The sequence below is a fragment of the Nocardia sp. NPDC050408 genome, assembly GCF_044458905.1.
Classification (GTDB): domain Bacteria; phylum Actinomycetota; class Actinomycetes; order Mycobacteriales; family Mycobacteriaceae; genus Nocardia.
Map to the genome: position 1 here is coordinate 355,047 of NZ_JBITIL010000002.1, position 57,671 is coordinate 412,717.

The 57,671-nt window shown below is 65.8% G+C and carries 55 protein-coding genes (2 of these 55 cut by a window edge); 12 read left to right on the forward strand and 43 right to left on the reverse strand.

The features are described 5' to 3' along the window. From ACIBJI_RS06415 to ACIBJI_RS06425, 3 genes are all read left to right on the forward strand, one after another. On the forward strand, positions 1-853 hold the 3' portion of the coding sequence (locus ACIBJI_RS06415) for an Rv2578c family radical SAM protein (RefSeq protein WP_364340129.1). 164 nt of this gene lie to the left of the window's left edge; only the last 853 of its 1,017 coding nucleotides appear in the window; the start codon falls outside the window, past its left edge; it ends in the stop codon at positions 851-853. 83 nt (positions 854-936) lie between these two features. Then, entirely contained in the window at positions 937-2,862 is a 1,926-nt protein-coding gene (locus ACIBJI_RS06420) for a 2-oxoacid:acceptor oxidoreductase subunit alpha (RefSeq protein WP_364340126.1), read from the forward strand. Then, entirely contained in the window at positions 2,862-3,941 is a 1,080-nt protein-coding gene (locus ACIBJI_RS06425) for a 2-oxoacid:ferredoxin oxidoreductase subunit beta (RefSeq protein ID WP_364340124.1), read from the forward strand. The genes ACIBJI_RS06420 and ACIBJI_RS06425 overlap by 1 nt, the downstream gene beginning before the upstream one ends. Here the strand turns inward: ACIBJI_RS06425 and ACIBJI_RS06430 are convergent. Next, a complete protein-coding gene (locus ACIBJI_RS06430; RefSeq protein WP_396955042.1) occupies positions 3,934-4,380 on the reverse strand; it encodes a MarR family winged helix-turn-helix transcriptional regulator in 447 nt (148 codons plus the stop codon). The two genes, ACIBJI_RS06425 and ACIBJI_RS06430, sit on opposite strands and share 8 nt — an antisense overlap. 58 nt (positions 4,381-4,438) lie before the next feature. Between ACIBJI_RS06430 and ACIBJI_RS06435 the strand changes: the two genes are divergently transcribed. Further along, complete coding sequence (locus ACIBJI_RS06435; protein ID WP_397083269.1) at positions 4,439-4,834, forward strand: hypothetical protein; 396 nt, start codon at positions 4,439-4,441, stop codon at positions 4,832-4,834. A gap of 20 nt (positions 4,835-4,854) precedes the next feature. Here ACIBJI_RS06435 and ACIBJI_RS06440 read toward each other — a convergent pair whose 3' ends face one another. The 3 genes from ACIBJI_RS06440 to hisS all read right to left on the reverse strand — a co-directional run bounded on the left by ACIBJI_RS06440 (position 4,855) and on the right by hisS (position 8,188). Beyond that, a complete protein-coding gene (locus ACIBJI_RS06440) occupies positions 4,855-5,862 on the reverse strand; it encodes a malate dehydrogenase (RefSeq protein ID WP_364340118.1) in 1,008 nt (335 codons plus the stop codon). 349 nt (positions 5,863-6,211) lie between these two features. Beyond that, entirely contained in the window at positions 6,212-6,781 is a 570-nt protein-coding gene (locus tag ACIBJI_RS06445; RefSeq protein ID WP_396955253.1) for a hypothetical protein, read from the reverse strand. 129 nt (positions 6,782-6,910) lie between these two features. Next, on the reverse strand, positions 6,911-8,188 hold the full coding sequence (hisS, locus tag ACIBJI_RS06450) for a histidine--tRNA ligase (RefSeq protein WP_364340114.1): 1,278 nt from the start codon (positions 8,186-8,188) through the stop codon (positions 6,911-6,913). A gap of 195 nt (positions 8,189-8,383) precedes the next feature. Between hisS and ACIBJI_RS06455 the strand changes: the two genes are divergently transcribed. Together ACIBJI_RS06455 and ACIBJI_RS06460 are read left to right on the forward strand one after the other, a co-directional pair. After that, positions 8,384-9,199 carry a peptidylprolyl isomerase gene (locus ACIBJI_RS06455; RefSeq protein ID WP_396955038.1) on the forward strand — a complete coding sequence of 272 codons (816 nt, stop codon included), beginning with the start codon at positions 8,384-8,386 and terminating at the stop codon, positions 9,197-9,199. A 415-nt stretch (positions 9,200-9,614) separates the two neighbouring features. Continuing rightward, positions 9,615-10,169 carry a hypothetical protein gene (locus ACIBJI_RS06460; RefSeq protein ID WP_364340110.1) on the forward strand — a complete coding sequence of 185 codons (555 nt, stop codon included), beginning with the start codon at positions 9,615-9,617 and terminating at the stop codon, positions 10,167-10,169. 63 nt (positions 10,170-10,232) lie between these two features. Here the strand turns inward: ACIBJI_RS06460 and ACIBJI_RS06465 are convergent, their stop codons facing one another. The 19 genes from ACIBJI_RS06465 to ACIBJI_RS06555 form a co-directional block, all read right to left on the reverse strand. Further along, entirely contained in the window at positions 10,233-10,619 is a 387-nt protein-coding gene (locus tag ACIBJI_RS06465; protein WP_364340108.1) for a DUF4913 domain-containing protein, read from the reverse strand. A 73-nt stretch (positions 10,620-10,692) separates the two neighbouring features. Then, positions 10,693-12,516, reverse strand: coding sequence for a type IV secretory system conjugative DNA transfer family protein (locus ACIBJI_RS06470; RefSeq protein WP_396955037.1), 1,824 nt, complete (start codon positions 12,514-12,516; stop codon positions 10,693-10,695). A gap of 48 nt (positions 12,517-12,564) precedes the next feature. Continuing rightward, positions 12,565-13,287, reverse strand: coding sequence for a hypothetical protein (locus ACIBJI_RS06475; protein ID WP_397083272.1), 723 nt, complete (start codon positions 13,285-13,287; stop codon positions 12,565-12,567). Then, positions 13,284-14,915, reverse strand: coding sequence for a peptidoglycan DD-metalloendopeptidase family protein (locus ACIBJI_RS06480; RefSeq protein ID WP_396955252.1), 1,632 nt, complete (start codon positions 14,913-14,915; stop codon positions 13,284-13,286). The genes ACIBJI_RS06475 and ACIBJI_RS06480 overlap by 4 nt, the downstream gene beginning before the upstream one ends. 97 nt (positions 14,916-15,012) lie before the next feature. Beyond that, entirely contained in the window at positions 15,013-15,321 is a 309-nt protein-coding gene (locus ACIBJI_RS06485) for a transposase (protein WP_364340100.1), read from the reverse strand. Positions 15,322-15,517: 196 nt separating this feature from the next. Next, complete coding sequence (locus tag ACIBJI_RS06490) at positions 15,518-17,824, reverse strand: hypothetical protein (protein WP_364340098.1); 2,307 nt, start codon at positions 17,822-17,824, stop codon at positions 15,518-15,520. 7 nt (positions 17,825-17,831) lie between these two features. Next, positions 17,832-19,322, reverse strand: coding sequence for an SCO6880 family protein (locus ACIBJI_RS06495; RefSeq protein WP_396955251.1), 1,491 nt, complete (start codon positions 19,320-19,322; stop codon positions 17,832-17,834). Positions 19,323-19,324: 2 nt separating this feature from the next. Further along, on the reverse strand, positions 19,325-20,806 hold the full coding sequence (locus ACIBJI_RS06500) for a hypothetical protein (RefSeq protein WP_396955036.1): 1,482 nt from the start codon (positions 20,804-20,806) through the stop codon (positions 19,325-19,327). Then, positions 20,800-21,657, reverse strand: coding sequence for a hypothetical protein (locus tag ACIBJI_RS06505; RefSeq protein ID WP_397083274.1), 858 nt, complete (start codon positions 21,655-21,657; stop codon positions 20,800-20,802). The genes ACIBJI_RS06500 and ACIBJI_RS06505 overlap by 7 nt, the downstream gene beginning before the upstream one ends. After that, entirely contained in the window at positions 21,651-22,466 is an 816-nt protein-coding gene (locus tag ACIBJI_RS06510; protein ID WP_364340090.1) for a hypothetical protein, read from the reverse strand. Before ACIBJI_RS06510 ends, ACIBJI_RS06505 begins: the two co-directional genes overlap by 7 nt. A gap of 73 nt (positions 22,467-22,539) precedes the next feature. Further along, positions 22,540-23,193 carry a hypothetical protein gene (locus ACIBJI_RS06515; RefSeq protein WP_397083276.1) on the reverse strand — a complete coding sequence of 218 codons (654 nt, stop codon included), beginning with the start codon at positions 23,191-23,193 and terminating at the stop codon, positions 22,540-22,542. A gap of 23 nt (positions 23,194-23,216) precedes the next feature. Beyond that, the gene (locus ACIBJI_RS06520; RefSeq protein ID WP_040692344.1) at positions 23,217-23,477 is read right to left on the reverse strand and encodes a hypothetical protein; all 261 of its coding nucleotides are present in this window, start codon (positions 23,475-23,477) and stop codon (positions 23,217-23,219) included. A 23-nt stretch (positions 23,478-23,500) separates the two neighbouring features. Then, a complete protein-coding gene (locus tag ACIBJI_RS06525; RefSeq protein ID WP_040692318.1) occupies positions 23,501-23,797 on the reverse strand; it encodes a hypothetical protein in 297 nt (98 codons plus the stop codon). A gap of 25 nt (positions 23,798-23,822) precedes the next feature. Further along, on the reverse strand, positions 23,823-24,464 hold the full coding sequence (locus tag ACIBJI_RS06530) for a DUF6668 family protein (protein ID WP_364340085.1): 642 nt from the start codon (positions 24,462-24,464) through the stop codon (positions 23,823-23,825). Beyond that, a complete protein-coding gene (locus tag ACIBJI_RS06535) occupies positions 24,461-25,336 on the reverse strand; it encodes a hypothetical protein (protein WP_364340083.1) in 876 nt (291 codons plus the stop codon). The genes ACIBJI_RS06530 and ACIBJI_RS06535 overlap by 4 nt, the downstream gene beginning before the upstream one ends. A gap of 19 nt (positions 25,337-25,355) precedes the next feature. Further along, a complete protein-coding gene (locus ACIBJI_RS06540) occupies positions 25,356-26,294 on the reverse strand; it encodes a hypothetical protein (protein WP_364340082.1) in 939 nt (312 codons plus the stop codon). A gap of 50 nt (positions 26,295-26,344) precedes the next feature. Further along, positions 26,345-27,970 carry a cutinase family protein gene (locus tag ACIBJI_RS06545; protein WP_397083278.1) on the reverse strand — a complete coding sequence of 542 codons (1,626 nt, stop codon included), beginning with the start codon at positions 27,968-27,970 and terminating at the stop codon, positions 26,345-26,347. Between the two features lie 331 nt (positions 27,971-28,301). Then, positions 28,302-30,707, reverse strand: coding sequence for a RelA/SpoT family protein (locus ACIBJI_RS06550; protein ID WP_364340078.1), 2,406 nt, complete (start codon positions 30,705-30,707; stop codon positions 28,302-28,304). Between the two features lie 194 nt (positions 30,708-30,901). After that, positions 30,902-31,873: an alkaline phosphatase family protein gene (locus tag ACIBJI_RS06555; protein ID WP_364340076.1), complete on the reverse strand. Its 972-nt coding sequence runs from the start codon at positions 31,871-31,873 to the stop codon at positions 30,902-30,904. Positions 31,874-32,093: 220 nt separating this feature from the next. Here ACIBJI_RS06555 and ACIBJI_RS06560 point away from each other — a divergent pair, with 220 nt between their 5' ends. Beyond that, the gene (locus tag ACIBJI_RS06560) at positions 32,094-32,426 is read left to right on the forward strand and encodes a YnfA family protein (protein WP_364340074.1); all 333 of its coding nucleotides are present in this window, start codon (positions 32,094-32,096) and stop codon (positions 32,424-32,426) included. 33 nt (positions 32,427-32,459) lie between these two features. Here the strand turns inward: ACIBJI_RS06560 and ACIBJI_RS06565 are convergent, their stop codons facing one another. From ACIBJI_RS06565 to ACIBJI_RS06585, 5 genes are all read right to left on the reverse strand, one after another. Continuing rightward, positions 32,460-33,086, reverse strand: coding sequence for an NUDIX hydrolase (locus ACIBJI_RS06565; protein WP_364340072.1), 627 nt, complete (start codon positions 33,084-33,086; stop codon positions 32,460-32,462). A 229-nt stretch (positions 33,087-33,315) separates the two neighbouring features. Then, on the reverse strand, positions 33,316-34,569 hold the full coding sequence (locus ACIBJI_RS06570; RefSeq protein ID WP_396955032.1) for an adenylosuccinate synthetase: 1,254 nt from the start codon (positions 34,567-34,569) through the stop codon (positions 33,316-33,318). A gap of 213 nt (positions 34,570-34,782) precedes the next feature. Next, complete coding sequence (locus ACIBJI_RS06575; RefSeq protein WP_397083280.1) at positions 34,783-35,733, reverse strand: hypothetical protein; 951 nt, start codon at positions 35,731-35,733, stop codon at positions 34,783-34,785. 102 nt (positions 35,734-35,835) lie between these two features. Next, positions 35,836-36,795 (reverse strand): acyl-ACP desaturase, encoded by a 960-nt coding sequence (locus ACIBJI_RS06580; protein WP_364340066.1) that lies wholly within the window; start codon positions 36,793-36,795, stop codon positions 35,836-35,838. A 181-nt stretch (positions 36,796-36,976) separates the two neighbouring features. Next, positions 36,977-38,227 carry an alpha/beta fold hydrolase gene (locus ACIBJI_RS06585; protein WP_397083282.1) on the reverse strand — a complete coding sequence of 417 codons (1,251 nt, stop codon included), beginning with the start codon at positions 38,225-38,227 and terminating at the stop codon, positions 36,977-36,979. 81 nt (positions 38,228-38,308) lie between these two features. Between ACIBJI_RS06585 and ACIBJI_RS06590 the strand changes: the two genes are divergently transcribed. Continuing rightward, entirely contained in the window at positions 38,309-38,848 is a 540-nt protein-coding gene (locus tag ACIBJI_RS06590; protein ID WP_364340062.1) for a helix-turn-helix domain-containing protein, read from the forward strand. Between the two features lie 34 nt (positions 38,849-38,882). Here ACIBJI_RS06590 and ACIBJI_RS06595 read toward each other — a convergent pair whose 3' ends face one another. The 4 genes from ACIBJI_RS06595 to ACIBJI_RS06610 all read right to left on the reverse strand — a co-directional run bounded on the left by ACIBJI_RS06595 (position 38,883) and on the right by ACIBJI_RS06610 (position 42,506). Next, positions 38,883-39,281 carry a DUF4345 domain-containing protein gene (locus ACIBJI_RS06595; RefSeq protein ID WP_396955029.1) on the reverse strand — a complete coding sequence of 133 codons (399 nt, stop codon included), beginning with the start codon at positions 39,279-39,281 and terminating at the stop codon, positions 38,883-38,885. Positions 39,282-39,320: 39 nt separating this feature from the next. Next, complete coding sequence (locus ACIBJI_RS06600) at positions 39,321-40,592, reverse strand: hypothetical protein (RefSeq protein ID WP_397083284.1); 1,272 nt, start codon at positions 40,590-40,592, stop codon at positions 39,321-39,323. 79 nt (positions 40,593-40,671) lie between these two features. Next, complete coding sequence (locus tag ACIBJI_RS06605; protein ID WP_364340058.1) at positions 40,672-41,970, reverse strand: hypothetical protein; 1,299 nt, start codon at positions 41,968-41,970, stop codon at positions 40,672-40,674. A 35-nt stretch (positions 41,971-42,005) separates the two neighbouring features. Continuing rightward, positions 42,006-42,506, reverse strand: coding sequence for a helix-turn-helix domain-containing protein (locus tag ACIBJI_RS06610; RefSeq protein ID WP_364340056.1), 501 nt, complete (start codon positions 42,504-42,506; stop codon positions 42,006-42,008). A gap of 80 nt (positions 42,507-42,586) precedes the next feature. Here ACIBJI_RS06610 and ACIBJI_RS06615 point away from each other — a divergent pair, with 80 nt between their 5' ends. Then, positions 42,587-43,018 carry a nuclear transport factor 2 family protein gene (locus ACIBJI_RS06615; RefSeq protein WP_364340054.1) on the forward strand — a complete coding sequence of 144 codons (432 nt, stop codon included), beginning with the start codon at positions 42,587-42,589 and terminating at the stop codon, positions 43,016-43,018. On the opposite strand, the gene ACIBJI_RS06620 is transcribed toward ACIBJI_RS06615, so the two are convergent. The 7 genes from ACIBJI_RS06620 to ACIBJI_RS06650 form a co-directional block, all read right to left on the reverse strand. Continuing rightward, positions 42,989-44,569, reverse strand: coding sequence for an ABC-F family ATP-binding cassette domain-containing protein (locus tag ACIBJI_RS06620; RefSeq protein WP_397083287.1), 1,581 nt, complete (start codon positions 44,567-44,569; stop codon positions 42,989-42,991). The two genes, ACIBJI_RS06615 and ACIBJI_RS06620, sit on opposite strands and share 30 nt — an antisense overlap. 227 nt (positions 44,570-44,796) lie before the next feature. After that, a complete protein-coding gene (locus ACIBJI_RS06625; RefSeq protein WP_364340050.1) occupies positions 44,797-45,369 on the reverse strand; it encodes an adenine phosphoribosyltransferase in 573 nt (190 codons plus the stop codon). A gap of 37 nt (positions 45,370-45,406) precedes the next feature. Continuing rightward, entirely contained in the window at positions 45,407-47,110 is a 1,704-nt protein-coding gene (locus tag ACIBJI_RS06630; RefSeq protein ID WP_397083289.1) for an ABC transporter substrate-binding protein, read from the reverse strand. Positions 47,111-47,134: 24 nt separating this feature from the next. Beyond that, positions 47,135-48,385: a protein translocase subunit SecF gene (gene secF, locus ACIBJI_RS06635; RefSeq protein ID WP_397083291.1), complete on the reverse strand. Its 1,251-nt coding sequence runs from the start codon at positions 48,383-48,385 to the stop codon at positions 47,135-47,137. Next, on the reverse strand, positions 48,382-50,115 hold the full coding sequence (gene secD, locus ACIBJI_RS06640) for a protein translocase subunit SecD (RefSeq protein WP_364340044.1): 1,734 nt from the start codon (positions 50,113-50,115) through the stop codon (positions 48,382-48,384). The genes secF and secD overlap by 4 nt, the downstream gene beginning before the upstream one ends. A gap of 151 nt (positions 50,116-50,266) precedes the next feature. Further along, positions 50,267-50,614: a preprotein translocase subunit YajC gene (yajC, locus tag ACIBJI_RS06645; protein ID WP_364340042.1), complete on the reverse strand. Its 348-nt coding sequence runs from the start codon at positions 50,612-50,614 to the stop codon at positions 50,267-50,269. Positions 50,615-50,794: 180 nt separating this feature from the next. Beyond that, positions 50,795-52,285 (reverse strand): NAD(P)/FAD-dependent oxidoreductase, encoded by a 1,491-nt coding sequence (locus ACIBJI_RS06650; protein WP_364340040.1) that lies wholly within the window; start codon positions 52,283-52,285, stop codon positions 50,795-50,797. Positions 52,286-52,382: 97 nt separating this feature from the next. On the opposite strand from ACIBJI_RS06650, the gene ACIBJI_RS06655 reads away from it, so the two are divergent. Beyond that, positions 52,383-53,033: a TetR/AcrR family transcriptional regulator gene (locus tag ACIBJI_RS06655; RefSeq protein WP_364340038.1), complete on the forward strand. Its 651-nt coding sequence runs from the start codon at positions 52,383-52,385 to the stop codon at positions 53,031-53,033. A gap of 150 nt (positions 53,034-53,183) precedes the next feature. Next, positions 53,184-53,756, forward strand: coding sequence for a DivIVA domain-containing protein (locus ACIBJI_RS06660; protein WP_364340035.1), 573 nt, complete (start codon positions 53,184-53,186; stop codon positions 53,754-53,756). Between the two features lie 113 nt (positions 53,757-53,869). On the opposite strand, the gene ruvB is transcribed toward ACIBJI_RS06660, so the two are convergent. From ruvB to ACIBJI_RS06680, 4 genes are all read right to left on the reverse strand, one after another. Then, positions 53,870-54,955 (reverse strand): Holliday junction branch migration DNA helicase RuvB, encoded by a 1,086-nt coding sequence (ruvB, locus tag ACIBJI_RS06665; protein WP_364340032.1) that lies wholly within the window; start codon positions 54,953-54,955, stop codon positions 53,870-53,872. Positions 54,956-54,961: 6 nt separating this feature from the next. Next, complete coding sequence (ruvA, locus tag ACIBJI_RS06670) at positions 54,962-55,567, reverse strand: Holliday junction branch migration protein RuvA (protein ID WP_040692392.1); 606 nt, start codon at positions 55,565-55,567, stop codon at positions 54,962-54,964. Next, entirely contained in the window at positions 55,564-56,133 is a 570-nt protein-coding gene (ruvC, locus tag ACIBJI_RS06675) for a crossover junction endodeoxyribonuclease RuvC (RefSeq protein WP_364340027.1), read from the reverse strand. The genes ruvA and ruvC overlap by 4 nt, the downstream gene beginning before the upstream one ends. Before the next feature lie 94 nt (positions 56,134-56,227). Next, positions 56,228-56,713 (reverse strand): MmpS family transport accessory protein, encoded by a 486-nt coding sequence (locus tag ACIBJI_RS06680; protein ID WP_364340025.1) that lies wholly within the window; start codon positions 56,711-56,713, stop codon positions 56,228-56,230. Positions 56,714-56,890: 177 nt separating this feature from the next. Between ACIBJI_RS06680 and ACIBJI_RS06685 the strand changes: the two genes are divergently transcribed. Then, positions 56,891-57,671, forward strand: the 5' portion of a protein-coding gene (locus ACIBJI_RS06685) for an alpha/beta hydrolase (RefSeq protein WP_397083294.1). It continues 689 nt past the right edge of the window; 781 of the gene's 1,470 nt are visible here — the first part of the coding sequence; the start codon lies at positions 56,891-56,893; its stop codon lies beyond the right edge, outside the window.

A 57,671-nucleotide genomic window follows, 5' to 3' on the forward strand; every position in this document is an offset into this window, starting at 1 on the left:
ACCGTTCCATTGGACGATCAATCCGATGCGCGGCTGTTCACACGCCTGCCGCTACTGTTTCGCGCGACCCACCCATGAGTATCTGGATCTGGACGCAGGGCGGGATTTCGATTCCCAGATCGTGGTGAAGACCAATATCGCCGCGGTGCTACGCAAGGAACTCGGCCGCCGGTCCTGGCATCACGAACCAGTCGCGCTGGGCACCAATACCGATCCGTATCAACGTGCCGAGGGCCGATATCGATTGATGCCCGGCATCATTCGCGCGCTGACCGATTCCGGCACATCGTTCTCCATTCTCACCAAGGGCACGCTGCTGCGCCGGGATCTGCCGCTGCTCACCGCGGCGGCGCGCCAGGTCCGGGTGGGCATCGCCGTCTCCATCGCCATCCTGGACATGGATCTACACCGCAGCCTGGAATCCGGTACGCCATCGCCCAAGGCGCGGCTGGAGATGGTGCGGGCGCTGGCCGATGCCGGGTTCGAGGTGAATGTGATGGTCGCGCCGGTGATTCCATATCTCACCGACAGCCGCGCCCACCTGGACGCGCTGTTCGGTGCGATCGCCGAGGCCGGGGCGGTATCGGTGGTCGCATTCCCGATGCATCTGCGCGGGGCCACCCGTGGCTGGTTCCTGAGCTGGCTGGCCGAGGCGCATCCCGCTCTGGTGCGGCGCTATCGCCAGCTCTATGGCCGCGGCGCCTATGTGACGCCGGAATATGCGTCCTGGCTACGCGAGCGGGTGCAGCCACTGCTCCAGCGACACGGCCTCATCCGCGAGCACACCCCGGAGCCGCAGACACAACTGTCGACGCCGCTGCCCAACGACACGCAGCTGGCGCTCTTCGCGTAAAGCATTTCACAAACAATTCCCGCACACGGCGGAGTAGGTTGGCCAATGGCACCTCCCATCGGACGAGGAAGTGAAGCAGGCATATGGTTTCCGACCAAAGTGATGTCGGCACAGCGAAATTGGAAAAGGTCGTAATTCGGTTCGCCGGGGACTCCGGTGACGGAATGCAGCTCACCGGTGATCGCTTCACGCATGAGGCGGCCGCATTCGGCAACGACCTCGCCACCCAGCCCAACTTCCCGGCCGAAATCCGGGCGCCACAGGGCACGCTGCCCGGCGTCTCGTCCTTCCAGATCCAGATCGCCGACTATGACATCTTGACCGCGGGCGACCAGCCCGACGTACTGGTCGCGATGAATCCGGCCGCGCTGAAGTCCAATCTGGAGGATCTGCCGCGCGGCGCCACGGTGATCGTGAACACCGACGAGTTCACCAAACGCAATCTCGGCAAGGTCGGCTACACGACCGATCCGCTCGACGACGACACGCTGAGCGATTTCGTGGTCCACCGCGTGCCGATGACCTCGATCACCCTGGGCGCGACCGAGCCGACCGGTGTCGGCAAAAAGGACGGTCAGCGCGCGAAGAATATGTTCGCACTCGGCCTGCTGTCCTGGATGTACGGTCGGCCGATCGGCGGCACCGAACGCTTCCTGCGCGAGAAGTTCGCCGCGAAGCCCGATATCGCCGAGGCGAATCTGCTCGCCTTCCGCGCTGGCTGGAACTATGGCGAGACCACCGAAAGCTTCGCAACCACCTTCGAGGTGGCCCCGGCCAAACTGCCGCCCGGCACCTACCGCCAGATAACCGGCAATACCGCGCTCGCCTACGGCCTCGTCGCCGCGGGACAATTGTCCGGGTTGCCGGTGTTTCTCGGCACCTATCCGATCACGCCCGCCTCCGACATCCTGCACGAACTCAGTAAGCACAAGAACTTCGGCGTCACCACCTTCCAGGCCGAGGACGAGATCGCGGGCATCGGCGCGGCCCTCGGCGCTTCGCTCGGCGGCGCGCTCGGCGTCACGAGTACCTCTGGCCCCGGGCTGGCGCTCAAGAGCGAAACCATCGGGCTCGCGGTGATGACGGAACTGCCGTTAGTGATCGTCGACGTACAGCGCGGCGGCCCCTCCACCGGACTACCGACCAAGACCGAACAGGCCGATCTGCTGCAGGCGCTCTACGGCCGCAACGGGGAATCACCGGTCGCCGTACTCGCGCCGCGCTCGCCCGCCGACTGCTTCGCCACCGCGGTGGAGGCGGCGCGCATCGCCCTCACCTATCGCACACCGGTGCTGTTGCTCTCCGACGGCTCGATCGCCAATGGTTCTGAGCCATGGTCGATTCCGCGGGTGGCCGAACTGGAGCCGATCGATCCGCGCTTCGAACCCGAGGCCGAAGAGGGCACACCGTTCCAGCCCTACTCCCGTGACCCCGACACTCTCGCCAGGCCGCTCGCCGTGCCAGGCACCGCCGGTCGCGCGCATCGGATCGGCGGACTGGAGAAAGCCGACGGCAGCGGCAATATCTCCTATGAGCCGGGCAATCACGAATTGATGGTTCGCCTGCGGCAGGCCAAGATCGACGGCATCACCGTCCCCGATCTCGAGGTCGACGATCCGGACGGGCGGGCCGACTTGCTGCTGATCGGCTGGGGCAGTTCCTTCGGCCCGATCGGCGAGGCGTGTCGGCGCGCCCGCCGGCGCGGTGTCCCGGTCGCGCAGGCGCATCTGCGATATCTGAATCCATTGCCCGCCAATCTCGGTGCCGTACTGCGCAGCTACCCGACGGTGATCGCGCCGGAAATGAACGGCGGCCAGCTCGCCATGCTGCTGCGGGCGAAGTATCTGGTGGATGTGCAACCGTGGACGAAGATCGCGGGCACGGCATTCTCCGCGCAGGAACTCGTCGGGGTCATCGATGCGGCACTGGACGGGTCGATCGGGGATATGGAACACGATAAGGCCTTCGCGGCACGGGCGCGGGCCACGTACTCGACTGGGGGTAACTGATGACCATCGTCGAAACCTCGCTCGTCGGAACCGATCTGGGTCTCACCGGACTCTCCGGGGTGCCGTCCGCGGACGGGCCGCAGAAGGTCAAGGACTTCACCTCCGACCAGGAGGTGCGCTGGTGCCCCGGCTGCGGTGACTACGTGATCCTGGCGACCGTGCGCGGCTTCCTCGCCGAACTCGGGTTGCGCAGGGAAAACCTGATGTTCGTCTCCGGGATCGGCTGCTCGAGCCGGTTCCCGTACTACCTCGAGGCCTACGGCATCCACTCCATCCACGGCCGTGCGCCCGCCATCGCGACCGGACTCGCGGTGACCCGGCCGGATCTGTCGGTGTGGGTGGTGACCGGTGACGGTGACGCGCTGTCGATCGGCGGCAACCACCTGATCCATGCCCTGCGCCGCAATGTGAATATGACGATCCTGCTGTTCAACAATCGGATCTACGGACTCACCAAGGGCCAGTACTCCCCCACTTCGGAAGAGGGCAAGATCACCAAGTCGACACCGATGGGCTCGGTCGACCATCCGTTCAACACGCTCTCGGTCGCGCTCGGCGCGGAAGCCAGCTTCGCAGCGCGCGCACTGGATTCCGATCGCGCGGGTCTCACCGAGGTGCTACGCGCCGCGGCCGAACATCGCGGGACCTCGTTCGTGGAGATTCTGCAGGACTGCCCGATCTTCAACGACGGTTCCTTCGATGTGCTGCGCAAGGGTGATGCCGAATCCCGCCTCATCCCGCTGCACCAGGGTGAGCCGATCCGTTTCGGCGCTGATGGCGAATTCGCCGTGGTGCGTGCCGGTTTCGGGCTCGAGGTGGTGCGCACCGACGAGGTCGACGAGTCCGAGATCATCGTGCACGACGCCTACACCGACAATCCCGAGTACGCCTACGCGCTCTCGCGCCTGTCCGACCAGGACCTCGGGCACGTGGTCACCGGCATCTTCCGTAATGTCACCCGTCCCACCTATGACGATGCCGTCCGCACCCAAACCGCGATGGCGCGGGAACGCAAACCGGTACAAGCGGATTCGCTGCAATCCCTTCTCAACGGTTCGGAAACCTGGACCATCAGCTAGGCAAACCCAGCCGATCGGCGAGCGTGCCGAGGACACGATGTAGGTCGGCACGCTCGGCCGCGGTGAGGTCCGCGGTGGTCTCGGCGTCGATCGCCTGCGCGACGTCGAGGCATTTGCGTAGTAGTGCGCGGCCGTGGGAGGTCATGCTCAGGTTCTGACGGCGGCGATCCTCCGGGTCCCGTAACCGTTCGATAGCTCCGAGGGACTCGAGGTGGTCGGCCAGCGCGACGACCAGACTCGGCGCGACGCGCAGTATCCGTGCCATTTCCATCTGCGATGTCGGTCCGTTGGCCGCCAACACATTCAGCATCCCGGCATGCTTCGGCTTCAGCCCGAGACTCGACACATCGGCGCTGAAGCGATCGGTCAGGAACGCACCCAGCAGGCCGAGCCGGAAGGTGATGGTCTCCGGCAGCTTTTCCGCCTTGACGTTCTTCATAGCCAGCATAATACTGTTCCTGAACCATTCAGAGTGTGAATGATTTAGGGAGTGAAAGATGCAGTACCAGAATCTCAGCAGATCCGCGATCATTGTCAATGCGATCGGCGCGGGCGCCGCCGTGGCATTCAGCGTCGCGGCACTTGTCGATCCGACCCTCGCGATATCCGGCAGCGCGGACTCGCCCGGTCTCGATCTCTATGCCCAGGCCTACGCGGCCCGCGCGATCCCGCTGGGTGCCGCGCTGCTGTTCAGCCTGGCCAGCCGCAGCAAGCGGGCTCTCCTACCGCTGCTGACCGTCTCCGGCGCGGTACAGCTCGGTGACGTCGCCATCGGAGCCACGCAGGGAATTCCGGGCATGGTGGTCGGCGGCAGCGCGCTTGCGCTCATTCATCTCGCCACCGCGGGTCAGTTGGCCCTCGACAGGAGTCGCTCCGCCGCAGTCGCAGCCTGAGCTAGGAGTTCGGGCATGAGTCAGACGTGCTTGGCGAATCCGAGGTCGATGACGGCATCGCGTTCCTGTTCGAGTTCGGCGACGTTGGCGTCGATGCGGGCCCGGGAGAATTCGTCGAGCTCCAGGCCCTGGACGATCGAGTATTCGCCGCCCGCGCAGGTGACGGGAAACGAGGTGATGAGACCTTCGGGGGCACCGTAGGAGCCGTCGGAGGGGACGGCCATGGAGGTCCAGTCGTCGGCGTGGGTGCCGAGGGACCAGTCGTGGATGTGGTCGATAGCGGCGCTGGCCGCGCTGGCGGCCGAAGAGGCGCCGCGGGCCTGGATGATGGCGGTGCCACGCTGTTGGACGGTGGGGATGAAGTCCTGGCGCACCCAGGCCTGGTCAACGAGGTCGAGGGCGGGGCGGCCCGCGATGGTGGCGTGGGCGATATCCGGATACTGGGTCGCGGAGTGGTTGCCCCAGATGGCGACGCGGGCGATATCGGCGGCGGGCGCGCCGGTCTTCTTGGCCAGCTGCGCGATGGCGCGGTTGTGGTCGAGGCGGGTCATCGCGGTGAAACGCTCGGCCGGGACGTCCGGGGCATTGCTCATGGCGATGAAGGCGTTGGTATTGGCCGGATTTCCGACCACGAGCACCTTGACGTCGTCGGCTGCGCTGGCGTTGATCGCCTGGCCCTGTTCGGTGAAGATCGGGCCATTGGCGGCCAGCAGGTCCGAACGCTCCATCCCCGCGGTGCGCGGCCGGGCACCGACCAGCAGCGCGACATTCGCGCCCGCGAACCCGACCCACGGATCGTCACTGATATCGATCGACTCGAGCAGCGGGAACGCACCGTCCTCGAGCTCCATCGCCACACCCTCCAGCGATGCCACCGCAGCCGGAATCTCCAGCAACCGCAGCCGTACCGGCGTCTCGGATCCCAGCAGCGCCCCGGACGCGATCCGGAACAGCAGACCGTAGGCGATCTGCCCCGCACCTCCGGTCACGGCTACGGTCACGGGCGCGGTCCGAGCAGCGGTGCTCACCAGAAACTCCTTGCGATAGACGGACACTCGATCCCCACCCTAACGACTCTCACGGCCCCCGAACCGCAGTGGTGAGCTACGAGACAATCACCTCGCCATACCCATCCAACCACCCCAGCTAACGACAAGCTTCCCGTCAGCACCGCGGCCCCGACCGACCATCCCCACCTGGGAGCCCCTGACCGTTGGGCGCTGAGCCGCCACATCGAAATCCGTACCGAGATTCGGGCATCCACAACGGGTACGAGCCCGACAGCGGGTGCGAATGTTCAGCGCAGCACGCAACCGCGCATCGCATGCGATCTCACATTGCACGCCGATTCATGTGTCGCGCAACGCGTCTCGCGCATCAGCACAGCCCCGCGACTTCCTGATCGGTCAGGACGATGGGCGAAATGTAGTCCTTCGCCCGGGCCAGCCGAACCGCGCGGTACAAAGGTCGCTCCTCCAGTCCGGCATCTCGGGCTTCGGCGCGCAGTTGATGGACGAGCATGGTCGAAACCGCTACGGCCGCGGCGAGTTCGCTCGCGGCCAGTGCGTCGGCCAGTTTGCGGAGGCCGAGGAGGTGGAGTTCGCGGCCGCTGCCCGCGTCGGTGTACATCGCCAGCGGGATGACCTGTGAGTCTGCGCCTGCGGTCACCCGCACGACGATGCGGCTCAAACGGGCCGGATAAATGAGGATTTCGACGCCGTTGGCGGCCGCGATATCGACCCGACGCTCGCCGATCACCCGCCGCGCGTGAATCGTGGTCCCGGCCAACCACATCCGTCGCCGCCGCAGCGCTATGGCATAGGCGACGGTGGGTGCACCGACGACGATACCGATCGCGATCGCGATCGACCACGGCACCAGCAGCGCCGCGAGCAATGCTGCACCGATACCCACGCCTGCCGCGGCGAGGGCGAGTCGCCGCAGCATGGGTGCGTAGGTTTCTGGTGCGACGAGATCGAGTCCGACCGTCGGAACCGGTTGGGCTGCGCCGGGATTCGTGGGTTCTACAGGCACGGCTGCCCGTTCGTCGTGGTGCGGGTGTACCCCGGCACCGTACTACTCGCCCGTGCGCAACGCGGCGGCGACGGCGGCCACCGTCTCGTCCAGTGGGATCTGACGCTGGTCACCGGTGGCCATATCCTTCAGGCCGATGGTGCTCTCGGCCAGGTCACGGTCACCGAGGACCAGAGTGAATCTGGCACCGGACTTATCCGCGGCCTTCAGCGACCCCTTGACGCCCCGACCGCCATAGGCCAGATCGACCCGAATGCCCGCCGCCCGCAGCTGTGCCGCGAGTACGACCAAACGCTGCTTGGCCGCATCGCCCAGTGATACGCCGTAGACCTCGCATCGCGCCGGATCGCCCGCCGACTTGCCCTCGGCCCGCAGTGCCAGAATGGTGCGGTCAACTCCGAGCCCGAATCCGATGCCGGACAACGGTTGTCCGCCCAACTCGGCCATCAACCCGTCATAGCGTCCGCCGCCGCCGATACCCGACTGCGCCCCGAGCCCGTCGTGCACGAATTCGAAGGTCGTCTTCGTGTAGTAGTCCAGGCCGCGCACCATCCGCGGGTTCACTACATAAGCCACGCCGAGCGCGTCCAGATATCCGAGCACCTGCTCGAAGTGCGTCTTCGCCGACTCCGACAGGTGATCGATCATCAGCGGCGCATTCGCGGTCATCTCGCGGACCTCGGGTCGCTTGTCGTCGAGCACCCGCAGCGGATTCAGCTGTGCCCGCCGTTTGGTCTCCTCATCTAGCGGCAGCCCGAAAAGAAACTCCTGCAACAGCTCTCGATACTGCGGGCGACAGGTCTCGTCACCGAGCGAGGTGATCTCCAGCCGGAAACCATCGAGCCCGAGTCCGCGATATCCGGCGTCGGCGATCGCGATCACCTCGGCATCCAACGCCGGATCATCGATACCGATCGCCTCGACGCCGACCTGCTGCAGCTGTCGGTACCGACCGGCCTGCGGGCGCTCATAGCGAAAGAACGGACCCGAGTACACGAGCTTCACCGGCAGTTGGCCCCGGTCGAGTCCGTGTTCGATGACCGCGCGCATGACGCCCGCAGTGCCCTCCGGTCGCAACGTGACACTACGATCGCCGCGGTCGGCGAAGGTATACATCTCCTTGGTCACCACATCGGTGGATTCACCGACGCCCCGCGCGAACAACGCGGTGTCCTCGAAGATCGGCAGCTCCACATGCCCGTACCCGGCGAGTCGGGCGGCGCGGATCAAGCCGTCGCGCACCGCGACGAACTCGGCCGAACCGGGTGGCACGTAATCCGGAACCCCCTTCGGGGCGGAGAAGCTGCTGGTCTTGGTCACGATGGTCCAGTTTCCACCACTATGACCCGTCAAGTCCAACCGGTTTGCCGCCGCTCGCGGCTGCATGTAGGTCGCTCGAAAGGATCAGCCGGTTTTGTACAGCGTCACGACTGGTCGAAATGGCCTGCTGAGCAGTCTCAGGAATAGATGGCACAATCCTGTGCCGTACGTAACGGATACGGGAGGAACGTGGTAGTGCCGAGCAACGAACAGCGACGGGCAGCGGCGAAACGCAAGCTGGAACGCCAGCTGGCCAACCGGGCCGATCAGGCGCGCAAGCGCAAGCGACTCATGATCGCCGGATCGGCGCTCGGCGTGGTGGTCGTGGCGGCGGCTGCCGTCGGCGTCTACTTCTTGACCAAGAGTGACGACAAGCCCGCGGCCATCAGCTGCGACTATCGCGATAGTCAGAAGCCCGCCGATAAGCAGGTGAACAAGCCGCGTACCAGCGGCATCGAGAACACCGGCGACAACGCGAGCCTCAGCGTCAGTATGGAGACCACTCAGGGCCCCATCGGCCTGACCCTGGACAACGCCAAGGCGCCGTGCACCGTGAACAGCTTCGCCAGCCTGGGCGGTCAGGGCTACTTCGACAACACCATCTGCCACCGCATGACCGCGGACGAGGGCCTGAAAGTGCTGCAGTGCGGTGACCCGACCGGCACCGGCACGGGCGGTCCGGGCTACCAGTTCGACAACGAGTACCCGACCAATCGCTACAACCCCGCCGACCCCGCATTGCAGCAGCCCATGGATTACAAGCGCGGCACGCTCGCCATGGCCAATGCGGGACCGGATCCCGTCACCGGCGGCGGCACCAACGGTAGTCAGTTCTTCATCGTCTACGGAGATTCGCAGCTGCCGCCGAACTACACCATCTTCGGCACCGTCGATCCGGACAGCATGGGCACGCTGGACAAGATCGCCGCTGGCGGTCAGGACAACTCCAATGGCCAGGGCGACGGCAAGCCCAACCTCCCGGTAACCATCCAGTCGGTCCGTATCGACTGAAGCGACACGCCCGATCCGGATACTCGTTTCGTTCGAACCCACTGCGCACAATGAGCCCGGGCCCATTCCGGAACAAGCGAGGGTAGGCGACCCTAATCGTTCGGTAAGGTTGCGCTAAGACCGGAGATCCTCCGAAGCTTTCCCCTACCCGCCGGAATTGTGCGATATATGCTGTTAAGCGGCACGGCCACACGGTTGGTGCCGAGCTTTCTCGGGTAATCTCGAATGAAGGAGAACGCGTAGCGTAGTCATCCCTGACCGGACGATCCCCACCGGGAATGCCACGAGACGAGTCCTCTGGGTGTCCACGTTTGCAGGCGGGGCACCGCCATGGCGCACTACAGTTCGCCGTGGCGGCGTCCGTGACGAAGCACCACAACAACCATAGTGATCACTGCAGCATCGGGGAGCAGCCATGTCCGAGGAACTGGACGACATCGGCCGGGAAACCGCGGCCATGATGAGGACAATGTTGCAGCTAGCGACCCTTGTCGCACTGCGGACCCGCGAGCGTGGTCAGAAAGAAGCCGAAGCCCGCGTCAAGATCACCGAGGCCCGCATCAAGGAAGCCCGGGAACTTCAGATCCGTGAGGCTCGTGACGCCAAGGCGAAAGACCCACGCAATCTCGAACTGGCTCGCATGGTCGAGAAATCGGTTCCGGCCAAAGGTATTTCGTTGGAGAAGGATCGGTTCTCGGCACAGGCCGAAGCGAGCCGAATGGCCGCGACGGCGTCGGCTCAATCCAAACCGCTCGTTCGTTACGACTCCCAGGAACGTCGGCAGGCGATCGCGGCGCATCTCGCCCGGATCGGTATCGCACCGGAACTGGCGGCGGTGCGAATGCTCATCGAGGTAGGCCAGGGGCAACCGCCCGAAGAAGCGGTACGCATTCGCGACGAAGCCGCCCGCGCGGCCGCCGGCCGAGGTCGGGAACAAGACGCACGCGGTTTGGAACGCGTCCGACAGTAGCCGAAGCCCCGAACCGAAAACGCCCGCTGAAATCAGCGGGCGTTTCGACGTTTTCGGCTCTTCTCAGATGCGGAAGTCGCCGACGGTCGGATCGCCGAACAGCCCCTGGGCCGGGGACTTCAGCGGCAGCGGGCTCAGCATGTCCTTGTGACCGTTGCGGACACTGCAGTACTTGAACGGTCCACGGGGATCGAAGAGTTTGGTCATATGCGGATCGGCGTGATCGAGGAACCAGATGCTCAATCCGGTGCTCGGCTCGAGTCGGTAATGCTCCCATGCGCGCCAGAGCGCATCTAGTCGCGCCACCGCCTCGGCATGCTTCCACCACTCCGGGCACCACACCGTTTCACTGATGTCGGTGACCTGACGCCGGTACACCAGGCTGAGATAGTTCTCGACGAACTCCACCACATTGGTGTAGATCATGGGCTGTTCCTGCTGTTCGGTCACAGCTGCACCTCACTGGCGCTCGGCTCCGCTGCGACCGATGGTGCTGTGCTCATGGCTCGCTCGCTCCGCTCGCTCACAGTGGCCGGACCTCCTCGATTTGACCGTATTCGGGTGGCGGAGCAGCCTTGGTCAGGTTTGGCGAGCCGAGCAGGTCGGCGATCTCGGTCTTACGCCCCGGAAGATGGTGCGAGATCGACTTCTTCACATCGTCAGCGTAGTCGCCCTCCCACCAGGGGACGGTACGCACGAGCACCGCGGGCTGGCCGGAGGTGAACACGATCGCGCGGCCCTGCGGCAGCGTCGCCAGCGCGTTCACGGTGAACGTCTTGGACGAGCCGAGTGAACGCGAATAGCTCTTGCCGCCTTTGGATTCCGAGACCGAGGACGAGATCGCGTCGTATTCGCCGATCGCCTCGGAGCGGTCGCGCAGGAAGTTCATATCGTCGACGCCCGGACCGAGCACCTTGATATTGGCCGCCGACCACAGCGCCAGCATGCCGTCATCACCCCAACAGCGCGCACCCTGTGCCCAGGACTGCAGCACGGTCATTACCACGATGCCGCGCGAGCCGAAGTGGCTGTACTGCTTGGGCAAATCCTTCCAGCGCACCACATTCGCCGCCTCGTCCAGGACCGCGAGCATCGGGATCGGCAGCCGTCCGCCGGGCGAATGCGTGGCCTTGCGCATCGCCACATCGACTACCGCCTCGGTGAGCGCACTGACCAGCGGCGCCGCCGAACCGCGGCCCTCCAGCGAGAGGCTGTACAGCGTGCCGTTGTTCTCGATGAATTCGAGTTCGTCGAACTGCATGCGGTTGTCGCCCGGCAGGATCCACGGGTGCACATTGGACAGCTGCAGGCAGCGGATCATTTTCTTCGCGGTGCCGAAAATGCCGCTCTTGGTGCGCGGATCGGCGTTGTACTGCATTGCCAGACCCGAGGCGGTGTAATGCTTGCTCGCATTGCGCAGCAGCTCGATGGGCTCGGCGTCGTTGGGGTTGGTCACCCAATCCCAGACCTGGACGATCGGGCGGCCACCGAGCGCTGCCGCCAGAAACAGTCCGGCGAGCAGATCCTCGGCCTCCGGATCGAAGAACACATCGCCCTTGGCATCGGAACCGTTGTCCGCGTCGGCGAAGTGTCCGGCCAGCCGCGCGGCCCGCATCTCCGCACCGTCGTGGTAGGCGTCCACCCACGTCAGTGGATCCCAGAACCAGGTGGGCTCCTCCCCCGCGACACCCTGCGGATCGAAGACGAAGGTGCGACTTCCCTTGGCCTCGCGCACATCTCGGGTCGCGTCCACCACATCGCGCTTATTCGAGGTGGCCAGTACCGGGCCGATCGCGGTCAGGATGGCCGGAATCACCCGGGAGGTCGATTTGCCCTGTCGCGGACCCCAGATGTCCAGGTGCAGATCCTCATAGGAGCCGTAGAGCATCACCCCGTCGGCGATGCCGATGCCGATCGGCACGCCCGGGCTGTCGTTATAGCCGAGGCGCACTCCGAGCATTTCGGCCTTCGCCCGCACCCCCGCCTCGGTGAGCGATTTAATGGCACTGCCGCTTCCCATCACGTCGGCCTTGTCGTCCACGGCGAGCCGACCGACCGACCGGCGTGCGGCGAGCCGCTTGCGCACCACCACATAGGCCACGATCGCCGCGATCACGACAAGCACGATCACCGTGGAAGCGCGCGGCCAGTGCAATTTTCCTTTGACCAGATCGGCGACGATCGCGATCGGGTTGATGGGAATGTCCTGCGGGGTGACAGCCATCGCGTTGCCGAGATGCAAGGCGATCCACAGGGTTCCGAGAGTCGCGAAACCGGCGTAGATCATGTAGAGGGCGATATCGGGTCCGACCACGGCCGGATCCTGCACCTTCTTCTTTTTCGCCATGTCTGCCTCCTGTTAGGACCTAGCTATGTGATTGTCGCTGGTGCGAGATCAGCGGAAGGCGTCGAGCCGCCAACCTTCCGATGTGCGCACCACGGTCGCGATGACCGTCGCGGGCGGCAGGGATTCCTTGCGCCCGTTCGGGTAAACGACCGTTTGCTCGATCCCGATCTTGAACTGTTGCACATTCGGATCGGCGCTCGCGGGCGGACGCTCCCCCGATGCGAAGGCGAAGGCATCGATATGTGCCTGCGCTTTGGCCCAGTCCGCCCACTGCAGAGTCGCTTTCGGTGTCTCGATCCCGGCCGGCGTGCTGTCCAGCATGCGGACCAGACTGGGGCCCAGCCATTTCCGCGCACGCGACAGCGATGCGCCCTGCGCCTCGGCAGCGGGCTGCCAGGAATAGATCTCCTTCAGCGCGGCCACCGCGACGCCGTCGGGCGTCACCGGATCGGGTGCGGGCACACCCTCCAGCAATCGGGTCGTGGACGTGGGCGGCTGCGGCGCACCGGAACCCGACTCCCGATCCGAGCTGGCGCACCCCGCACCCGACATCGCGACGCTCACCACCAGCATCACCACCAGTTTCGCGCGTGCAGTGTTCGATTTGCGGCGTTCGCGGGCCCCTTGGTGCTCACGCTCCGCTACCGCCTCCGGGTCCGTCGCTCGCGCCGCCGTGTTATTCCAGGCTAGCCGCCGGGACCGACACTTGTGCGGTCCAATCACCGCACATGCTTCGGCGTGTTCGTCCGCCGGGGTATCGGTTGTCCTCACAGCACCCTCCTCCCGCGGCCGTCACCCGGCACCGCGACCTCGGTCACGCCACTGGAACGGCCGGACGCGGCGGGCACGGATTGGACCATTCTGCCGTTGCCTGAATAGATTCCGACCTCGGAGGGGCCGCGCGGGCCGAATGAGCTGAACACCAGATCACCCGGTTGCAGCTTGCTCAGTGAGACCTCGACGCCCGCCTCCCACTGCTGTTCGGCCGTACGCGGCAACGTCACGGTGCCCGACGATGCCGCGAACACCGCCGCCGAAGTGAGGCCGGGACCGTCCATACCGCCGCCGCTCGGTCCCTGCGGGCCACCGCCACCCCAGACGTACGGCGTGCCGATCCATTGCTGGGCCGCCTGGAGGACCTGGACGCCGCCCGCACCCTCCTGCGGGGTGAAGCGGCCATTGGAACCCTGCGCGCGGTATTGCGGTTCCATCGCAAGGATATTCGCGACGTAGGGCTGGGTCTCGGCGTAGTGCGCGGCCACCCGGTTCGGCATACCGCCGGAGGCGAGCACCGCGCCCTCACCGGCGTTGTAGGCGGCCAGGGTCAGTGCGACCACATCGCCCTGCACGCGGCCCTCGGACTCCCACGCCATGATCTTGTGCGCGATCGCGCACATATAGCGGCCCTGACCGATGATCGCGTCGCCGTCGTCCCATACGCTCGCGACACCATTGCCGTCGGCATCGATGACATAGGGCTGACCGTCATCGGGATCGATGCTGGCCGCGGTGCCGGGCAGGAACTGGGCCAGACCCTGCGCGCCAGCGGGCGAGGCGGCCCCGCGCCGGAATCCGGACTCCTGCCTGCCCTGCGCGGCCAGCAGCGACGGGGTGATCTGCGGGCAGATGGAACCCGCACGGCGATACCAGATTTCGAGTTCCTGCGGCACCTTGCCTGCGGCCAGCGCACCGCCCGCGGTACCGAAGCCACGACTGCACCGCGGATCGGACGAAAAGGCCTGCGCACCACCGACATCCGGAGTCGGCGCGCCATCGAGCCAGGGCAGCGGGTCGATTTGCCGACCGCCGGTGAAGCGTCCGCCGGGCACGATCTCGAAATGCAGGTGGGGGCCGCTGGATTCGCCCGCCGAGCCGACCTGCGCGATGGGCTGACCGGCCACGACGCTATCGCCGACGTGCACATGCACGCCGCTGTCCCACATATGGCCGTACACGGCCGAATAGGATCGGCCGTTGGTATCGACGGAATCGACGACGATCCAGTTGCCGAAACCCGAAGCGGGACCGGCCGCTACGACACGTCCGTCGGAGACCGAGTAGATGGTGGTGCCGTCGGCCGCGGCGAAGTCGACGCCCTTATGGCTGCCGCCGCGCGCGCCGAATACGTCCGACACGGTGAAGGTGCCTGCGACCAGCGGCAGTGTGCGGCGGATCGGGCCGACGCCTGCGGCCAGCGACGGTGCACCGGTAGCCGTCGAATGGGCTTGGGTGGCAGTCGGATTGCCGGTCGTACGCATGGGAGTCGGCGAGCCCGCGACCCGGGAATTACCCGGCGTGTATCCGCCGAGCGGCGCCAACACACTCGACGATACGATCACCGAGGTGCCCTCACAGGCGTCGTCCACGGCGGGCATCACGATCACCACCACCAGCGTCATCAGCGCGAGTACGCTCCCCAGCGCCACGTACAGGAGGGTCCGCCCGTTCACCGCATCCCCGGCAGCGCCGAACAACCGCGGACCGAACCGAACACGTTCACCTCTGCCGCCGAGATTCGTTGAGCGTGTCGGCCAGGGTGCGGTTCATCTCCGCGGCGGCGGCCAATTGTTGTTGTAGCAGTGCGACTTTGCGGCGCAGCGCCGTCGCGTCCAGGCGCTCCAGACTCGGCCCCTCGGCGGCACGCACCCAGTTGCGCACCGAGTTGGTATGCACGCCGATCTGCTCGGCGACCACCCGGCAGGCCTCCGATTCGCTGCTTAGTTTGCCGGTAAGTGCGATCACCTGCTCGACCGCGGCCCTGCGCACTTCCGGCGACACTCTCCGATAGGACCGGTGCGGCATCATGCGCCCCACCTCCCGCAGCCGTCCGCCGTTGTCGAAAGCTGTGCTGTTTCGAGCGACCTGCGAGCAGTCGCAAGCGGCGTTGTTTCGAGCGACCTGCCAGCAGTCGCAAGCGGCGTTGTTTCGAGCGACCTGCCAGCAGTCGCAAGCGGCGTTGTTTCGAGCGACCTGCCAGCAGTCGCAAGCGGTGCGAGCCCCCTCATGCGGCACTCCCACTGGGGGAATCGCCACCACGCGAAGTCGACTCGGTGAACTCGGAGAAGCGCTGGTTGGTTTCGTGGATCCCACTCTCCTTCTCGGACAAGGTGAATTCCATATGGAACGGGATACCGGGGCGACGATCCTCACCGATCTTCAGCAGGAATTTGCCGGTACCCGGCGGTGACGGCCGCAGCTGACCGGGTTTGAGCGCCTCGCCCGTCAGCGCTTGCGGTGCGGACCATCCGGTCACCATCTCCTCCTCGGCGGATGTGAACGGAACCACGCTGTCCAGGCGTTTGATCTCCTCGCCGGGCAGCGCGCCGAATATCTTGGCGCGCGCGCGTTCGAGGAAGCCGAGCGCCTTCGCGATGGCGGCTTCCGATCCCAGTGCTTGCAGGTCCTTGATGGTGTGGCTGATCATGATCAGCGCGGTGGCGATGGTGCGCTGCAGACGGGTCAGCTCATCGACCCGGTCGACCATGAAGTCGCCGAGACCGAGCACCTGCCACAGCTCGTCCATCACCACCTGGAAATAGCGCTGCGGGCCGAGTTTCGCATCGGCGAGCACATGCGCGGCCTCCACCGAGGCGAAACCGTCGGCCCAGCAGGCCAGCATCACGGCGGCCTTGAGTTTCTTATCGCCGGTGGGGATGTGGGATACGTCGATGCAGACCGCGACCGCGCTGGTATCGATCGGAACGGTGGTCTGCCCGTTGAAGATCGCGCCGAACGGGCCCTGGGTCAACGCGCGCAGCGAGCGGCGCAGGCCCTTGATGGCGACCTGGTATTCGTTCGGATCGTCGGCGCCCGCATCGAGCTGCAATTCGTCACCACCGGCGACGATTACTTCGAGCAGATTCTCCATGATGGGCGGTTGGTCGGGCGTGTAGCCGCTGCCCGGTCGGTAGAGGATGCGCAGTGCGGTGGCGATCAGCGTCTCCTCGTAGTCGCGCACTCGCGCGCCGCGCACGAGCTCGACCAGACCGGCGATGAGCGTGACCTGGCGAGCGCGCAGATCCTGCAGCACCTGAAGTTGCAGTGCCGGAAGCTCGTCCAACATCGGCACGACCGAACCGAGCACACCAGCGGCGAGCGGGTTGAGCTTGCCATGACCGTAACCGAGGTCGATTACCTGGCCGCCGACCAGTTCGACCAACTTGCGGTAGTCCGGTTTCACGTCGGCCAGGATCAGCGGGGTGATGCCCTGTGCGATACCGCCGAGCACGATCCGGCGCACCAGCGAGGACTTACCGAAACCGTTGAGCCCCAGAACGAAAAGGCTGGGCGCGGTGATGAAGCTGCCGCGCAGAAACCAGTTCATCGGGTCGAAGCAGACCGGGGCACCGGTATGCAGATGAGAACCGAGCGGGGTGCCGATCAACGGCGCACCCGCGCCGACCGACCATGGCCACAGACCGGCCACCTGGGCGGTGGTGGCCCGGTATTCGACCGGGCGACCGACGACGTTCATCCGCCCGCCGCCGGGACCCATATAGCCGCGATCGGTGAGTTGGGCTGTGCTGCGATCGAATCCGTCCTCGAAGACCTGTTCGGCGCGGGCGGCGTAATTGCGGCGGCGGATATCGTCGGTACGGATCCTAAAGGTTGCGAAGGCCGCCCGCAGACCGGTGCCCTCCCGGCTGATCTGCTCGAGTTTGGCCCTCGTCGCATCGTCGAGTAGCGGTGGACCGGACTGTTTACGCTTGTCCGACCTGGCCTTCGCGCGACGCGCGGCCTTGTCCCTCTGCGGGGTGCCCATGGCGCGATCGGCGGTGTAGTCGATCTTGGCCGCGCGCTGTGCCTCGCGACTCGTCCGCGAGCCATTGCGTTCCGGTCGTGCCACGCGTTCCCCCCGTACCGATCGTTGCGGTGCGCCATCGCGCGGGCGAGCGGTCCTGGCGCCGTCGAGACGGCCACGCTCGGCCGAATTCCGTTCACTGCGGCTGTTTTCGGACCTGGTGCGTCCGCGATCAGGGTGCGGCCGATCGGCACGGCCACCGTCCGCGGTTGCGGCGCCGGGCCGCGCCCGTCGTTCGGCCGCATCGCGCGACGATCGCCGCTCCCGATCGGACGTTTCGCCGAAACCGGTCCGCTCGCCGCCGCTCACTCGCGCCGGGTCCCGCGCGGATCGCCGATCCCGGTCGGGCATCTCCTCGATGCCCGAGCGCTCGCCCCGGCCCCCGGTGGGCCGCTGAGCGCCTCCGTCCGCGGGCCGCTCCCACGCCGCGTCCTCGGGGCGCCGCTTGCGCCGCACCGGCGTATCGTCCCGTTCTCGCACGGGTGGTGGCTCGTACTCACCTGCCATGTATTGCTCACCCCGCCAAGGCTTTCGGAATTGTCGCGTGCTCCGGCAGGATCACCCCGCAGCCGAGCGAGGCCGCGAAGGCCGCCGCCTGGTAGCGGTAGCACCGCCGGATCTTCAACCGCGCCTGTGTGGACAGGTCGCGGGTAATGGCTTCGATGCGCGGCAGATCGCCGCGCAGGGGCTCGGTAATGGTCACCAGCGCCCCGAAGCGGGTCACACCGTGACCCCGGGCTTGTTCCTCACGGGCCTGCTGGGTGGCACCCACCCGCAGGGTCGCGGCCGCCGAGACGACACCGCGTTCACTCTGCTGGGCCACCAGCGCGTTCTTGAAATCGTCGTCGACGATTTCGGCGGCGTCGGCGGCCGAATGCGGACGGTACACGATAGCGATACGCTTGCGCGGCACTTCGGGATTCGGCGCGAGCAACCGCTGCAGTACCCGCTCGTCCACCGCGCCCTCGGGTGCGGCGTCCATCTCCCAGGTGACCGAGCGGCCGCCATCGTGCACCAGATGATCCCACTTCTCGTCGTGCGAGACCGGCCCGGCATCGGCCCAATCCAGCCCGTGCCCTTCGGGTTCGCCCGCGGCGACCTCGAGATCGGCCTGCGAGGCCGGATCGTAGCTGCGCCGGATGAACGAAATGACCTCATCGGCCGACATCGGCTGGGCGCGCACCCCGGCCTCGGCCATCGCGGCACAGATCCCGGGGAGCCTGCGCCCGATCTCGACGGCCTCCTCGGCCGGATTCTTGCGGCGCTCGGCGGTGGTCGCCTTGAAGGTGATCGCGACGCGCGGCAGCAGCTGCACCCGTTCCTGCGGCAGCTCGGTGGCGAGTTCATACATCACCTGCTGCGCCAGCTCCGGCGCTTCCGGGCGGGTGATCGTGGAAACCTCGGTGAGCAGCCGGTTACCCGTCTCGGGCACGGTATCGATCACCGGGACGACGGCGACGATGTCACTGGTCTGGCCGACCGAGGCGAGGAAGGTGCCCCAGGCCGAGACCCAGCGGTCGATGACCGGCTGATCCACCGCCTCGTGCCCCTGCGGCCAGGCCCGCAAAACCACTGTGTACTGGGCGAATTGCGGTAGGTGGATCATGCCGAAGCTGTAGCCGCCCGCGTCGATGCCCTCGTAGAGCTTCGAGGGCGCGAGCAGACCGGGTAGCCGCGTGACACCGCCAGGAATCCGCGAGAACCGGCCACCGCGGTACACATGCTCACCGCGGTTGCGTGAGCGCATCCAGTTGAACATCATCAATCCGTTCTCATATCCGGAGCGGCCCCCCGTCCGCCACACCAGAGGAACCATCACGACCACTCCGGTGCCGCCCACGATCAGACCCCACTTGAAACCGCCGACCATGGCACAGATCAGGGCCGTGATCACGACGACAAAGCCGATGACGGTCTCTTCCCAGCGCAGACCGAAAAGGCCTGCGCTGCGCGGCTTCTGCCACAGTCCGTACGAGCGCCGCTCGTAGGTATCGCTCGTCGTCATCGTCATCGCGGAATGGTGCTCCTCCCGAGGTCGGGCGAACGGTTCGCCCAACGGTCGCCCGCCACATCGCCCATGGCGTCATCGGCACGGTTCAGCGGGGACGTCGCGGCGCGGGCCACACCGATCGCACCCACCGCCCTCGACGCACCGGACGGTACTCCCGAGCCGCCCTGTGGGACGGAGGCGCGCGGTGGTGCGCCCGCCGCGCCGCCGCCACCACCGCCGCCGCGTGGCGGCGCCGGACGCGGAGCGCCGCCACCACCGCCGCGACCACCGGAGCCGCCAGGCGGGCGTGGTCCCGCGGATGTGCCGCTGACGTACCCCGCCGAACCCGGTGCGGCTCCCCTGACCGAGACTGCCTTGGTGCCCACCGCGCCGAGCGCCATGGCGCCGACGACTGCGCCACCGGCCGCGGTGAGACCGGAACCACCGCTACCCACGATCGCGACCGCGGGCGTGACCAACCGCATCAGCGCGGGCAGCACGAAGGCGACACTGCACAGCAGCACGATTGCGACCAACATCCGTTGTGCCTGTTCGCCTTCCGGCAGCCCGCCGGTATCGGTCAGCGAATCCACATGGCCCGCGGTGGTGAACGCGATCATGTAGACGATGGCGGCCACCGGCTTCCAGAGCATGAACGCGATGATCCAGCCGATCAGCTTCTGATACGACTGCTTGCCGATATTCATCCCGGATGCGGCCGCGGCCAACGGCAGCACACCCGCCGCGATGATCAGCAGACCCTGACGCACGATGGCGAGCACGATCTGTGCCAGCGAGCCGAGCAGTCCGACGATCGCGATGATCAACACCAGCCCCGGCGAGAATGCCTGCAGCTTACTGGTTTTCACCATCAACTCGGCCAGATCCTTGGCATTGCCATTGGTCGAATCGTTGATGATCCACTCGGAGAAGCGATCCGAGGCCTGTGTGCCCGCGACGATGACGGCGCCGAGCATCCAGGAGCTGAAAACCACCCGCGTGAACATGCGGAACGATTCGGCCGCCTCGTTCATGACGGCGCCGCGTCTGGCCTCGGCCAATCTGGCGCCGGACAAGATCACCGAGGCTATGAGCAGCAATATCTGCGCTTGGTAGGTGTAGTCGTTGATCTTGACGAACAATGAACCCGAATCGCTGGCCGCCTCATTGGGGACCTTCATCCAGAAGGTCAGCGCAAGCATGATCGCCTCGCCGAGGCCGTTCATCAGCGAATCCACGACCTTGCCGAAGGTCGAATCCCAGGCCTTGTCCTTGACCGCGTTCGCGGCGCTGCCCGGGTGCGAGGCGGCATTGCCCGCCTTGCACGCGGCCGATGCGGCGTCACCGAGCGAGAAGCCGGGCAGACCGACGTTGTCGAGCGTGTCGTGCAATTCGTTGCACGTATCGTCGAATCCGTAAGTCTGACCGTATGCCACCGTCGGTGTCGCGATCATGACAGTGAAGATGACCGCGAGGATCGTGACAACGCGCCTCACCATTTTGTCCACCCATCGATCGAGTCGATCGTCTCGAGTGGCTGTGCATCACTCGTGGACGACTTGAGTTTCCAACCACCATCGAGCCAGAGCACATTCAGTCTCATGGCTACCCAGCTGCGCCCGCCGTGCAGGAAATCACGGGTCTTGCGGGCGATACGTACCACAGCGAAATCGTCACCATAGCTTTCGATTCGGAATGCGTCGGAGGCGAACAACAACGGTTTGATGTTGTCGGGTAGTTCATTGGGGATCTTGCCGTCGGCGATCTTTCGGGCGCGATCGGCCTGCTCCTGGTCGGACAGGATCACCAACTGCTGCCACAGGGCCCGGTCCGTCGGACGTGCCACGGTGCGCCAGTAGATCTGCTCGGCCGCGAGCGCGGCACCCTGCGGGGTTCGACTGAATCCGGTCGGAATGTCGTTGTCGATGCGGGTCGGGCCGTCGGTGGTCGAGAACGGGATCACCGGGCCGCTGTACACACGCTGCCAACCGCCCTGCTGACCCGTGCCGGCCGGAGTGCCGGTCAGCCAGTCGCCGTCGGCGGGCTGACGCGGCGTCACGGAATCCGAAAGTGGTTGTCCGGCAGGAATGTTCGGAATATCGAAACGATGGCCGAACGAATCCACATCGGAGCCGCTGAATCCGGCGCCGCCCGCGGAGTCGGAGGCACTGACCGGCGCACCGCCCGAACTCGTGCCGGTCTTCGATACCTGGTCACCCCCGGCAGCGTTGTCTCGCATCGCGACCACGGTCACAGCGACCGCGACGACCACGGCAAGCACTGCTCCGACGCCCAGCAGCGCGAGCAGCGAACGTTTGCCTGGACCGGATCCGGGCCCCGTGGTCACCATTTGGTCCACCCGTTCAACGACTCGACATATTCGGTCTGCGGGTTGTTCGAGGTTGCCGGCTTCAGCCGCCAGTCCCCCGCGTCCCAGATCATCACCAATCGCAAGGCCGCCCACAGCTGTTTGCCATCGACCACCTGGCCACGGGTGGCCAGCTGGATGATCGCCAGATCATCCGCATAGTTCTCGACCTTGAACGCATCCGAGGCGACGAAGTACTTGGTCACCTTCTCCGGCTGCTGTTCGGGGAGTTTATCCTGGGACAGGGCCTTGTCGTAGGCCGCGATCTGCTGGGCCGAGACGCGGACCTGGCGGACGTAGAGGTCACGGTCGGCGGGTCGGGCGTTGAGACGGTAGGTGATCTGAGCTGCCGCGAGCACCGCGCCCTGCGGGGTGTGCGAATAGCCCACGGCCAGACCGTCTTCGATGCGGGTCGGTCCGTCCGAGGTGGAGAACGGGACCGAGGCGCCGTAGACCCGCTGCCATCCATGCGGTGCGGTGGTGCCCTCGGGCGCCGCGGTCAACCAGTCCGCGTCCGTTGGCCTGCGCTGCCGGGTCGGATCCTGCGGAAGTGGTTGTCCGGCAGGGTTGTTCGGGATATCGACGCGCCTGCCGAGAATATCGACCTCGGGAGTTGCGAAACCCTCACCGCCGGAATTGGCTGCGGCAGCGGCCTTGTCGCCACCCGAACCCGAGTCGTCCCGGCTCACGTACACGAATACGCCGACGACCACGATGAGCACCAGCACGGCAGCGGACGCGATGACACCGAAGGAGACGCGATCGCGCGCGTACGACTCCTTCTCGCTCATGACTCCGCCTCGCTGGCGCTCGGTTCCATCATGAGCGAAGCACGCTGCGACAGGATTCGCTCGCTGCGCTCGCTCATGCCGGTGCCTCCAATTTCACTATGTCCGTGGGCAATCCATCGACCGCCTCGATGGGCCGGGCGGTCGAGTCGGGATCCGGCAGTCGTAATCTCCAGTCGTTGCCGAACCATTCGACAGTGGTGTGGTTCACCGCCTTCGAGTTGTCCGAATATTCGGTATAGACGTCGACGGCGGAGGCCGCATCGGTATAGCCGGTGATCTTGTACCCGAGCACTCTGGGCGCGTATTCGGGCGCGGCCGGACCGGTGATCGCCAGTTGCACCCGGTTGACCGCCCACTCGTCTCTGGCCTTGTTCGGCACCACCTCTTGGCGGACGATATCGACCCATTGACTATCGGCGGCCACCGACAAGCGCACCGTGTGCACGATCGCCGCCAGCGCCGCACCGGCTGGCGAATGCTCGAAACCCGTTGCGGCACCATCGGATACCTGCTTCGGCCCCTGGTCGGCACTCGGCAGTGCCACACCCTGGAACGGCTGCCACCGCATATGGGTCGGCGCGGCCGTCAGGTTGGGGCCGGAATTGCCGCCACCGCCGCCGCAGCCGGCCGCCGCCAGCAGCAGAGCAGCACCGACCGCACCGGCGGCGGGCTTGCGGATGCCGCGCCGCCACACGCCGGATTGCTCCCGCACAACTGTGGAAATCATCCCAGGGCCGTCCCCATCCCCGTTCACGTCGGCAGGAACGCCAACGCGATCCCCGAGGCCGTGCTCGCCACCGCCGCCCCGAGCAGACTCATCAATACACCGTGCGAGGCGTCGTTCATCGCCAGATCGCTCCGGAACGCGATCCACAGGCGGCCCGCGGACACGATCATCCACGCCAGGCACACCAGAAGCACGAACCAGAGCAGCCAGTTCAGCAGCTGCATCAGCGGTTGCAGCACTTCGGCGGGCATCTGCTTGTAGGCAAGCAGTTCCGCCGCCGACATTCGCACGGTAGCCATCGCGTACATCAGGTTCCGATGACGGCGTTCATGATGGTGCCCGCGCTCGTCGCGACGACGCCGCCGATCATGGCTCCGGCCACCATCTTCGGCGATTCGAGCCCACCACCGGTCCACTTCTCCCACGCGAATTTGCCACCCGCGTAGGTGATTCCGCAGATACCGGAGAGCAACACGAACCAGGTGAGGTAGCGGACCAGCTGCAGGATCTTCTCCGAGCCGGGAGGCGCTTCCGGTGTCGGGTTACCGACCTGAGCCAGCACAGTGCCGTACGTGTCCTGCACGGCAAGCAGAATCATGCTCATCGGCTGCCTTTCTTGGTTGTGATGGTCAACGCGGGCCCTCTTCGAAAGATGCACTGCTGTCCAGGTTTTCGCGCACGACCGCAACAATATCGGCCCCGAGCTCCCGGATCTCGAGCGGAACTTCCTCGAGCGGGTCGATCCTCTTCTTCTTCTGCGGTATCTCATCGCCCGGGGTCCAGATCGGCAGGGACTCCGGTTCGACGAGGGTCCATTCCTCGTACCACGGAACCTGCCAGACTTGACCGGCCAGGGAGCCGACCACATCGCGATAGCGGCGGATTTCGGCGGGCATCCGGCCGGGGCGGGCCGCGACAGTGACCAGTCCGAGGACCTCGCTGGACCCGGCGAAACCCGAATGATGTTGGCGCAGCAAATCATGTGCGCGGGTAAGCCCGGCTATGGTCTCGCGGGCCACCAGGACAACGAAGGGCGATTCGCGGTCGAAGACGCCGGGCCAGCGGCGGCCCGAATCCGCCGCGGGCGCAAGCACACGCGCGAGGCTGCTGGCTCCGGCACCGCCGTGCACACCTAGCAGCCACCACAGCGGTGCCCGGCCGACGCCGGGTACGGGACGGTCCCAAATGGGGGCGCGACGGGACTCCGGTGGGGCGACCACACCGGCCTGGGCGGCTTCGGACTGGCGACGAAGTTTCATGGCGGCCGTCATGATGCCACTCCGGCGAGCAGCCGCCCATAAGCCCGGCGCGTCTCCGAAGCCAGCGATGCGTGGCGAACGAGTTCACCGCGCGCCAGATGCGGATCGTAGGGAATCTCCCTGATGTCGCGAACCCAGCCCGAAAGATGTTCGCGCAAATGGTCAGCAACATGGGAATCGGCGCCGGGAAGTTGGTGCGAGACAACGATTGTGGTATCGCCGACGATGCCACCGCCCTGCCCCTCGGCCGAATCGCCGAACTGGTCGTCGAGCCATTCCAGGGTCACCCGCAGCCGATTCGCGGCATCGGCGCGCGCGGGAATGGCAAGTACCAGAGCAACATCCGCGTCATCCAGCAGCGGCCGCAGTTGCCGCCCGGCAATCGGGTTGCCGCCGTCGTAGACCGCAGTGTACCCGGCGTCATAGATCGCGCGCGCGACTGTGAGATATGTGGCACGCCGACGCAACGGCGCGGCGTCGCGCCATAGCAGTCCGATGCCCGAACTCGCCTGCGACAGACACTCCTTCAACGGCGCCGGTTCATCGTTGCCACGCCCGTACAACCACGATTGCAGGCTGATCGGATGCAGATGCTCATCGGCCCCGCGCAGCGCCAGATCGCTGCCCGCCGCCGTGGCGTCCACCGCCACCGTCGAGGTGCCCGTCGTGCCGAGTTCACCGGCCAAGCCCAACGCTGTGGTCGTGGTTCCCGCACCACCGCAGCCACCGACCACCAGAATCGAACGCTGCGCCGGTTCCGCGGATTCGCTGTCTCCGCCCTTACGTCGCAGACGCACCACCGGAGCCTTCGAAGGCGCATGCCGGTCCGACGAATCACCCTCATCGGGCGCCTCGTCGAGCCAGCGGCTCCAGTCGTCTCCCATCGCTATCAGCTCTCCCTATTCATCCGGCCGCGACGCCCGCGATGAGCGTGCGACCGTCGACCACCACCGTGGTGACGGTCTGCTTGTTGTACGTGGCGGGCGCGCCGCCGGGTCGGTATTCGGTGACCTCGACCGAATACCGGTCTTCGGTGATCGTCTGGATTCGCACGCAGTGCGTGGTGCCCAGCGGAATGGTGTCGATGCCGTGCTGGATGACGGTGGCCGAGGAGATATTCGAATCCGGTGCCACCACCGCCCGGACCCGCTCGCCGGAACGTTCCACGTAGTAGGCGTATTGGAACGCCAGGATCGCACCCGGTCCGGAGTCGGCGCCGCCGGGTTCGGCACTGCGCACGATGCGGTCACCGCGTTCGGTCGGGCAATCGGCAATGCCACGGGATTGGACACTGCCCGCGGTGAATTGCATCGAGGGCACAACCGGCGCGGCGGCCCGATCACCGGAGGAGCGTAGGAGGAACAATGCGCCCGCGGCGGCCGCGGCCAACAGCAGCACAGCCACTACGAGTACCGCGAGCACCCGGGCCCGGCGCGCGGCCGGATGATTGCGCGCCTCCTGGCGCAATGCGCGCGTCACGTGGGTCGACCGTTCGCGCGGCGCATCGTCGTGGTCGTCGTCGTCCTCCGGCCACGGGAACTGTACAAGTTCGCCATCGCGCGGGCCGATGTAGTCGTCGTCGGGACCGGGGGCGCGCCCGGCCACCCAATCCGACCACCCGCCGGTGAATTCGCTGCGATTGGAGGCCAGATCGGCGGGCACTTCGTTACGCGCGCGCACCTCGTCGGGATCCTCTTCGCGGATGTAGTGCGGAAACCGGGGCGCACCGTCTTCGTCACCGGGTTCCCGCAATCCCGGCTCATCGGGGTGCGCGGCAGCTACCCCCGTCTCCGGCTCCAGCGCGCCGTACCAGCGCGACAGCTGTTTGTACGACTTCAACATTCCCCCATTCCCGCAGAGCAAGGCACAGGCATATCGGACCCTCTCTGCGATCAGTTCGTTGAGAACGGGTAGGTGTTGTTTACGGTGCCGGGTACCACGGTGGGCGGAGTCGACGTCGCGCCGCCGGATGAGGCGCCATCGGCTCCTGTCCCGAACGGAAATTGTCCCGTACCGGACGAATTCGGCGTAGTCGACGCGCCGGAACTTTCTCCGAAGAATCCGGTGTTCGATTTTGTGCTGCCACCGATAGGCACAGCTCCGCTGCTGAATTTGTCGGCCAGATCATGTGCCGCCGCGGCGAACCAGGCTGCGACGAATCGGGTGGGCGCAGCACCGGTCGCGGTGATCGCCGCGGTGCTGTAGGCGCCGTGGCGCTGCACGGTATCCCAATACCGCACCCAAGTCGTCACATTGAGCAGTTCACTGTTATCGGTGATGTTCTGTACAACCGCGTCGAATGCCTGGGTAACCAATCGGGCACCGGTCGTCGGCGGCACCAGCTGCGGAATCGCGCCCAGCAATTTCGTGCCGAACAGCAGGATTCCGGAGACCGGATCGGTTAGCCCCGCGGTCGCCAGTTGGCTGATATTGGCAGCATTGATGACCGACTTGACCACTGTCACGACCGAATTCAGTCCGATCATGCCGACCTTCAGCAGCGCCTGAAGTGCTGCGGGAATATTCAACGGCGTGCGCGGATCTGCGGCATCGGCCAGGCGCTGCGAAATCGACTTCTGCGGTGAAATAGATAAATTCGCGAGGGAGTTGCCCTGGACATCCTCGTTGACGACTTTGGCGGCAGTCTTGATCGACGTGTACGCCAGTGCCTGGGAAATCGACACCAATGACGTGATCGGGTCGCCACCACTCAACTTGGACTGTCCCGCAATAGAGGCGACTGCCTTCAGGATCGGCGCGCCCTCCGGTGCATCGCACGCGAGATCGCCTGCGGCACAGAAACTCGCGACCCGCCCGGTGAGCGCGGCGAAATTCGGGGCCTTATCGCGTTCCGGCCCGATACCGCCGCCACTCACGGGCTCCAGCGGCAGGGCCGCGATGGATGCCATCCGGTCCCCCGAAGTGCCAGGCGCGGGATCCGGGGTCGCCTTGCCCGGCGAGCCGGGAAATAGCGGCGCACCGGGATTGCGGGTCGGATCGGCGAACAAGGCGACCGCGGCGATCTTCTCGGGCGGGATCACACCGTGGCCCTGACCGACCTCCTGGGCGAACATCGAGGCCACATGCGCGCCTTGCGAATAGCCAACGATCGCCAACCGGGTCTCGGCGCAGCGGGCCGCGACATCCTGGGCCATCGAGCGCAACCGGAGCAGTCCGCCGATCACCGACTCCGCATACGACACCGTGCCACCGGCGGTCGCGCCGCCGAAGCCGGATTCGTATGGGACGTAAGCGCGGTCGACCAGACCAGGATCGGCCTCGGCCAGCATCGGCATGAAGACCGTGGACAGCATGCCGGTATCGGTGGTCGGCGCGGCATCCGGTGACGATTCGCCTGTGCCCTGAATTCCCAAGGCGTACAGTGCCGGACACGTACCGATGGTGACGTTCGTCGTCGGTCCCGCGGAATCGGATGGCTCCGCTACGGCGGCCCCTGCGGTCGCCACAGCAACGGCGAATGCGATCAGCATTCCCGAGATCCGTGCCGTGTAGTTCATCATAGCGATCCGCAATCAATTCGTGTTGCCGCTGCTAACCTAAACGCCATGAAACGCAATAGACCGTAACAGATTCCGGCTCTTACTGCGGCTCCGACGAAAGGTTTGCGCGAACCGCCGAGTGGCGCATGGCAGTTCACCGCGTGCCATCCAGGATTCTCCGACAAGTTTCCGACGAAGGAAATCACCCCGCAACCCACCGGCGACCCTTCGATGATTCGAATCATCAACCTGGACTTCGCATTCCAGCGAACGCTGCGCCGCGCAGGCACGCAGCCGCAACCTTCCATACGGGTACGCCGGCTACGTCCAGCGAGGTTGACGCAGCGTTCTAGGTGGCCGAGGTCACCCGGTAGACGTCGTAGACGCCCTCCACATTGCGCACCACATTCAGCAAGTGGCCGAGGTGTTTCGGATCGCCCATCTCGAAGGTGAACTTGCTGATCGCGACCCGGTCACCGTGTGTGGCGACCGAGGCGGACAGGATATTCACCTTCTCGTCGGCGAGCACCTTGGTCACATCCGAGAGCAGACGGGTGCGGTCGAGTGCTTCGATCTGGATGGCGACCAGGAAGACCGAGGACGGCGACGGCGCCCACTCCACGTCGATGATGCGCTCGGCCTGTTCGCGCAGCGAACCGGCATTGGTGCAGTCGGTTCGGTGCACGCTCACCGCGCCGCCGCGGGTCACGAAGCCCATGATCTCGTCACCGGGGACCGGCGTGCAGCACTTGGCGAGCTTGGCCACCGTGCCCGATGCGCCGGGAATCAGCACCCCCGCGTCACCGGTCACGCGCTGACGGCTCGGCGTCGTCGACGGGGTGGAGCGCTCGGCGAGCTCGTTCTCGACATCACCGATGCCGCCGAGTTGCGCCATCAACCGCTGCACGACGTGATGCGCGGACACCTGATGCTCGCCGACGGCGGTGTAAAGCGTGGAGATGTCGGTGTAGTGCAGTTCGTGCGCGACGGCGGTCATCGCGTCCACGCTCATCAATCGCTGCAACGGCAGCCCGACGCGGCGGACCTCCTTGGAGATCTGCTCCTTACCGCTTTCCAGGGCCTCCTCGCGGCGTTCCTTGGCGAACCACTGCCGGATCTTGGCCTTGGCGCGCGGAGAGACCACGAAGTTCTGCCAGTCGCGGCTGGGTCCGGCGTTCTGCGCCTTCGAGGTGAATACCTCGACGACCTCACCGTTTTCGAGCTGACGTTCCAGTGCGACCAGGCGGCCGTTGACCCGCGCGCCGATGCAGCGATGCCCGACTTCGGTGTGCACGGCGTACGCGAAATCCACCGGAGTCGACTTCTGCGGCAACGTGATCACATCACCCTTCGGGGTGAAGACGAAGATTTCCGGCGACTTCAGGTCGAAGCGCAGCGACTCCAGGAATTCGGCCGGGTCGGCGGCCTCACGCTGCCAGTCGAGCAGCTGCCGCATCCACGCCATATCGTCGACTTCGGTGGAGTCGTTGGAATGCTTGCCGCGGGTCTCCTTGTAGCGCCAGTGCGCGGCGATGCCGAATTCGGCGGTGCGATGCATGTCCTGGGTGCGGATCTGCACTTCCAGCGGCTTACCGTCCGGGCCGACGACTGTGGTGTGCAGCGACTGGTAAACGCCGTAGCGCGGCTGGGCGATGTAGTCCTTGAACCGGCCCGCCATCGGCTGCCACAGCGAATGCACCACACCGACCGCCGCATAGCAGTCGCGCACCTCGTCGCACAGGATGCGGATGCCGACCAGGTCGTGGATGTCGTCGAAGTCCTTACCCTTGACGATCATCTTCTGGTAGATCGACCAGTAGTGCTTGGGGCGACCCTCGACGATCGCGTTGATCCGCGACGCCGCAAGGGTATTCACGATCTCCGCGCGCACCCGCGCCAGGTAGGTATCGCGCGAAGGTGCGCGGTCGGCGACCAAGCGCACGATCTCGTCGTACTTCTTCGGATGCAGAATCGCGAACGCGAGATCCTCGAGTTCCCATTTGACCGTGGCCATACCCAGGCGGTGCGCCAGCGGGGCGATCACCTCCAGGGTTTCCTTGGCCTTCTTGGCCTGCTTCTCCGGTGGCAGGAAGCGCATGGTGCGCATGTTGTGCAGGCGGTCGGCCACCTTGATCACCAGGACGCGAGGGTCGCGCGCCATGGCGATGATCATCTTGCGGATGGTCTCGGCCTCGGCGGCCGCGCCCAGGTTGACCTTGTCGAGTTTGGTGACGCCATCGACCAGATGCGCGACCTCGGCACCGAAGTCCTCGGTCAGCTGCTCGAGCGAGTAGCCGGTGTCCTCCACGGTGTCGTGCAGCAGTGCCGCGACCAGCGTGGTGGTGTCCATGCCGAGTTCGGCGAGGATATTCGCGACCGCGAGCGGGTGGGTGATGTACGGGTCACCGGATTTGCGGAACTGGTGGGCGTGGCGCTCGTCGGCGACGTCGAAGGCGCGCTGCAGCAGCGTGAGATTCGCCTTCGGATAGAGCTCGCGGTGCACGCTGGCCAGCGGCTCGAGCACCGGTTTGACCGCCGCGATACCGCGCTGGCCGGTCATGCGCCGGGCCAGCCGGGCGCGCACCCGCCGCGAGGCGGAGGTCGGCACCGCGGCCGCGGTCCCGGGCTGACGCGACGGTGTGGCATTGCCACTCACCTGCGGTTGCGGCGTAGTCACAGCGGGGGTGGCCGCACCATTCGACTGCGGGGCGCCTGCCGATTGCTCGACATTCGCCTCGCCCAGATGCTGAGTCATGCCACCACCTCTCCACGCCGCGATCGGACCACAGTATCCGACCGCTGCAACCGCCCAGACCACAACTTTAGTCCGCGCGCAGGTCACCTGCCCGTTCCGAGGTTGCCGAGTCGGAAATGCCCCGGTTGCGCGGGTGAATTGCGGCGCTGGCGATCGTATGCGGCGACAACGAGCGAAGCGTGCGAAAGGTGCCCCTATCGGCTGGTGAAGGGTTCGACGGGCAGGCGGATACGCGATTGTCCGTCGAAGTCCGGGTCGAGCGGGGCGTGGAAGATATCCAGCACGGTAGGGGTGATATCGGCCAGGGAGAAGCTGGAACTGATCGCGCCCGCGAGGAAGTTCGGGCCGCGGGCGATGACGAAACTGCTTGTCTCGTCGGGGGTTTGACCGCCGTGACCGCCCTTGGGCCGGTGGCCATGGTCGGTGGTGACCAGGATGGTCCAGCGTTCGGCGAGGTTGGCGCGGGCGCGGGCATCCACGGCGGCGACTATGCGGCCGACGAGGGCGTCGATGCGGGTGACGGCCTCGCGGTATTCGCTGGACGCGCCGCCGTGCTGGTGACCGGCCCGGTCGACCTGGTCGAGGTGGGTGAAGAGGAAGTCCGGGGCGTATTTGGTGATGGCGGTGACGACGCTGTCGGTGGTGGCGGCGTCGGTGGCGCTTTCGTTGTCGTCATCGGGGACGAGCGGAGTGGAGATGACGACGTCGGCGCGTGGATCGCCGCTGGCCGTCATGGTGGCGATCTGATCCCAGGTGGCGATGGACTGAGTTTTGAGGGTCGGATCGTGACGTTCGAGTCGGGTGAAAACCGTCGGATACTTCGCGAACGGGGTCGCGTCGAAATTATTGTCCACAATGCCGTGTTTGCTGCCCCAGACGCCGGTGAGCACAGTGGCCCAGGATGGGCCGGAGATGGAGATATGCGGGGCGATGGAGCTGCGGGCGAGGGTGCCTTCGGCGCTGAGCCGCAACAGGTTCGGCGCCCGCACCTCCTCGATCTTGCGGTACATCGTGCCGTCGAGCCCGATGAGGACGACCTTGTCGGCTTGGGTGGCGGCTTGCGTGCGGCCGGTGGCGAGGACGGTAGAAACGGCCGCGGCGGCAATGGCGCCGGACAACAGTTGCCTGCGTGCGAGGGGCGTGGTGGCTACGATTCGCGCGCTCATATCCCCGAACGATCCAGTACGACAGTGCCTTTCGGTAGCGCACCGAGTGGGTGTTCATGGACGTTTCATCGGTCTCGCCATCGCCGGTCGCCTTGCTGAACAACGACTGAACTTGCGATAGCCAATAACTATTCACCCTGCTCACCGGTACGTATCGGGGAGATGAACAGCAGGAACCCGGTTTACGAGGTGTAGCGGACCTGGCGGTAGGTTCTACCGCATGACGATCGCCCGGTCGCTGCTGCTGTTCGCCCTTGCCGCACTCGCCGAGATCGGCGGCGCCTGGCTGATCTGGCAGGGTTGGCGGGAACACCGCGGGCTGCTCTGGATCGCGGCGGGCGTACTCGCACTCGGTGCCTACGGCTTCGCCGCCACCTTCCAACCGGACCCGAACTTCGGCCGCATCCTGGCCGCCTACGGTGGCGTGTTCGTGGCGGGCTCCCTCGCCTGGGGCATGATCGTCGACAAATTCCACCCGGACCGCTGGGACTACCTCGGCGCCACCCTCTGCCTGCTCGGCGTAGCCGTCATCATGTACGTCCCACGCGACTGAACACCGTTGCGTGGAAGTCGTTGCAGCGGTGCGCTAATCGTCGGGGGTGAAGGCCCAGACGGCGGCGGGGCGACCGGTGGCTTTGACGCGGCGGCGTTCGGTGGTGCGTGCCAGGCCGGGGATGGCGGCCAGGGTCCGATTCAGGTTCGCTGGGTCGGGGCGGGCGCCGAGGACGGAGGAGCTGAGTTCCACCGCGCGGGTCGCCGGGAATTCGTCGCCGGTCAGTGCTCTGGTGAAAGCCATATCCTTCCAGAGCAGACTGGCCAGCAGGCTCCGGGCGGCATCGACGATGCGGTTGTGGTCGAAGGCCAAATCGGGCACCGCATCGAACGAAACCCATTGCGCGGGCCCCTCATGCGGCTCGACCACGGCCCACATGGCAATGGACAACGTCGGCCCGCGCGGATCGCGATTCGGTTCGTCGAAGGTCACCAACTGCCCGACCGCCCCGATGGCCGCCGCTGGCACGCCCAACTTGGTATGCACCGCCCGCCGCGCCGCCGCGACCAACCGCTCGCCCCGCCCGAGCAGCACGCCCGGCAATGCCAAATGCCCGGTGAACGGCTCCATCTCCCGCGCCGCGATACCCACACTCACCTCGGCATCGTCGGCCCAGAACCGCAATGCCACCACATCGACCGAAACCACGGATTGCTCCACGCGACCCCATCCTGCCGCACTCCGGCCAGCTCGCGCGGAGTGACACTATCGAGCCGCCGTCTCGAGGTTCCCCGCAACCGAGTGCCACTCGATGCGCCATGACTCGGCGCGGACGCGAGAGCGCACGCCAGTCGCCGACTGCAACGCGTCGGGTGCCTGTGCCGCGGCGCGAGCGCAAGATTGCGCGCCGGTCACCAGCTGCCGCGCCGACAGAGCCAGCTCCCGATTGCTAGGCGGCGGCGACAACTCGGGTCGGAGTGCGGTCGCGACGGTCCGGGCCGTGGGCGGTCAGGACTATCGGGGCACCGAGTTGGCGTTCCAGCCACGGCACCGGCTCGGCTGGCACGGCTGTCAGGATCGGGTCGGCCGTGGTCAATAGAGCGGTGAGGTCCCGCTGGTGGTCGAGGTTTTGCCAGCGGCCCGGTTCCAGCCGGTCGAGCATCCCGCCCGCAGTCGCGTATCCCGTTGCGGCGTAGCCGGTTCCGGGTGCGTCGAGGTGGGTGAGTGCGAGCCCGTCGATACCGCCGGAGACCTCGATGGCATAGCGGAGCAGGATGGGGTCGAGGTGGCCTCGACGGAAGTGGCCCTGGTAGGGGCCGGTGGCGTTGTGAGGCTCGGGGAAGGTCATAGTGGGGTCTTCGGTCGGGAACGGGCCTGCGCCGTGGCGGGTCATGTAGGTGCGGGTGACGCCGAGTGTGTAAGCGGGGGCGTCGATTTCGGTGAGTAGGGCGCGGGCGTTGCGCGGTTCGACGGTGGACCAGGTGGTGTGCGGATGGAAGCCGCGCCATTCGTCGAGGAGAACACCTTGTGCCCCTTCGAAAATCAGGCGACCGCGTTCCGCGAGGCGGGCGAGTTCGGTGCCGTCGACTATGCGCACGGCGGCGGCGAATTCACGGTACATATCGACCAGATCGCGGATCGCTTCATAGCGGTGGGCGCTGGGCGCGATCAACGGTCCGAAGTATGCCGCCATCGCCTGCAGCTTGGGGTACAGGACGTCGGGACGCAGGCAATCCGAGACGGTCGGTGCATCGTATTCTATTGCGTAACTGGCAGTTTCGCCGATGCCACGGCCGCAGGAACCGTGCCGCGAGGAACCCCGCGCATCTTCGCGGGCACGGTTGGCAGCGATATGGATCGGCGTCGTGAGCAATGCGCGACCGTCGATCCGCAAGAGCGACAGCGGATCCGGCACACCGAGTGCGGCCAGCTGCCGCGATTCACCGGCCAGCGCGATCGGCTCGACCAGCATGTGCCGCGAGAGCAGCGTGGGCACTCCGGAAAAAGTTCCGGACCCGAACTGTGCGAAGGTGTGATGGCGACCGTCTGCGATCACATTGTGCGCCGCCTGCGCACCGCCGTTGAACCGCACGACCGCCGATACGTCCAGTCCTGCCTCCGGCGAGCACAGCCAATCGACGGTCGCCCCCTTCCCCGCATCTCCGAATCCGAGGTCGAGCACGATGATGTGCGACTGAAGCACCTTTCGCCCCTTACCTTTCCAGTGATTCATCCGCAAGCGCAGACAGTCCGCCCCGGTGGCTCGCAGCACGGTTCGGCCTTGTGCACCGCCATCCGCGTGCCACTGCGGCGTCGGTCACCGGCCTCAACGCTGCAGATCAGCAGCGTGCCCGCGCGGTAGCCGCCCAGGGCCGAACTCGACATCGGAGCCGCAGCACTCCAACACTTGCCGGATTCAGCTCCGCCCCCGCGACAGGGCACGAATATTCGGTCCCGCCTTGACTCCCAACGCCTTTCCGACCGAATCGGCCTCCGCCACCGACCCCACATCACGCAGGTCCGCCAGTCCGGCGTGCACGTCGATGCGGTCTTCCTCCAGTCCGATGGTGAGCGCGATGAGCTCACAGACCGCGGCGGGATCGTCGAGCTTCATGAAGTTCTGGCCGAGCAATCCCCGCCAGTGCTCGGCGATCTCGGGATCGTCGAAGTAGCTCGACTGGTTCGGCAGGATGTAGTACACATGCCAGCGCTGGGCCAGTTCCCGATAGATCGATGCGACCTCGATATCGGTGCGCACGTGATCGCCGATGACGGCGCGGATATGCCGACCCGCCAGTTTCGCCTTGTTCAGTTCGTCGCCGATGATGAACAGGTAACCGCGCTTACCGCGCCGCTCCCATGCGTCGGTCGCGACATGGGTGGCCATGAAATACGCGGCTAGTTCATAGCTTTCGGACTTCTGTCCGCCGCCGCCACCCTCGAGTAGGATATTGCGCAACTGCTCGTCCATCCGGTTGTCGGATTCGAACTGCCCCACTTGCAGTGGCACGCGGTCGGTATCGGCATCGCCGATGGCGCCGAACATGATCTGTGGATCTTCCGCATAGCCCTTGCGCTGCAGGAGTCCGTGCAATTTGCCGAGCTTGTCCTGCATGATCCGCGGCACCCGTCCCATCGATCCGGTGACGTCGAACAGCACCGCGATCGGGAGCGAGTTGCCGTGCTCGGCCGAATCCCGACATTCGCGCACGGTGACGCCGAGTGGTTCGAGCGCGGGATGCGCCCGCCAATCCGAATACGGCTGCCCCCGCATCTCGGCGGTGTATCCGAAGTCGTCCAGGCCTCGACTGGCGCGGAAGGTCTTGGCCGCGCGGTAGGCGGTGTCGTCCCAGTGTCCGTATCCCATGTCATCGCTTCCTCTCGAGCTTAGTTTTAGTGTAGGAGACTAAAACTAAAATCGTCAAGAGTCCGCTGGTCGGACCAAGATCATCGATTCAGCGGAAGCCGCTCAGGCGTCCTGCCACTCGCGCTTGCGCGCCTCGCGTGCCAGTGCCCGGTCACGCTGCTCCTCGAACCTGAGCACGTCCTTGCCGAGCTGCTCCAGGAATAGGCCGAGTTCCTCGCGCGCCTGTTCACCGCGGGCACCGAAGTCATTGCGCTCGAAGATATTCCACTTGCGCAGCACCGGCGTGATGACGTCCTCGAGGTGCTGGCGCAGATCGTAGATGCCGTGTTTGGCCATCAGCACGCTATTGCGACGCCAGTCCGGCATGCCCGCACCGGGCATCTGGAAGTTGCGGATGATCGCGGAGATCGCTGCCAGCGCTTGGTCGGGCGCCAGATCGATGGCCGCACCGCAGAGGTTGCGGTAGAAGACCATGTGCAGATTCTCGTCGGCGGAAATACGCTGCAGCATCCGGTCGGCGACCGCATCGTTGCAGACCCGGCCGGTATTGCGGTGACTGACCCTGGTCGCCAGTTCTTGGAAGGTCACATAAGCGATACCAGGCAGGAATCCGTTCTCGTCCACCCCGGTCGGGTGCTGCACCCCGGCTGTCATGCAGACCATTCGCGCCTGTTCCAGCGCCACCGGGTCCACGCCTCGGGTAACAACGAGATAGTCGCGCATGACGGTTCCGTGCCGGTTCTCCTCGGCGGTCCACCGCCCCACCCAGGTGCCCCAGGCGCCGTCCTGGGAGAAGGATTCGGCGATCAGTCGGTGATAGGACGGCAGATTGTCCTCGGTCAGCAGATTGGTCACCATCGCAGCCCTGGCCAGTTCACTCAATTGGGATTGCGCTGGCTCCCAATCGATTCCGCCCATCTCGGCGAAATTGCGGCCTTGGTCCCACGGCACGTAGTCGTGCGGATGCCAGTCCTTGGCCATCGATAGGTGACGGTTGAGATTTTGTTCGGCAACGGGTTCGAGTTCGGTCAGCAACTCCAGCTGGGTCAAGGCATGTGTCACGATCTGGGTCCTGTCATCGGATCAGAGGTTCTCTTCCAGAGTGCCCCGATTGCCGGGCCGCCGAAATCCCCTACGGCGAATTCGTTTCGTCACAGGCACGAATGCTCACTACTGGTTGATCGCGAAGTCAGGCCGACACGGTATCGCCGAAGACGGCGTGTCGGGTCTGCTGTGGGCCGATCTATACCGAGGCCTCGAGCCAGCTGGCGATCTCGACAATCACTTTCGGATCAACATGTTGCGCCGCCGCGTACTCCGCCGGAGTCGAGGGTCCCGCACCCGGAAAGAACAAGTGGTTATCCGAGTCGTACACCCGGATCGTCACCTCTGCCCGATCAGCCAGACCAGCCCGCCACAGCGACAAGTCGTCATCGATGGTGACCTGATAGTCCCGTCCGCCCTGCAGAATGAACATCGGCTTGCCCAATATCGCGGCGACAGCGACCGGATCGTAGTCCCGCGAATCCAACCAATACGACGCGGGCAGCCCGAGGGGTAGTTCACTGACTGGAGTCGACACCGTCAACGCACTGTCGACCAATTGCGCCTGCCGAACGATCGCCTCGATCGCGGCCTGCGCACCGGCACCACCATCGGGCTCCAACGCGGCGAGATAACGCGTGACCCGCACCGCGGACCAGTGCATCGGCGAGGCGTCACCGGCCAAGACGATCACCCCTGCCACCGTCGGTGCCGCGGCCGCGACCCGTGGCGCGACCTTCCCACCCATACTGTGCCCGAGCACGAAAACCCGATCCGTATCGACGGCCGGGTGCTCGCGCAGGACGTTTACAGCCGCGACTGCATGGGGCACGTATTCATCGGTCATGGTGAAGGACGCGAGTCCCGCGACCACACCGGCATGCGCGTGGGTGATCTTGTCGAAACGCAACACCGCGATACCTCGGCTGGCCAACCCCCAGGCGATATCCGCGAGCGGCTTATTCGAACCCGTTGTCATATCGCGGTCGAAAGGTCCCCCGCCCGCCAGCAGCACAACCGCCGGACACGGCCGCGGCCGCCGCGGCAGGCTGATGGTGCCATGAACGACGAAAGGCGCCTGCCCGATCGCGACCTGCTCCTCGTCGAAGGACTCCGGGTCGGCGTAGTCGGGTGGCTGCCACGGTGCCGTGGGCGGCATCAGTTGCAGGCCGGTGAGGCGATCGGCGTCGTCGATCGTCATCCCGACCACCACCTCGCCGCGTTCGAGCCGCACGGGCACCCGCACCGCGCCGGCCTCGCTCACCGCGGCTCCCACCTCGGCCACCAATCCGTACCGATCGAGGACCGATTCCCAAGCCGCGCCCAGTTTTTCGGCCGACACCAGCGCTTGCAGTTGCGCCGCGAACATCTCGTGCACCTGCGCATACCGCCCCGAGCACAAGTGCTCGACCACCTCGATGCCGGTGCGAGTAGGTGCGATCGACGACATCGAATCCTCCTGCGCTCAGGGCAATCAGCCTGGCATTGATCTCAACTTTGCGAACAGTATCAGAGATGAGAACATTGCTCCATGGACCCGATGGAGCTACTCGCCCACCCGGTGCGACTGCGGATCGTGCATGCCATGTCGGGGGGCAGCGTGCTGACGACCGCCCAGCTCAGCGCCCGCATGCCCGACATCTCGAAGGCCACCGTGTACAGACACGTCGACCTGCTGGCCGAGCACGGCATCCTCGAAGTGGCCCGCGCGCAACGAGTGCGCGGCGTGGTGGAACGCGGCTATCGCCTGCGCCGCGAACGCGCCGTGGTCGATGCCGAAACCGCAACCACCGCCGACCATCGCCGGATCTTCCCGATCGCCATGGCCATCTTGCTGACCGAATTCCAGGCGTACCTGCAAAGCGATGACGCAGACCCGACCGGCGATCTGGTCGGCTATCGCCAGCATGCGGTATGGCTCAGCCACGACGAACTCACCGAGCTCATCACCGATCTGCGGGCAGCGATCCTGCCCCGACTCTCCAACGCGGCGACAGGAGACCGCGCGCCATACCTGCTGAGTCCGATCCTGTTTCCGCTGGCACAGTCACCCGAGGGCGATGCAACGTGACCGGAACGGACGATTCGGTGACGACGCCGCGAGCTCAGGAGGCCGATACCAGAGCCGCCGCGGCGACCGTCTCGACAATGCAGTAGAACCAGTTGGGGTAGAAGGCGATTCGGTCATCGAGCACCGCAGATACGATGCGGCCGAATGCCATTCCGCCGAGTGCGACACCAATGGTGATCATGATTGCGGTGCGTAGGGTTCCGTCGTGGGTTGCCGCCACCGCCAGCATCGCCGCCATAGCCAGACCGAATCCGCCGTAGACGGCCCGGATCTCGTAGCGCGCTTCGGGTTGCTCCAGGCGGATGCCGAAGGGACGGGTGAGCGCCGCAGGGGCCGCGAGGGCATAGACACCCATCGCGAAGAAGAACACGCCGACAATGGTGTTGACAGCGATGGCCAAGGGAACCTCCTGTTCGAGTCGGAAGGCCAGCATGCTCGACCGGGGCGCGCGCCCGCTTCCACAAACGTGCGGTCAGTCCCCGTTGTACTGCAGCGAGCGCCAGGCCTCGATCGCCCAATCCAATTGCTTTCCGGGCACACTGATCGTGACCAGCAGCAACTCACCATTGCGGCGGCTGGCGATCCCCTGCACTCCGACCTCCGCACCGTCCTCGGAGGGCAGCCACCATCCGTCACCGGGTCCGCCGGTCACCGGTTCGCCGCGATGTCCCGCGGTGGCGTTGGCACCGTATTGCAGCATCGCGGCTGGTGGCGGCCCGGTTTTTGGGTCGCCCACGCGCAGGATGGTGATCTCGATCTGGCGGGTGCCGTCCCAGGCCCACCACCGATCGCCGTCCCAGCCGTAGGTGAATTCGCCGGGAATCCGCAGACTCCACCCGGGTACCGGTGTGGTGTGCACCGGGCGGCGGCGGTAGCCGAGCGGCTGCTGGTCCGCCGCGGCGGCGCGCTCGGGCAGATCGGCGGGCGCACCCGCCGCAAGGGTGGCCGAATCCGCAAGCAACAGTCGCAATTCGTGCCAGGCGGCCCACGGCAGCTCCAGCTCCGCGTCGAGCCGGTGCGCCTCGGCGAGCAATGCATCGGCCTGGTGTAGTGCGGGCGTGTCATCGGCGTCCGATGGTGCGCGCCATCGCACGTCGTTCCACATGATGCCCATCGCGGTATTGCGAATCGTCGGCGCGGTCCAGCGGTCCTCCCACCATGGGAAGAACGCGCGCGCCGCGGCCTCGTCACCATCGCGGACCGCCTGGAACCAGTCGCGATCGCGCGGCCCCAACCAGCTCGCGGCCAGCCCGTCGTAGTCGAAACGGTCACTGCCCAGCGACAATCCGATCGAAACCCAGGCGTCTTCCGCAGGAACCTCGGTCAGCACCGTCTCCGCGAGACCGCGGATCCACATCAGATAGTCACTTTCGACCTCGGCGCGGTCATCGCCCAATCCGAGCGGATCCTCGGTCCCCTCGTCCCACACGATGTCGAATCGCCGACCCATTTCGTGCAGCACGGCCGCCACGTGCCGGTGATAGCCCGGCCCGGCCGACGCACAACCCGCGCTCACCACCACCTGACCGTGCGCCGCACGCAGGTCGACTGGTTCGGCCGCCGGATGCAGCACGGCAAGCAGGCGATCTCCGGAGACCTCCACCGATTTCCGCAGTGGCGCGGATGTGGCGGTCCAGTCGACCCGCGCACCGGCGGGGCCGGTCCGCAACCACTCCCCCACCTGATCGAGGAAGTCCGCGGTGGGCGCGCGGCATACCCCCGCCGCGTGCAACTCGATTCCCATGGATACACATCCTTGTGTCCGCGTTCCGGCCGCGAAAGTCAGGACCCTACACCTACACTGCGGCTGTGGGACCGAATGGCTACTGCTCGACGAGCCGACGACAGCCGTCCCGCCCGCCGGGCAGACCCACCGTATCGAGCCAGCGTTCGAGTTGACCGAGCTGCCACAGATCATCGATCTCCACCAGCACCGCGAGGAACGACAGCTGGGCGGCGGTCAGCTCCGAACCGATTCCGATCGGATCCGGAAAGGCTCTGTGTAGAAAGGAAATACAGTCGTAGTGCACGGTGCTGGGATTCGCGGCCCAGGCCGCTTCGATCGCGGCGGGTAGCAGCGTCTCGAAATCAGCAACACGACCGACGAGTTCCCGGATGACATCGTGGCGCAGCCACCCGTCCTGTCCGGGCAGATGACGATCGAACCACCGGTCGATGACTTCCGGATGCTCCAGCGCGGCGAGCAATTCGTCGGTAGCGCGCTGCTCGCCGGCGAATGCTGGCGCGAGAGCGGCGCAGGTGCGCACACCGGGATGGACATCGGCGAGCAGTTGCTCCGGCCGGCCGCCGTTGAGACCGGAAATCCTTGCGGCAGTGGCGCGTTCGGCCGGATCCGACATGGTCGGCGCGATCTCGTCCACCCGCCGCAGCAACGCGACCCGCTTTTCGGCATAGGCCGGATGCGCGGTGAGTTCGATCAACGCCCGCAGCGCGGCCATGCGCACCGTCACCTCCGGATCGTCGACCAGGGGCTCGACGGCCTCGATCACGCCGGGAATAACAGCGCGACAGGCAATCTCGTCCCTGGCCCGCATAGCCGCACGGAATACGTGATCATCGATGGCCGCCAACAAGCCCGGTGGCGTCGGAACATGCTCCACCAGAAGGGCATTCGCCGGATCCGGTCCCAATTCCAGCAACCCGGCACGCCGATTCGCTTTGACGCGCTGCAGATCCTCTTCGGTTCGCCCGGGTGGATATGCCTCGGTATACAGCTGCTCATCGGAGATTCCCGAACAACATCCCTGTGCGAAGACCTCGAGGTAGTCCAGTAGCGCGACGCGCAACGGTCGCGGCCCCGGATCCCACGGCAGTATGCCCTCGACCTTCATCTCGGTGTGCGGACGAGCCAGCAGTTCGGCCACGATCGCGACGAACGGCGCGGTCGCGGAGTACACGCTGCCCTGATGCAATAGCGCGGCGTCGAGATAGCCGACCGCGTCGACACACGCCTCGGCGTCACCGTCGATCAGAGCCCGCAGGTGCGCCGGAGCATCCGCCGCCGGGCCGTAAGCATGTTCCAGCTCGACCCAATCGATATCGGCTATCGCCCGCAACACCGGATCCATCGGATTGATCATGCTGCAGCCGAGCACGTCCATCAACTCGAGCGAAACACTTGCGTTACCCGACGGATCTACGGTGCCGGTTCCAGATGATCGCCGATCAGCATGGTTCCCGGTCCGCGCCGCGCGCCGGGACCGTGCCGCCAGTAGACGTTGTCGGCGGTGAGCGGTGCGCCGCAGTCGCGGCAGACCACTACACCGGACGTCGGATGTCCGCAATCACGATGCACGACCAGCGCGGGCGGCCCCGCGGGTCCGGCGAGCCATTTATCGCCCCATGAGATGAGCATCGTGAGCACCGGATACAGATCGCGGCCCTGCTCGGTGAGCACATATTCGTGGCGCACCGGATTGGTCTGGTAGGCCCTGGCCTCGACGATCCCGTACTGCCGCAACACGTCCAGACGCGCGGTCAGGACATTGGTGGCGATTCCCAGATCGCGGCGGATGTCCTCGAACCGGTTCACCCCGACGAACAGGTCGCGCAGGATCAGCGGCGTCCACCGCTCCCCGACCACGTCGAGGGTTCGCGCGATCGAGCACACAATGTCGGACATGGCAGCTTTGGGCACCCGCCCATGGTAGTCCATTGCTTTTTGCAAGTCACTCCGATACGTTGCGAAACGACCAACTGTGAAGGGGTGATCGAAACATGTCGGATACTGTGGCGCGGTTTCGCGAGGCAACGGAGGCCAGCGATTTCGATGCGCTGATGACGACCCTGGCCCCCGATGCCGAGCTGACTTCGCCGGTCTCGGGCCGGTTGGTCTTCCGAGGTCACGACGATCTGCGCATTCTGTTGACCGCGGCGTACGGCAGCCTGGGCCGACTGCGCTGGACCGAGCACATCGGCGACGGTGCCCGCCGAGTTCTGCTCGCCGAGGCCGCCGTCGGACCATTCCGGATGACCGAGGCCATGATCCTCGAATTGGCCGCCGACGGCCGCATTCGCCGACTCGAACCGCACCTGCGGCCCTGGCTCCCACTGACCCTGCTAGCGGTGAAGCTCGGACCGCGCCTACTTCGTCATCCGGGCGTCATGCGGCGGGCACTATCACGTTTCGACCAGCCCGTCTCCAGTTAACTCGAGACGTCGGGTCACCCCGATGTCGTCGAGGAAACGGGAATCGTGGCTGACGACGATCAGTGCGCCCTCGTAGTTGGCCAGCGCCTGGGTGAGGTGGTCGAGGCTGGGCAGGTCGAGGTTATTAGTGGGCTCGTCCAGCAGTAGGAGCTTCGGGGCCGGATCGGCGATCAGGAGCATGGCCAGGGCCGCGCGCAGGCGTTCACCGCCGGACAGGGCCGCCGCCGCGACATCGGCATCGGTGCCGCGGAACAGGAAGCGGGCGAGTTGGGCTCGGATCTGTTCGGCGGCCGCGTGCGGTGCGGTCGCGGCGACATTGTCGAAGACCGTGCGCTGCTCGTCGAAGATATCGAGACGTTGCGGCAGTATGCGCCACGGCACCAGCGGCGGTTCGGCGGCGATGCGATGCAGCAGTGTGGTTTTCCCCGCGCCGTTGCGCCCGGTCAGCGCGATCCGCTCCGGACCTGAGACCCGCAATGTCACGGTCGGACCGCAAGCCAATTCGACCTCCTCGAGATCGATGACGTCCTGGCCCGGGTAGAGCCGGGTGCCCGGTAGGTCGATCCGGATCTGTCGATCGTCGCGCAACAGATCCTCGGCCTGTTGCAGCTGTTCCTTCGCGGTGTCCAGCTTTTCGATGTGGTTATTGCGCAGCTTGCCCGCCGATACTTGCGCCGCCCGCTTGCGTGCGCCCATGACGATCTTCGGCTCGCGTTTGTTCTCGAACATCTTCTGCCCGTAGCGCGCTCGGCGATCGAGTTTGATCCGGGTCTCGACCAGTTCGCGCGCCTGTTTGCGAACATCGCTGCGGGCGTCCCGGATCGCGGCGCGCGCCACCTCCTGCTCGGCTTCGATGATCCGCTCGTATTCGCTGAAATTGCCGCCGAACAAACGCAATTCACCCTGCCGCAGTTCGGCGATGGTGGACATTCGCTCCAGCAGCTCGCGGTCATGGCTGACGGTGAGTACGGTGCCGGAGAACTGGGCGACGACCTCGTAGAGGCGTTGGCGGGCAAGGTGATCCAGGTTATTGGTCGGCTCGTCGAGCAGCAGCACGTCCGGATCGCGCAACAGCTCGGCGACCAGGCCGAGCAGCACCGTCTCGCCGCCGGAGAGGGTTTCCAGGCGGCGGTCCAGCTGTTCGGTCGAGTCGGCGAGGTAGTGCAGGCCAAGGCGACCGAGCAGCGCGATGGCACTCTCCTCGACATCCCACTGCGCGCCGACGATATCGAAATCGGACTCGTCGCCGATGCCGGATTCGATGCGATGCAGCGCCTTTCGCGTCTCAGCGATGCCCAGCACCGCGTCGACACGCTGACCGTCACCGAGGCCGAGATCCTGGCGCAGATAGCCAAGCCGCCCGGTGAGCGTGATCGAACCACGCGCCGGTGTCAGCTCACCCGCGATCAGCCGCAACAGGGTGGACTTGCCCGCGCCATTGCCGCCGACCAAGCCGAGGTGGCCGGGTCCGAGCACCGCGTCCAGACCGTCGAAGACAGGGGTGCCACCGGGCCAGGAGAAAGTAAGATCGGAAAGAGACAGATTGGTCATGTGGACCCCAGAGGTTGCGCGGGAATGCGGCGCACAGGATGCGGGCCGCCCGGGTGGCTACCTCATGAGAGCAACGACATGACTCCGATCAACGGGGATAAGACCCGTCTAGATTAAACACATCCGCGGCTGTCGCGCCACTGATATTCCGATCACATGTTCTGTCCGCAACGCCGAGGCGACCGAGTAACCCACCTCGACTACCCGGTCCGCCACTAACGAGCGATCTAGACTCGCACGACCGAGCTCAATGGGTAATCGCCCTGGCGATCGCGGCCATTGAGGAAGCCCAACTCCAGAACGACTGCGGCCGCGACGATTTCGGCACCGGCGGTCTGGAACAGTTCCGCGGCGGCAGCCAAAGTGCCGCCCGTGGCCAGCACATCGTCGAGCAGCAGAATGCGCCGCCCTTTCAGATCGACACCGTCGGCCGGAATCTCGAGCGATGCGGTGCCGTACTCGAGGCTGTACTCACGCGAGATGACCGGCGGCGGCAACTTCCCGGCCTTGCGCACCGCCATGACACCGGTTCCCAGCGTCGCGGCAACGCCGGCGCCGATAATGAATCCGCGAGCATCGACGCCCGCAACCAGATCGGCATCGGGTGCGCACGCCGCGAGGCAGTCGATGACGGCCCGGAAGCCCTCCGGATCGGCGAATACCGGCGTGAGATCGGCGAAGCGGATGCCGGGAGAGGGGAAATCGTCACACCAGCGGGTCAGGCGTTCGACCAGTTCGGCCGCCTTGCCTGTCCGCTCGGCTAGGACGTCGTCCGATTCCACCGCCGCATGCTTGCTCATCGACACCTCTCCATGGTTACTCACCCACCAACACCTGTCACCGCTTCAACACCCAGCGGTCCATGTTCCAGCCAGTGCCCGCCTGGGTGGGCCCGGCTATGCCGTTGCGCAGACCGTCGCCGAACGCGATGGTGCGGGGCGTGACGAACAACGGAATGCTCGGCATCTCCGCCCACAGCAGGTTCTCGGCCTCGGTGCGCAGATTCAGCGTTGCGGTCGAGTTGTCGTCGCCCGCAAGCTGATCGGTGATCGAATCGTAGCGGCCGTTACCGAAGCGACCGAAATTGAGCCCGCTACCGGTGCGCAACGCACTGGTAGCCGCCACTCCGGTCCCGGATCCGGCCGGACCCGGGGCCGATGCGGTGCCGCCGAGGACGGCATCGACTTTGCCCTCGGTGAGCTGGGACGCAGTGAAATCGGCGGATCCGGCATCCACCACATTGATACCGGCCGGTTTGCACGCGTCCGCGATCATCTGCACGGTCTGCGTGCGCCGGTCGTCCGGCTTCACATATCCGATCCGAATTGTCGGCTTGGCCGCACCGGCGGCCGCGGCCGCCGTCGCATCACCGCCACGGTACTTGTCGGCCGCGCCGATGACGTTCGGGTAATACAGCGAATCCTGCTGCGTGATACGAGAATTCAGCACCGCGGTGCCTAGTCCGGTCTTCGGTGCGTCCTTGGCCTTGCCGAGTTTGTCGAACAGATCTTGGCGCGGCACACAAAATGCGAAACCGCGCCGCGCGTCGGCCGAGGTGAAGACTCCCAACGTACCCAGCACCAACTGCTCGACACCGCGCCCCGGCACGGTCCGAACCGAAAACCCGCCCAGATTGATGTCTTTCACCGATCCGGCGCCTATATCGACAACCCCGACCGCATTGTCACCGACCTTCGCTTTCAGATCGGCGGTCTTCGGATACACCACGATCCGCCCGGTCTCGGGCTTATTGCCCCACCAGCGCTCGTTGGCGACCAGCACCAGACCGTCCTCGGCGGAGTAGGAATCGATCCGATACGGCCCCGATGACGGGAACCGCGAAAGATCCACCTTGTCCGTGCCGATCGTCCACCCGTTGTTCCAGAAGTCGGCGATCCGCTGCAGCGACGCCTGATCACCGGATTGCACCGCCGTCACCACATTCGGCACATTCGCCACCCGAGCCGCCACATGCGCGGGCATCAACTCCCCCGCGGTGAACAGATCGCGCCACGGCAAGTAGTGATGGTCCGCGCGGAACACGACGGTGGCGTCCTTGGACCCGGGCTGACAGTCCACCCGCTCGATATCGGCGTATCCGGCGGTGCTCGCGGCATCGAAGAGCGGAACCTGGCCGCGGTCACCGGGTTTGGTATAGCGGCCACTGCGCGCGGCCCAGGCGAGCACCAGATCGTCACATGACGTCGGCACCCCGTCGGAGTACACCCCGTCCGCATTGAGCCGGTACTGCACCGTCTGCGCCTCGCCAGGCACCTCTTTCGCGGTGCCGACGTCGGTGTCGGCGACCTGCTGACCGTCCGGTCCGGTATAGAAGAACCCCGTCAACACCCGCGCGAATACCGCAGCCGAACCGCTGCTCGCACCGAGCGTGCTGCCGCCGTTATAGCTGGCGATCACCGAGTCGACGGCATAGCCGATGGAGGGCACCTGGTTCTGGCTGGAGCATCCGGCCATCACCGTGGCGGCCACGGTGCCCGCAGCCACCGCTCCGATCAGACGTGCCGCTAGCGACTGCTTCATATATGCAAACCCCTGCCGTCGGTGTCAGTGCCTGCGCTTGTTCCGCTTTCCGCTAGGACGGGCGCCCGGACGCGGAACCTGTCCGACTTCCCGAACCGGTCGCGCACCCAATTCCCGACCGGTAGCCGCGACCGCGCGCCGCTCCGCCTCGGCTCCCGCGCGCGCCGAGGCCAGCCCGGCCCGCTTGTTGTGCACCTTCTTGGTGTGCGCCGCGACCGGCCCCCACCGCTCCTTGATCGACACCAGCAGCGGCACCGCGAAGAAGATCGACGAATACGCACCCACGATCATGCCGACCAGCTGTACCAGCGCGAGATCCTTCAGCGTGCCGACACCGAGCAGCCATACCGCGATCACGAGCATGCCGACAATCGGCAGGATGCCGATGACCGTGGTGTTGATCGATCGCATCAACGTCTGGTTCGCCGCGAGATTCGCCTGTTCGGCATAGGTGCGCCGGGTCGTATTGACCACACCGCGGGTGTTCTCCTCGACCTTGTCGAAGACGACGACATTGTCGTAGAGCACATAACCGAGGATGGTCAACAGACCGATCACCGCCGCGGGTGTCACCTCGAAGCCGACCAGGGAGTAGATGCCCGCCGTGACGATCATGTTGAAGAACAGCGAGGCGATCGCCGCGATCGACATATCCCGTTCGAAGCGGATCGCGATATAGACCATGGTGAGCGCGATGAACACGACCAGCGCGATCAACGCCTTCTTGGTGATCTGGCTACCCCAGGTCTCGCTGATCTCGGCGATGCTGATCGCATTGCGGGAAACGTTGCCGTCCTTGTCCTTCGGCTGGAAGGCGTTGAACAGCGCGGTCTGCAGCGCGTCGGTCTGAGTGGCGCTCAGTGTGTCCGAGCGCACCTGGATGGTCTCCGCAGCGCCGGATCCGACCTTCTGCACCGTCACCGGCGCGTGGCCGATGGCCTGGTTGTAGATGTCCTCGACCTTCTGCGTGGTGGCCGTGCCCGCCGCGGGCAACTGGATGCGCGATCCGCCCGCGAAGTCGATGCCGAGGGTGAATCCGCGAAGTCCGATACTCAGCAACGAGATCAGCACGAAGGCCGCGGTCAGCCCGTAGTAGAAACGCCGCCGACTGACGATCTTGAATCCGCCGGTACCGGTGTAGAGACGCTCGAAAACGCTGTGCTTGGGCGTCTCGAAATCGTTCACCTCATCGGCGAACGGCTCCAGGGTCGAGTCGGGCCCACCCGTCGCCGGCCCGCCACCCCGCATGGAATCGCTACGCGATGCTGTCCTCATCGTGCCGTCTCCTTAACCAGCGCCTCGCCGGCCCTGCGCTCCCTGGCCACTTCCTGAATCGCACCGAGCCCGTTGACCGACGGCTTCGCCCAGAACGATGAGCGGGAGGCCAGCATCATCAGCGGCGCGGTCACCAGGTACAGCACGATCACGTCGAGGACGGTGGTGATACCGAGGGTGAACGCGAAGCCCTTCACCTGACCGGCGGCCAGGATGTAGAGCACCACCGAGGCGATGAGGCTGACGGTCTTACCGGAGAGGTTGGTGCGCTGGGCCCGCTGCCAACCGCGCGGCACAGCCGAACGGAAGCTGCGCCCCTCGCGCATTTCATCCTTGATGCGTTCGAAGAACACCACGAAGGAATCCGCGGTCAGACCGATACCGATGATCAGACCGGCAATACCCGCCAGGTCCAGCGTGAATCCGATCCACCTGCCGAGCAGCACGATGATGCCGTACACCGCGACACCCGAGGCGATCAGCGAGAATCCGGCCAGGAAACCGAGCATCCGGTAGTAGAGCAGGCAGTACAGCAGCACCACCGCGAGGCCGATCGCACCCGCGAGCAGACCCGCGCGCAGCGAGGACAGACCCAGCGTCGCCGAAACCGTCTCGGCCTCGGAAGTCTGGAACGACAGCGGTAGCGAACCGTACTTCAGGGTGTTCGCGAGTTCCTTGGCGCTGGCGGCGGTGAAGCTGCCGGAGATGGTGGTGCGTCCGCCCTGCTGCGGACCCGACTGCACGACCGGCGCGCTGACCACCTTCGAGTCGAGTACGAATGCGACCCGCTTGTTGATGTATTCACCCGTCAGCGTGGCCCAGGCATCGCTACCACCAGATTTGAATTCGAGGTTCACCTCATGGCGCGCCTGCTGCTGGTTGAGTCCGGAGGTGGCGTCCTTGATCTCCTGGCCATCGATGCGGCTCTTGTCCAGCAGGAAGATTTCCTTGCCGTCGGTGGAGCAGGTGACCAGCGGCAGATTCGGATCGTCGTTACCGGCGAGCGGATCGGACTTATTGCAGTCCATCGCGGCCATCGCGGCCTGCTGCACCGTGGAATCGGTGCTCTGCCTGGTCGCCTTGGCGTCGGCGATCTCCTTCTTCGCCTGTTCCTGCGGCGTCAGACCGCCGGGCGGTGCCGGCGGCGAGGTCGGGGCCTGTGCAGGGAACACGCGCGGCTGCGGGGTCGACTCCGCGGCGGGTGCGGACTCCGTGGTCGGCGCCGGCTCGGTGGTGGGCGCGGACTGGGTCGGCACGGTGCCATCCGGGTTGAGCTGGGTGGTGTCCGGAACCGTGCCCGGCGTCGCCGTCCCCGCGGTACCCGTCTGTGGCGTGGCCTTGCCGCCGACCGCGGGCACCGCCGACAGCACCGGACGGATGTAGAGCTTGGCGGTCGTCGCCAGCGCCTTGGCCTGACCACCGTCGTCACCCGGAACCGTGATCACCAGGTTGTCGCCGTCGATGACGACCTCGGAACCCGAGACACCGAGGCCGTTGACGCGGTTCTCGATGATCGTCTGCGCCCTGCGCAGGCTGTCCTGGCTGGGCTTGCTGCCGTCGGGGGTGCGCGCGGTCAACGTGACTCGGGTACCACCCTGCAGGTCGATGCCGAGCTTGGGGGTCGGGGAATGGTCACCGGCGAAGAACACCAGCGCATAGATCACGGCCAGCAGCACGGCGTAGACGCCGAGCAACCGGAGCGGATGCGCCGATCCCTGGGAAGGTGGCACAGTTCGTCATCTCCTAGGCGGAAGTCGAGGGTGGAACAGGCGGGCGCGCACGGCTGGGCACCCGGACGGATGGCCCGCGGCGATCTGGAGCGCGCGGGCTGGCCCTTTCGAGCGAGCTGCAAGAAATCGCTACGAGAGCCAGTAAAACCGATCAGTCCTTGGTCAGCCGGGTCTCGGTCTGCTGCGCGGACTCCTCGACGGAACCGGCCTCGGCCTCGTCGGTCACGGTCTCATCCGTGGTCTCGTCCTGGGTGCGCACATCGCGGATGGCCTGACGCAACCACGTGGTGATGACGTCCTCGGCGATCTCGAGATCGACCGTGGTGTCGTCGAGATCGACCACGGTTCCGTACAGACCCGACGTGGTGGTGACCTGATCGCCGACCTTCAGGCTTTCCTGCATGGTCGTGACCTTCTCGGCCTCGCGCTTCTGGCGGCGCACACCGAGGAACATGGGCACGAGCAGGGCTACCAGTAGGAGCGGAAACAGAAGTTCCATCGTCGAAGTCAGTCCCTAGTCTGTGGGTGGGAATGGGCTATTACCCCAACAGTCTGCCAGCTCATGTCGTCACCACCACACCGGCACACCCTTGACGTCCCGGAATCCGGATCTCGAGGCATCCGAGACAGCATGAGCCCCGCGACCGAGCGACGGTCGCGGGGCTGCGCAACGGCCGTCCTAGGCGATCTTGCCGTAGGTGTAGTCGTCGAGCGGGAAGCTCACCGCCTCGCGGTGGGCATTGACGGTGCTGGTCGGGCGCAGTAGTGCGGCCTCGCCGTGCTGGTTGAAGTAGTAGCTGCGCGCGCTCGCGCAGTCGCCGCCGTAGAACACCGAGGAACCCAACTTCTCGGTGACGCGGTCCAGGAACCGAGTGTTGGCCTGCTCGGTCACCTCGAAGGTGGTCGCGCCGCGCCGGAACATCTCACCGAGCAGTCGGCCCATGTGCTTCATCTGGGCCTCGATGGTGGTGAAGTAGGACAGACCGCTGTAGGAGTACGGGCTGTTGAGGCTGAGGAAGTTCGGGAACTTCGGCACGGTGATGCCCTCGTAGGCCTGGAACCGGTTGTCGCGCCAGAACTTTCCGAGATTCACGCCGTCGCGGCCGATGATCTCGATGGCCGGGAAGTTCACATCCCAGAGGTTGAATCCGGTGGCCAGGATCAGCGTATCGATCTCGGTCTTGTGCCCGTCGGCGGTGACGATGCCGTCGGCCTCGATGTGATCGATCGAATTGGTCTCCAGCCGGACATTGGGCTGGTTGAACGTCTTGAAGTACTGATTGGAGAAGGTGGGGCGCTTGCAGCCGAAGTCGTAGTGCGGGGTGAGTTGCTTGCGAATCTTCTTATCGCGCACCTGCGCACGCAGATGCGCCTTGGCGAGTAGGCCCGCGGCCGAATTCAGCGGCTTGGCCTGCTTGAAGTGCAGCACCCCGACCACCATGAGCGCCTCGAGCAGACTGGTGTTGACCAGCCGCGCGGCCTTCTGAGTGGCGGGCACCCGCGCGAACAGCCGCTGCACCGGATCGGGAATCGCGGTGTCGATCTTCGGCACCACCCAGATCGGGGTGCGCTGGAAGACGGTGAGTTTCTCGGTCTTCTTCGCGGCCTCGGGTATCAACTGCACGGCGGTGGCGCCGGTGCCGATGATGGCGGCCTTGCGGCCGGTCAGGTCGAAATCGTCCTGCCACGCGGTGGTGTGGATGATCTTGCCCGCGAACGAATCGATGCCGGGAAACGGCGGTGTGTAGGGCTGGGAGAGGAAGCCGGTCGCGGTGAGGAGGTAACGGCCGGTGAGGGTTTCACCACCGGCGATGGAGACGACCCAGTGCTGGCGCTCCTCGTCCCAGCGGGCGCCGTCCACCACCGTTGCGAAACGCATACGGCGACGCAGGCCGTACTTGTCGGCGACGTGGGCGGCGTACTTCTTGAGCTCCTTGCCCGGCGCGAACAGACGCGTCCAATAGGGGTTGGGCTCGAAGGAATACGAGTAGGTCACCGAGGCGATATCGACCGCGAGACCCGGGTAGTGATTGACATGCCAGGTGCCGCCGAGGTCGTCCTCGCGCTCCAGAATGATGAAATTGCTCAGACCCAGCCGGTCGAGCTCGATACCCGCTCCCATGCCGCCGAATCCCGCACCGACCACGACCGCGTCGTATTGAGGCGCCACGTCGAACCTCCTACTTAAACATTCCATCGAGAATGTAGGAACCATCTCTCACAGAATGACATCTCATTCCGTTTGTGAACACCGTATCATCGGACAGGTGACGAAGCCATCCACCCGTGCGCCCCGCCCAGCGGCCGGAAATGCGATCCAGCGACGCAAGGCCGAACTGCGGCAGGAGATCATCGATACCGCCTTCGTCTGCTTCGCCGAGAAGGGCTATCACGCCACCGGAATCGCCGATATCGCCGGCGAATTGGGTATCGGCCATGGCACCTTCTACCGGTACTTCAGCAATAAGCGCGAGATCATCGACGTGGTCATCGACGATCTGGCCACCCGGATCATCGAGGCGCTCGGCACCGATAACGCGCCCGACGCCGCCACCTCCCTCGACGAATATCGCGCCCAGATAGATCGCATCGGCACCGCGCTCACCCGGATCCTGGTGGACGACCGACGGGTCGCCCAACTGCTGCTGTTCCATGCCACCGGTATCGATGACGAACTCACCGCCAGGCTCTACGGCCTGCTCGATATGGCCGATGCGCTCACCGCGGGCTATCTGTCGCACGGCGTCGAACTCGGTTATCTGCGTGCGGATCTCGATACCAAGTACACCGCCAAGGCGGTGACCGGCATGCTGCTCGCGGGCATCGTGCACGGGCTGCGCAATCCGGACGAGGCCGCAGTCCAGGCATTGAACGAGGCGATTCGACGGCTGCTGATCGACGGCGTGCGCAAAGACTGAAGTCCGGCAAATCTCCTGCGGCTACGTGAGCCGATTCCGGCTAGGGTGGGACCCGGATCGACCGGCCAACGGGGGCAACACGTGTTCGGCAGAGACCGCCTAGTTCGAAAAAACCGCATTCGACGCGAGCAGGGCAGCGACCCTGGAACAATGTCGCGGGTGACCCCCGACGACGTGAGCCGAATGCACTTCGCCATGCCACCTATGGGGCACCGCGGCTACCACGCCGATGAGGTGGACGCGTTCCTGGAACTGGTGTCGGCGACACTGGCCGGTCGGGGTGTGCTGACCGCCGACGATATACGGCACGTCGCCTTCGATGCTCCGCGCTTCGGCGGACGCGGCTATCAGGCCGATCAGGTCGACGAATTCCTCGATCGGGTCCGCGTGGAACTGGAGTTCCGCCAGCGCGGCTCCCGCCCGGTCCCCGCCGGTGGCAACGGTTCCGGCCCCGCCGCGCTGCTCACCCCCGACGATGTGCACCGCATGCAGTTCACCCAGGCCGCTGTCGGCCGCCGCGGCTACGACACCGAAGAAGTGGATGCGTTCCTGGATCTGGTCGCCGCCACCCTCGCGCACGGCAGTCCCGGCAGTTTGACCGTCGCCGACGTCCGCGCTGTCCGCTTCACCGAGGCCCGCCTGGGCACCCGCGGCTACACCCGCGACGAAGTCGACGCCTTCCTGGATCTCGTCGTCACCGCCCTCGAAGCCAATCACCGCTGAACCGCGCTCGCGCCACAACGCAGATCAAGATCAGGTGGAATTCATGGCGGCATCGCCAAGCGACTAGCCGCCGCCACCAGTTCCACCTGATCTTGATCCGGGATTGATCCAGCTCAGTCGAAGAGGTCGAGGGTGGGGTGAGGTTCGCGGCCGCGGACTTCAATGGAACCGAAGACGAGATCGGGCGGCGGCACGAGGCCCAGGTGTTCCCAGGCGGCGGCGGTCGCGACGCGGCCGCGCGGTGTGCGCGCCACCATGCCCGCCCGGACGAGGAACGGCTCGCACACCTCTTCGACGGTCGCGGCCTCCTCCCCCACAGCGACCGCGAGGGTCGAAACACCAACGGGCCCACCACCGAAGCTGCGGACCAGCGCGCCGAGGACGGCGCGGTCGAGTCGGTCGAGGCCGAGGACATCCACGTCGTAGACCTCGAGTGCAGCCTGGGCGATGGGACGGGTGATCACGCCGTCGGCGCGAACCTCGGCATAGTCGCGGACGCGGCGCAGCAGGCGGTTGGCGATGCGGGGAGTGCCGCGGGAGCGACCCGCGATCTCGGCGGCGGCATCGCGATCGATGGTGACACCGAGAATATGGGCCGAGCGCTGCAGAATGCGCAGGAGTTCTTCGGGATCGTAGAAGTCCATGTGGCCGGTGAAGCCGAAGCGGTCGCGCAGCGGTCCGGTGAGCGCACCGGAGCGGGTGGTCGCGCCGACCAGGGTGAACGGTGCGATATCGAGCGGAATCGAGGTTGCCCCAGGGCCTTTCCCGACGACCACGTCGACGCGGAAATCCTCCATGGCGAGGTAGAGCATCTCCTCGGCGGGCCGGGCGATCCGGTGGATCTCATCGATGAACAGCACATCGCCCTCGACCAGATTGCTCAGCATCGCAGCGAGATCACCCGCGCGTTCCAGCGCCGGACCGGATGTAATACGCAGTGCCGTACCGAGTTCGGCAGCAATGATCATCGCCATACTGGTCTTGCCGAGCCCGGGCGGGCCGGACAGCAGCACATGGTCCGGGGTGCCGCCACGCTGTTTGGCGCCGCGCAGCACCAGCGCGAGCTGTTCACGCACGCGCGGCTGGCCGATGAAATCGTCCAGGGACTTCGGGCGCAGATTGGCCTCGATCTCCCCGTCGGACTTCAGATAGCTCGCGCTGACCTGGGATTCGGTGTCCTGCTCGGGATCCTGATCCATCACGTCTTACCGATTCTTCCCCAGCGAGCCGAGCGCCGCCCGCAGCGCCTTCGACGTATCGGCGGCGGGATTCTCGGCGAGCACCGCATCGACCGCGGGCTCGGCCTGTTTGACCGGGAATCCGAGTCCGACCAGCGCCTCGACGACCTGCTCGCGCACCGGCGTGAGCACCGGCGTCGGTGTGCTGCCGGGCGGACCGGCCTGCACCGGAACGAGATTCACCTTGTCACGCAACTCGACAACCATGCGCTCGGCGCCACGCTTACCGATGCCGGGAACCCTGGTCAGCGCCGCGACATTGCTCTCCGCCAGCGCCTTGCGCAACGCCTCGGGCTCGAGCACCGCGAGCACCGCCATGGCCAGCCGGGGGCCGACTCCGGAGACGGTCTGCAAAAGGCCGAACAGATCACGGGATTCGGTATCGGCGAATCCGAACAGCGTCATCGAATCCTCACGCACGATCATCGCCGTGAACAGCCGGGATTCCTCGCCGCGGGTCAGCGTGGACAGCGTCGCGGGGGTGACATTGAGCCGGTAGCCAACGCCCGCCGCCTCGATCACCACATGATCGAGCGCGATCTCGAGCACCTCACCGCGTACCGACGCGATCACCCGCGCACCACCTTCCGTTGTTCGGCAAGCCGCTGTGCATACCGCCGCTGGGCTTCGGCGGCACGCGCCTCGGCCTCGGCCATCCGCGCCATCAGCGGCGCCCGCCAACAATGACAGATCGCCAGGGCCAGCGCATCGGCCGCATCCGCCGGTTTCGGCGCGACCTGGAGGCCGAGAATACGCGTCACCATCGCGGTCACCTGAGCCTTGTCCGCGGTGCCGTTGCCGGTGACCGCGGCCTTCACCTCGCTGGGGGTGTGGAAGGCCACCGATATCCCCCGGCGCGCGGCCGCCAGCGCGATCACTCCGCCCGCCTGCGCGGTTCCCATCGCGGTGCGCACATTGTGCTGCGCGAATACCCGCTCGATCGCGACCGCGTCGGGTTTATGGGTATCCATCCAGTGTTCGGCGACGTCGGCGACACCCATCAGCCGGTGTGCCAGGTCCATATCCGCTGGTGTGCGCACCACGTCGACGTCGAGCGCCGTCACCTTCCGCCCCAGCCCGCCCTCGACGATGCTGAGGCCGCACCGGGTGAGTCCCGGGTCGACGCCCATCACCCGCACACGATCCCCTCTCGAAGGCACGAACAACTGTTCGAGAGTCTAGTGGACGGGCACCTACCATTCACCAACGACACGGTGGCCGTCCGGGATTCGGCTAGTTGAACGAGTGGTAGCAGCTCACATACGCGTAGGTGCCGGAGTCCGAATCCTCGACGACTACCTTGCCGTCCTGCAGGATTCGGCAGGTCACCGTGCCGCCGTTGGATCCGCTGACAGTCGCCGACACCCGGCCCGTGCGGACATATCCGGTGACGGTCACGCCCTTCGTCCACGGCAGCGGCGAATCATCCGCCTGGTTGGTGTCGAAATCGCCAGTGTTGTAGGAGATATCGGCGGTGCCGGAGCCGATGACCTCATAGGTGATCGAAGTTTCCTTCTTGGACTCCTTGTCGATCCGATAGATGACGGATCCGAATACCGCGACGCAGCCGCCGACGGTGAGGACGATCGCCAGGAAGACGCCGCCGAGGACCCATGGCCACACCGGCTTGCCCTTGGGCGGCTGCGGCGGATATCCCGGGTAGCCCGGATACCCCTGCCCCGGATAACCCGGGTACTGCGGCGGTGGTTGATAAGTCATGTGCCCCCTCCTGAATCCCTGCACGACCGGCTACTGGACTTTACCGGACACGACTGTTCGGAGACCGGTTCACCTGTGCGGTTATCGACCTGCCATCGACCAGCGTTTCCGGGGCGCCCAGGTTCATCGGAGCGAATTCACAGGCTTTCTCGAGGAACGGTCTCGACAATGCCCTAGGTGCCCGTAGTCCGTGCCCCGCTCGCCGCACCCGCGACCCCTGTGACACCGCCACCACCACCGCGGTTGCCTTCGGCGAATCTGAATCCGAACTATCAGAACGGTTTTCACCACGGCATCTCGCTGCTGCACGGCTGGCTGCCGGTGACCGTCGAATTGGTCGCGGTGGCCGCATTGATCCTGGCGGTCGGCTGGCGGACCCGGCGCTGGCGGCTGGTGCTGCTGCCGGTCTGCGTTGCACTCGGTGCGGGGGGCGCGGTGGCCGCGTGGGCATATGTGAATGATCAGGGGCTGGCCTCGGATCCGGCGCCGGTCGAGTTGTGGGCCTGTGTCGGCGTCGCGGTGGCGGCCATCGCGGTCGCCGCGCTCGGCTGGCGCAGTGCCAGGTGGTGGCGGCGCGGCGTCTCGGTGCTCGCCATTCCGTTGGCACTGTTGAGCACCGGCATCGTGCTCAATCAGTGGGTGGGCTACTACACCACCGTGCAGTCGGCGTGGAATGCGCTCACCGCGGGTCCGCTGCCGAACCAGACCGATATCGATGCGCTGCCCGGACTGCGCAATACCAATGTCAGCACCGGCAAGATCGTGCCGGTGCAAATTCCGGACGCGGCCAGCGGTTTTCCGCATCGAACCGAATATGTGTACCTGCCGCCGGCCTGGTTCGCCGGTCCGACGCCACCGACACTTCCGGTCGTGATGATGATCGGCGGCGAATTCAATACGCCCGCCGACTGGATCCGCAGCGGCCAGATCATGCCCGAGGTCGACAAGTTCACCGCCG

Bases quoted from the DNA above. Each gene is read 5' to 3' on its own strand.
- ACIBJI_RS06550 (WP_364340078.1), bottom strand. From the start codon at position 30,707: ATGACTCAGCATCTGGGCGAGGCGAATGTCGAGCAATCGGCAGGCGCC.
- ACIBJI_RS06540 (WP_364340082.1), bottom strand. From the start codon at position 26,294: ATGTTGAAGTCGTACAAACAGCTGTCGCGCTGGTACGGCGCGCTGGAG.
- ACIBJI_RS06510 (WP_364340090.1), bottom strand. From the start codon at position 22,466: ATGAGCGAGAAGGAGTCGTACGCGCGCGATCGCGTCTCCTTCGGTGTC.
- ACIBJI_RS06460 (WP_364340110.1), top strand. From the start codon at position 9,615: ATGTCCGAGGAACTGGACGACATCGGCCGGGAAACCGCGGCCATGATG.
- ACIBJI_RS06420 (WP_364340126.1), top strand. From the start codon at position 937: ATGGTTTCCGACCAAAGTGATGTCGGCACAGCGAAATTGGAAAAGGTC.
- ACIBJI_RS06470 (WP_396955037.1), bottom strand. From the start codon at position 12,516: ATGGCGAAAAAGAAGAAGGTGCAGGATCCGGCCGTGGTCGGACCCGAT.
- yajC (WP_364340042.1), bottom strand. From the start codon at position 50,614: ATGGAACTTCTGTTTCCGCTCCTACTGGTAGCCCTGCTCGTGCCCATG.
- ACIBJI_RS06535 (WP_364340083.1), bottom strand. From the start codon at position 25,336: ATGGGAGACGACTGGAGCCGCTGGCTCGACGAGGCGCCCGATGAGGGT.
- ACIBJI_RS06590 (WP_364340062.1), top strand. From the start codon at position 38,309: ATGGACCCGATGGAGCTACTCGCCCACCCGGTGCGACTGCGGATCGTG.
- ACIBJI_RS06525 (WP_040692318.1), bottom strand. From the start codon at position 23,797: ATGAGCATGATTCTGCTTGCCGTGCAGGACACGTACGGCACTGTGCTG.
- ACIBJI_RS06445 (WP_396955253.1), bottom strand. From the start codon at position 6,781: ATGCTGCGGCGACTCGCCCTCGCCGCGGCAGGCGTGGGTATCGGTGCA.
- ACIBJI_RS06555 (WP_364340076.1), bottom strand. From the start codon at position 31,873: ATGAGCGCGCGAATCGTAGCCACCACGCCCCTCGCACGCAGGCAACTG.
- ACIBJI_RS06495 (WP_396955251.1), bottom strand. From the start codon at position 19,322: ATGACGACGAGCGATACCTACGAGCGGCGCTCGTACGGACTGTGGCAG.
- ACIBJI_RS06480 (WP_396955252.1), bottom strand. From the start codon at position 14,915: ATGACGCTGGTGGTGGTGATCGTGATGCCCGCCGTGGACGACGCCTGT.
- secF (WP_397083291.1), bottom strand. From the start codon at position 48,385: ATGAGGACAGCATCGCGTAGCGATTCCATGCGGGGTGGCGGGCCGGCG.
- ACIBJI_RS06620 (WP_397083287.1), bottom strand. From the start codon at position 44,569: ATGACCAATCTGTCTCTTTCCGATCTTACTTTCTCCTGGCCCGGTGGC.
- ACIBJI_RS06490 (WP_364340098.1), bottom strand. From the start codon at position 17,824: ATGGCAGGTGAGTACGAGCCACCACCCGTGCGAGAACGGGACGATACG.
- ACIBJI_RS06630 (WP_397083289.1), bottom strand. From the start codon at position 47,110: ATGAAGCAGTCGCTAGCGGCACGTCTGATCGGAGCGGTGGCTGCGGGC.
- ACIBJI_RS06585 (WP_397083282.1), bottom strand. From the start codon at position 38,227: ATGTCGTCGATCGCACCTACTCGCACCGGCATCGAGGTGGTCGAGCAC.
- ACIBJI_RS06435 (WP_397083269.1), top strand. From the start codon at position 4,439: ATGCAGTACCAGAATCTCAGCAGATCCGCGATCATTGTCAATGCGATC.
- ACIBJI_RS06485 (WP_364340100.1), bottom strand. From the start codon at position 15,321: ATGATGCCGCACCGGTCCTATCGGAGAGTGTCGCCGGAAGTGCGCAGG.
- ACIBJI_RS06595 (WP_396955029.1), bottom strand. From the start codon at position 39,281: ATGCTGGCCTTCCGACTCGAACAGGAGGTTCCCTTGGCCATCGCTGTC.
- ACIBJI_RS06545 (WP_397083278.1), bottom strand. From the start codon at position 27,970: ATGAACTACACGGCACGGATCTCGGGAATGCTGATCGCATTCGCCGTT.
- ACIBJI_RS06500 (WP_396955036.1), bottom strand. From the start codon at position 20,806: ATGGTGAGGCGCGTTGTCACGATCCTCGCGGTCATCTTCACTGTCATG.
- ACIBJI_RS06600 (WP_397083284.1), bottom strand. From the start codon at position 40,592: ATGGGAATCGAGTTGCACGCGGCGGGGGTATGCCGCGCGCCCACCGCG.
- ACIBJI_RS06520 (WP_040692344.1), bottom strand. From the start codon at position 23,477: ATGTCGGCGGCGGAACTGCTTGCCTACAAGCAGATGCCCGCCGAAGTG.
- ACIBJI_RS06430 (WP_396955042.1), bottom strand. From the start codon at position 4,380: ATGAAGAACGTCAAGGCGGAAAAGCTGCCGGAGACCATCACCTTCCGG.
- ACIBJI_RS06530 (WP_364340085.1), bottom strand. From the start codon at position 24,464: ATGACGGCCGCCATGAAACTTCGTCGCCAGTCCGAAGCCGCCCAGGCC.
- ACIBJI_RS06505 (WP_397083274.1), bottom strand. From the start codon at position 21,657: ATGGTGACCACGGGGCCCGGATCCGGTCCAGGCAAACGTTCGCTGCTC.
- ACIBJI_RS06660 (WP_364340035.1), top strand. From the start codon at position 53,184: ATGTCGCGGGTGACCCCCGACGACGTGAGCCGAATGCACTTCGCCATG.
- ACIBJI_RS06680 (WP_364340025.1), bottom strand. From the start codon at position 56,713: ATGACTTATCAACCACCGCCGCAGTACCCGGGTTATCCGGGGCAGGGG.
- ACIBJI_RS06425 (WP_364340124.1), top strand. From the start codon at position 2,862: ATGACCATCGTCGAAACCTCGCTCGTCGGAACCGATCTGGGTCTCACC.
- ACIBJI_RS06515 (WP_397083276.1), bottom strand. From the start codon at position 23,193: ATGATTTCCACAGTTGTGCGGGAGCAATCCGGCGTGTGGCGGCGCGGC.
- ACIBJI_RS06560 (WP_364340074.1), top strand. From the start codon at position 32,094: ATGACGATCGCCCGGTCGCTGCTGCTGTTCGCCCTTGCCGCACTCGCC.
- ACIBJI_RS06615 (WP_364340054.1), top strand. From the start codon at position 42,587: ATGTCGGATACTGTGGCGCGGTTTCGCGAGGCAACGGAGGCCAGCGAT.
- ACIBJI_RS06625 (WP_364340050.1), bottom strand. From the start codon at position 45,369: ATGAGCAAGCATGCGGCGGTGGAATCGGACGACGTCCTAGCCGAGCGG.
- ACIBJI_RS06605 (WP_364340058.1), bottom strand. From the start codon at position 41,970: ATGGACGTGCTCGGCTGCAGCATGATCAATCCGATGGATCCGGTGTTG.
- ACIBJI_RS06575 (WP_397083280.1), bottom strand. From the start codon at position 35,733: ATGGGATACGGACACTGGGACGACACCGCCTACCGCGCGGCCAAGACC.
- ruvB (WP_364340032.1), bottom strand. From the start codon at position 54,955: ATGGATCAGGATCCCGAGCAGGACACCGAATCCCAGGTCAGCGCGAGC.